Genomic DNA, 57,671 nt, shown 5'->3' on the forward strand with positions numbered 1-57,671 from the left:
GGCGCGAGCGTCGATCTGTCATCGAGCAAGACCAGCGCGGCCAACATCGCCATCACCGCCACCCAGGGCAACGTCACCACCAGCCAGGCCGCGATCACCACGCCCGGCACCTTGAGCGTGACTGCCAACAGCAACGCGGCGCAGACGCTCGTGAACGACGCCGGGCAGCTCAACGCCGGCCAACTGCAGCTCAGCGTCTCGAACCTCGCCAACACCAACGGCGGCGAGATCGTCCAGACCGGCAGCGGCGCCACCACCATCGCCGTGGCGGGCGCCTTAAACAACGACGGCGGCCGCATCGCGAGCAACGGTCAGGACCTGAGCCTGAGCGGTGCGAGCATCACCAACGCGGCCGGCAAGATAGAACATGCCGGCACCGGCACCCTGAGCATCGCAGGTGGCAGCTACAGCGGCAGCAACGGCCAGATCACCGCCAACGGCGCGTTGTCGGTAGCCATGTCGGCGGCCTTCAACCAGGACGGTGGAACGACCTACGCGCAGCAAATCGACGTGTCGGCCGGCTCGCTGAGCAACCAGGGCGGCAGCATCGTCCAGGTGGGCACCGGCGCCACCGCTCTCAATGTCGGCGGCGCCTTGACCAACAGCGGGGGAACCATCGCCAGCAACGGCGCCACGACCATCGCGGCCGGCAGCCTGGTGAACCAGGGCGGCTCGATCCGTGCCGCCGGGACCTCCAGCCTCGGTCTGAGCGTGGGCGGCCTGCTCGACAACAGCAACCAGGGCGTCATCGGCGCAGGCGGCAACACCACCATTGCGGCCGGCAGCCTGAACAACAACGCCGGCAGCGCGACCGCAGTCGGGGACCTGACCGCCACCATCGGCGGCGCTGCGACCAACGTCGGCGGCACTCTGGCTGCGAACGGCAACACCACGCTCGTGGCCGGCGCGCTGGACAACAGCGGCGGAACCGCAGCCGCTGTCACGGGTAACCTGAGCGTCACGACCACGGGCGCGACGGTCAACAACGGCGGCACCTTGCAAGCGGGCGGCGCCACCACCCTGGTCAACGGCGGGCTGAGCAACCGCGGTGGCAAGGTCTTCGGCAACAGCGTGTCGGTGGACACGCGCGGCAATACCCTGGACAACAGCGCCCAGGGTACTTTGGCGGCAACGAGCACCGTCAATCTGAAGTCCGGCGCGCTCCAGAACGACACTGGCCTGGTGCAAAGCGGCGGCGCCATGACCATCGACACGAATGGCCAGGCGCTCACCAACACGAATGCGGCCGGGTACCTCAATGGCCAGGGCGGCATCACCAGTGGCAGCACGCTCAGCCTGACCACCGGAGCCGTGGACAACACCGCCGGATTCATCGGCGCCGCAGGAGACTTCGGCGCGTCCACCGACCAGTTCACCAATGCCAATGGCGGCATCGTGCTGGGCCAGTCCACGGTGGCGATCAACACCAACGGCGCGAGCTACGACAACAGCGGTGGCCAGACGCAGGCCGTGGGCGACCTCGGCATCAACGCCGGCAGCATCAGCAACAACGGCGGCCTTCTCCGGTCGATTGGAACGACAACGCTGAACGCCGGCACTATCGTCAACACCAACACCCAAGGCACGGACCAAGGCATCGAAGGCCAGAACGTCGTCATCAGCACCGGCAACCTGATCAACAACGCCGGCGCCCTCCGGGCCGATGTCAACGCCACCCTCACCAGCAGCGGGCTGATCGACAATTCCCTTGGTCTGATCTCCGCCGGAGACACGCTCACGGTGAGAGACCCCGGCACGCCTAAAACCCTTTCGGTGCTCAACACCGGCGGGACCCTGGTCGGCGGCAAGAACGTCGTGCTCGACGCGGGCTCGGTCACATGGGATGGCAAGCTGCTGTCGCTTGGCGACATGAGCCTGGCGGTCACGCAGGACATCACCTTCGCCGCGGGCAGCGAGACCGTTGCGAACAACAATCTCACGCTCTCCACGACCGGTGACATTAACAACAGCGGCCGGCTGGCCGCCGGCAACGACCTCACGCTCTCGGCCAAGGACATCAACAACACCGCCACCGGCGACATCCAAGGCAAGACGACCACCCTGAACGCCAGCGGCACGGTCACCAACCGCGGGGTCATTGACGGCGGCACCACGCGCATCAATGCCGCAACGCTGAACAACCTGGGGACCGGCCGCATCTATGGCGATCAAATCGCGATCGGCGTCGGTACGCTCAACAACGACGCCGAGACGGTCAACGGCGTGGCCTCGGCCGGCAGCATCGCCGCGCGTCAGCGCCTGGACCTCGGCGTCACCACCCTGAACAACCGCAATGGTGCGCTGATCTTCAGCGATGGCGACATCTTCATCGGTGGCAAGCTGGTCGACGGCAAGGCCACCGGCTTGGCCGGCACGGTGAACAACCACGCCGCGACCATCGAGGCCACGCGCAACATCGACATCAAGACGAATGTCCTGAACAACACCAACGGCGGCGTGACCTGGACCACCCAGACCACCTCCGATGGCACGCAGCACACTGAATATGCGCTGCCCGGCAGTTCGGCGCGCTACGATCCGAGCCAGCTGGTTTTCGTGATCACGCAGGGACCGGCCATGGGCGTCCTGTGGCGCAGTTTTGTCAACACTGGCATTGGACCCGTATCCGGACCGTTCGCGGGCATCCTGGTCCCGTCCGCCAGCTATCCTAAGTCCCGATACGGCGCCTACTATGCGAACCCGCCGCGCAACAGCAGCGATCTCACGGGCACGCGCCAGATCAGCATCGACTTCAGCGAGGAGTTCACGGAGCCCGGCGCCTGGTATTCCCGCACCGACCCGATCTGGGCCACCTTCGGGGTGATGCCCCCGGCCACCGACACCCCAGCCGACGATGCCCAGCGCGCGGCCTATCTTGAAGCCCACCAACGCCTGGACATTGCCACAGCGGCTTTCATCACGGACGTCTACGACAACTACGCCCGCTCCTACTACGCCTGGGTCTATACCGAATCGACCACCACCCCGGTGCTGCAGACGTCGTCGCCTGCCCGCATCATCGCCGGCGGCAAGATGGACATTGCGGTAGGCAGCGGCACCAACGACATGAGCCAGATCCTGGCCGGAGGTGCGCTCACTGTCACCGGCGGAACAATCACGAACAAGAACGTCGAGATCTCTGGCACGCAGACGCGCACCGGGGTGCAACTGTTCCAGGCGGGTCTGGGTGACGGCGAACAGATATCTCCCTACAACACCAGCGTTCCCATCACCGTGACCCTGGCCGCCGCGCGGCAAGAGGGCAACGTGACCGTGTTTGGCAGCGGCACACCTATTGGTACGTTGACGCCCGGCAGCACCAACCAGGGCGTGGCCAGCGCGAGCGGCGTCAATGCCAGCGGCCCCACGGGCGTGGCCGGCGGGACCGGCACGCCGGTGAACGCGCCGGGCGCGGGCACGGGCGGCGCCACAGGCCCCATCGTCCATCCGATCATCGAGGTGAACCTGGCGGCCAGTTCCGGGACCACGCAGGTCGTGCGCACCACCTTGCCTGGCCTGACGGTGCCCACCGCCAGCCTGTTCCGCACGCATCCGGAAGCTTCCAGCCACTACCTGATCGAGACCGATCCGAGATTTGCCAACTACCGCAACTGGCTCAGCAGCGATTACCTGCTGAACAACCTGGGGCTGGATCCGAACAACACGCTCAAACGGCTGGGCGACGGCTACTACGAGCAGCGCCTGATCCGCGAACAGGTGGCGCAGCTGACGGGCTACCGTTACCTGGATGGCTACGACAGCGACGACAAGCAATACGCCGCGTTGATGGACGCGGGCGTCACCTTTGCACGCCAGTATGGTCTGCGCCCGGGGATCGCCCTCACGGATGCGCAGATGGCCCAGCTCACCAGCGACATCGTCTGGCTGGTGGAGCAGACCGTGACGCTTCCGGATGGCAGCACCCAGCGCGTGCTGGTGCCGCAGGTCTATGTGCGCGTGAAGAACGGCGACATCGACGGCTCGGGCGCCTTGCTGGCCGGCAAGGAAGTCAACATCAAGCTCGATGGCGACTTCGTCAACAGCGGCACTGTCGGCGGGCGCAAGACCGTGAGCATCACGGCGGAGAACATCCACAACCTGAACGGCCGCATCTCCGGCGGCGCCGTCGACCTCAAGGCCCGGACCGATCTGAACAACATCGGCGGCACGATCGACGCGGCCAGTCAACTCACAATCGATGCTGGGCGCGACATCAATGTCCGCACCACCACCAGCACCAGTGGGTTGGCGCTGGACCTGACGCCCGGGGCCGTGAGCCTGCGCGGCGCCACCATCGTCGACCGGGTGGCGGGTCTGTATGTGAGCGACCCCAATGGCGTGCTGGTGGCTTCGGCCGGGCGCGACGTCAATTTGATCGGCGCCCTTGTCGTCAACAGCGGCAAGGAGGGCACGACCGAGATCGGCGCCGGCCGCGACATCAACCTTGGCACCGTCACGACTGCACGGCAGGACACCACGGTTCGGGACGCCGGCAACTACCGCGCCGAAAGCAGCACGCGAGAAGTCGGTACCCGCATCGAGACCAGCGGAGACATCAGTCTTCACGCCCAGCGGGATGTCAACGTGCGCGCGGGCACCATCAACAGCTCGGAGGGCGCGCTGGAGGTGACCGCCACACGTAACATCACCATCGATGCCGGGCAGTCGACATCGGTGCTCAACGCGGGGCGCCGCAACGAGGACAGTGGCTTCTGGGGCAGCGACAGCAGCATGGAGCGGGGCACCTTCGGGTCGACCGGCGTCATTGGCAGCAGCCTGGGCGGCAGGACTGTGGTCCTGGATGCAGGCAACGACATCCGCGTCCGAGGTTCGAGCGTCGTGAGCGACAAGGGCACCGAGCTCTGGGCCGGCAACAACATCACCATTGAGGCAGCGACGCAGACGCGCGACAGCCAGTATGTCCGCGAGGAATCGAACAGCGGCATGTTTGATTCGAACTCGGGTTGGACCTGGGGCCATGAGGACACGCGCACCACCCGCAATCGCGAAGAAAGCACCGCCGTAGGCAGCACCGTGGGGGCGATCACGGGCAACGTCATCATCACCGCTGGCAACCGCTACAGCCAAGTGGGCAGCGATGTGATTGCTCCCGGCGGCGACATCGACATCCGTGCGCGCGACGTGCAGATCGTCGAGGCGCGCGAGACGAGTCGCAGCGAAAGCACTCAGAGCTTTTCGCAGGGCGGCATCACGCTGGGTATCAAGGCGCCGCTGATTGACATGCTGCGGAATCTGGAAGAGACCACGTCGGCCATGGGCAATACTAAGGACGACCGCATGCAGGCGTTGGGCGCGGCGAGCATGGGACTCAGCGGCTATTCAGCATATCAAGACGTCTCGAAAGCCGCAGCTACAAACAAGGGGACCGGTGCCGTCAGCATGGGCGCCACCCTGACGTTGGGCAGCAGTTCCAGCGAAACTACCAGCACCCAAAGCAGTAGTACATCGGCTGGCTCACGCGTGCAGGCTGGCGGTAACGTTGCCATCACCGCCACCGGTGGTGGGCGAGACTCCAACATCCTCATACGCGGCAGCGAGATTACTGGCGGAAAGAACGTGAGTCTCGCGGCGGACAACAGNTTGCCATCACCGCCACCGGTGGTGGGCGAGACTCCAACATCCTCATACGCGGCAGCGAGATTACTGGCGGAAAGAACGTGAGTCTCGCGGCGGACAACAACGTCACACTCGAGGCGGCGGCGAACACCCAAGAGCAGAGCTCCACCAGCCACAGCAGCAACGCGAGCATCGGAGTGGGCTATAGCTTCGGACAGAGCAACGGCTTCACGATCGAGATCGCAGCCGGAAGTCAGAGCGGCCGGGACAACGGCACAGACGAAGCGTGGACCAACACCACCATCAGTGCCGGAGGGCGAGTCAACATCGCCAGCGGCGGCGACACGACGCTGCGAGGCGCGACGGTCTCGGGTGAGCGCGTGGAAGCCGACGTGGGCGGCAATCTACGCATCGAAACGTTGCAAGACACCAGCACCTATCACAGCCAGAACAGCGGCGGAGGCTTCAACGCTACTCTTTGCGTCTGGTGGTGTGTTGGCGACAGCAGCGTCAGCGTGAATGCGCACAACGTGCGCGGCGATGGCAACTTCGCCAGCGCTACACAGCAAAGCGGCATTTTTGCGGGAGATGGCGGTTTTGGCGTGACCGTAGCAGGCAACACCAACCTTGTAGGCGGCGTGATCAGCAGCACGGATGCTGCTGTGAATGGAGGCAAGAACAACTTTGCCACTGGAAGTTTGACGATGACTGATCTGCTGAATCAGGACACGTTCCGGGGCAGTGGATACAGCGTGAGCGTCAGTTCCTCCGGAACGCCGAGCGCGGGCTTCGGGAACAGCCATGTGAATCAGAACAGCATCACTCAGAGCGGGATCTCGGGCTTCGCCGGCAATGCGGGTGTTCGTACGGGAGTGGACAGCACCAATGCGCTGCACCAAACGAATTTCGATTGGGCGATGAGGGATGTGGGATCGCAGGTGCAACTGACGGCGCAGTTCGGCTCGCAGGCCGCAACAGCGTGGGGCAAGCATGCGGATGCCAAGTTCGAAGAAGCGATGAAGAACGCCGATGAAGCCGGAATGGCCTGCTGGGGACCCGGTGGTACGTGCCGCGCGAGTGGACACATTCTTCTAGGTGCGGCAGTCGGTGGGATTGCTGGCGGCATCGGGGCCGGAGTCGCAACGCAGGTGGTTCCAGAGGTTTACACCGCTTTGATTGAAGCAGGTATGCCTGCTCCTCTCGCTTCATTAGTGGTGCAACTTGGAGCGCTGGGCCTGGGGGCCGCTTCTGGAAGCGCAGCGGGCACAGCCGGTGCTTTCAACGAAGCCGCCAACAACTCGGCCGCTGGAGGCCTGCGATTGCTCATTCAGTCAGGGGGAGGCGTGGCGGCCCGTTTATGCCTCGCTTCGCCAGCGTGCGTTGATGCGGTGGGAATGGCTTTCCTCCTAGGCATCACTGCGACGGCTACGGTGACGCTGGGGGACATCAATTCGACAGTGTTTTCTGGAAGCGATGCGCTCGATCCCATCGACTCACAGCCAGGTAGTGGAGGGTACGGAGCAGGTCGGCAACCTGTACCTGGTGGACCGACGTACGTTCCGGTTCCTGGCCAAGCAAGTAAGGAATTTGGCCCGCCGCCCTTGGAGTCGCCGAGCGCATTGCAGACGTGGCTTGGCAACGTTCTTGAAGGCATGCCGCTCGATCAAGCCCAACAATGGGCGAGAGACTTCACAACGACGCTGCCGGCCGCTGAGCAGCAGAGCATGGCCGGCCTCATTATGGCCAGCGTACAAGCCAACGCGGTGGCGGGAAGTCAGAGACAAAAGGATGTGACAACGGATCTTCGAAATCAATATCCTCTGGCATCCGTTCAAAATGAACAATATCTAAGAGATAAGAACGGAAATATAGTAATTGATCCGATCACCAATACGAGTCGTCGCATAGATCATGTCGTCATCCAAAACGGACAGGTTATCGATGTAGTAGAGACGACAAGTCTGACTGCAGATAAAATTAGACAGCTGCAACATGAGGCCGACACCAGAGCTGCAGGCGGCTTGTATGTTAGAGATCGCGATACAGGAAATTTGGTTTTGGTCCCCAATGTTTCTAGACTTGAACGGAGGCCGTGATGGCAAAAAGTAAAGCACCCCTTGAGTACGCGGAGTTTTTGCTGAAATTCCCGGATTGGGTATTGGTAAGCGCCGGTCAATATGCCTTGGAATCAACCCCGGAATTAACAGAGCGCTCTCGCCGACGACAGAAAGAAATTGTTGGAACGTTTCTGAAATTTCTACAGGACAACGAACTGGTGCGCAGCACACTTCACAACGATCCCTTAAATATCCCCGACAATTTCGTCATTTACTTGAAAGACGTCAAACCTGAAGGACTTAAGGTTTTTCGTGAGGGCTATTTGAAATGGCTGAGCAGTCTCGATCGGGATGTAAATTCTGATACGTCGGATACGAAATTCCTGGCTAAAGCCTTGGCATCATTGCAGAAAAAGGCGCCGTAGATGAGCATAGACGACGCAAGTTGGCATTCAAGTGGCAAAGGGTTCCCTGCCGATCTTCCTGCCAAACATGGCGCTACACACATTGGTATGTTTATCGCTTGGGCCGCATTTAACAACTTGCTAAGCAAAACCGTTGAAGATGTTTTTTCTGCGGAATTGATAGAGCTTCGCCACAAACAAATAACGCCAGGAGCCTTTGTCTGGAGGGCTATGGAGGGGAAGTTATCTGAATTTGATTTAAGTTCAGATGGCTTGGAGTTTTGCTGCAATTATTATAAAAATGGCTCTGTCAGTTTTCTTTCCGATTATGAAAACCTGGCAAGAAAATCTGGTGTGTCTGATTATTGCCTGCCAGATGACTGGAGCACATATCAAGCCATTGCGGATATTGTCGATTTGCGGTATCTGGCTTGGCAGGCCGGAACGCGATTCCGATAGAAAACTACTACTAATTTTTTGCCTTTGCGCAACGTGGCGCATTCAATAAATAAGACGGCGAGGGAGAGAACTTGAAAACGAATTCGCGTGCCATGCTGGCCGGCGTGCTATTGGGTGGTCCGCTGTTAGCTTCGGCCCAAGTTCCGAGTACGCCCCAGCCCTTCGTCGAACAGCAACGCCAGCAGGAACGCGAACGCGCCCTGCGCGAGCAGAACGAGCGCACGGTCGACCAGCGCCTGCAGGCGGCCCCGCCCGCACCCACCCAGCGCATCCCGGCCTCCGAAGCCCCGTGCTTTCGAATCGACCGCGTGCTCTTGGTCGGCGAGCAATCTGAGGGCTTCCAGTGGGCGGTGTCTGATCTATCGGGCCCCGAAGGCGACGATGCGCCGATCGGTCGCTGCCTCGGCACCGCCGGTGTCAACGTGGTCCTCGCCCGCGCCCAGCAGGCCGTCATCGCGCGCGGCTTCGTCACCACCCGCGTGCTGGCCGCACCGCAGGACCTGTCCAGCGGCACCTTGACCCTGTCGCTGGTGCCCGGGCGCATCGCGGCCATCCGGACCACGCCCGATTCCTCGGCCACGCTGCTGGGCAGCGGCGCCTTGCTGGGTTCCGCCATTCCCGCGCGAGCCGGCGATCTCTTGAACCTGCGCGACATCGAGCAGGGCCTGGAGAACCTCAAGCGCGCCCCCACGGCCGAGGCCGACATCCAGATCGAGCCCTCGACCGCGGCCAACGCCCGGCCCGGCGACAGCGACCTGGTCGTCAAGTACGTCCAAGCCAAGAAGTGGCGCCTCACCCTGAGCCTGGACGACAGCGGCACCGAGGCCACGGGTCGCTACCAGGCCGGCGCCACGGTGTCGGTGGACAACCCCTTCGGGCTGAACGACCTGTTCTACGTCAGCGCCAACCACAACCTCAACGGCCATGTCTTCAGCGACCCGGCCAAGGGCACCGAAGGCCAGACGGTGCACTACTCGCTGCCCTACGGCTACTGGATGCTGGGCTTCACCGCCTCCAACAGCCAATACCACCAAAGCGTGGCGGGGCTGAGCCAGGACTATGTCTACGCGGGCAAGACCAACAACGCCGAGGTCAAGCTCTCGCGCCTGCTGTACCGAGACCAGCGCCGCAAGACCACGCTGGCGCTGAAGGGCTTCCGCAGGGAATCGCGCAACTTCGTGGACGACACCGAGGTCGAGGTGCAGCACCGGGTGGTGGGCGGCTGGGAGCTCGGGCTGAACCACAAGGAGTTCATCGGCGACGCGACGCTGGAAGGCACGCTGGCCTACAAGCACGGCACCGGCGCCTTCGGTGCCATCGCGGCGCCGGAGGAACAGTTCGGGGAAGGCACCTCGCGCCTGCGGCTGTACACGGCCGAGGTCAGCCTGAATGCGCCGTTCAAGCTGGGCGAGCAGAAGCTGCGCTACTCGGGGCTGATCCGCGCACAGTGGAACCGCACGCCGCTCACGCCACAGGACCGCTTCGCCATCGGCGGGCGCTACACGGTGCGCGGCTTCGATGGCGAGACGAGTTTGATGGGGGAGCGCGGCTGGCTGATCCGCAACGACATCGGCTGGGCCATGGGGCCAAGCGGGGCAGAGCTCTATGTCGGGGCCGACTACGGGCATGTTGGTGGGCGTTCGACCGCGGACCTGCTGGGCCGCAATCTGGTAGGGGCGGTGATCGGCGTGCGGGGGCAGTGGAGCAAGCTCAGCTATGACTTCTTCATGGGGGCGCCGATCAGCAAGCCGGAGGGGTATCGCGCGGCCAAGACCACCTTCGGGTTCAATCTCAACGCAAGCTTCTGATCAGTTCCGAAGCTTTGCCGCCGACACGGTTTCGGGCAGCACAGGCCATGGCCCGGGACTTGCTCTCACCCTTCAGGGTTTCTCCCTAGGTCGCATACCCGCGCCGACATACGCAATATGGTTCACGCGGTATGTGGGCCGGGGCGCAACCGGCTAACGTCCGGGCATGGCCGGGAAAACGGCCGTCCACGAGCCAAAAAGCATGAGCACAGAGCGCAACAACATCCAACCGGTCCGTTTCTTCCATCGCGGCAAGATCGTCGAGGTCAGCGGTGTCCATCCGACCCGCTCGGTGCTCGACTGGCTGCGCGAGGACGCGCACTGCACGGGCACCAAGGAAGGCTGCAACGAGGGTGACTGCGGCGCCTGCACGGTCGTGATCGGAGAGCTGGCCGATGATGCCGGTGCACCCGGCGCCATCGGCGGATTGCAGCTTCAGACGGTCAACGCCTGCATCCAGTTTCTGCCGACCCTGCATGGCAAGGCGCTCTTCACGGTCGAGGACCTCAAGGACCAGTGCCCCGCCAACGCGCCCGCCGCCACCGAGGTGCAGGGACAGGACAAGCGCCCGCATCCCGTGCACCGCCTGCACCCGGTGCAGCAGGCCATGGTCGACTGCCATGGCTCGCAGTGCGGCTTCTGCACCCCGGGGTTCGTGATGTCGCTATGGTCGGCGTACGAGCACCACCAGGCCGAGGGCACCCAGCCCACGCGTCAGCAGCTGGCCGACGAGCTTTCGGGCAATTTGTGCCGCTGCACCGGCTACCGGCCGATTCTGGACGCGGGCCAGCGCATGTTCGACCTGCCCGCGGTGCGGCTCGATACGGAACCCGTGGTGGCGGCGCTCACGGCCTTGCGCGGCAGCGACGGTTTCGACTACGCCGCGCCGCTCGGCGCCCGCATCGACCATTTCCATGCCCCCAAGACGCTGGCGCAGCTTGCAGCGCTGCGCGAGCAGAAACCCGGTGCGCAACTGCTCTCGGGCTCGACCGACGTCGGCCTGTGGGTGAACAAGCAGTTCCGCGATCTGGGCGACATCATCTATGTCGGCGACGTGGCCGAGATGAAAACCATCGAAGTCCGCCAGAACGACACAGGCGGCGAGCTCTACATCGGCGCGGGCGCCTCGCTCGAATCGGCCTTCGGAGCCCTGGTGCAGCGCGTGCCCAGCCTCGAAGACGTGTGGCTGCGCTTTGCTTCGCCGCCCATCCGCCACGCCGGCACCATGGGCGGCAACGTGGCCAACGGCTCGCCCATCGGCGATTCGCCGCCGGTGCTGATGTCGCTCGACGCCGAGATTGAACTGCGCCGCGGCGACGCCGTGCGCCGCATGCCGCTGCCCGACTTCTACATCGACTACATGAAGAACCAGCTGCAGCCCGGCGAGTTCGTGCAGGGGCTGGCGGTTCCGCTCCTAGCGATGCGGCGCCAGGTTCGCGCCTACAAGATCAGCAAGCGTTTCGACTGCGACATCTCGGCACTGTGCGCCGGCTTTGCGATCGAACTGGAGCCCGGCAGCGATACCGTCAAGGCGGTGCGCCTCGCCTTCGGCGGCATGGCCGCCATCGTGAAGCGCGCAGCCAATGCCGAGGCCGCGCTCGTCGGCAAGGCATGGACTCAGGCCAGCGTGAACGCTGCCAGGCAGGCGCTTGCGCAAGACTTCCAGCCGCTGTCGGACATGCGCGCCTCGGCCGACTACCGCCTTCAGGTGGCGCAGAACCTGATCCAGCGCCTCTGGCTCGAAACCCGCACCGAGGACGCGCTGTCCCTTGAAGAGACCAGCGTGTGGAGCGCGATGCCGCATTCGACAACGATCAAGGCCGACAAGGCCGCGGAAGGGGTCTGACCATGAACAAACCCATCGACGCTCGCCTGCTGCAGCCTTCCGAGGCCTTCGCCGACTACCTCAAGAACACCGCCGCCCGCATCGACCAGGGCGCTGAGACCCTGGCGCACGACCAGGGCGCGCGCGTGGGCATCAGCCGGCCGCACGAGTCGGCGCACCTGCACGTGGCCGGCGAAGCCACCTACATCGACGACATTCCTGAAATTGCCGGCACGCTGCATTGCGCGCTGGGCCTCTCGCCCGCGGCCAACGGGCGCGTCACGGCGCTGTCGCTCGACGCGATCCGCGCCATGCCGGGCGTCGTGTCGGTGCTCACCGCCGACGACATTCCGGGCAGCAACGACTGCGGCTCGATCGTGCATGACGATCCGATCCTGCTTTCACTGAAGGATGGCGGCCAGATCCGCTACCTGGGCCAGCCGGTGTTCGCCGTGATCGCCGAAACGCGCGAGGCCGCGCGCCGTGCCGCTGCCAAGGCCAAGGACGCCATCGCCGTCGACGCGGAGCCGCCCGTGCTCACGCCGCAGGACGCGCATGCGCGCGGCCAGTACGTGGTGCCGCCGATGCACATCGTGCGCAGCGGCGGCGCGGCCAACGAAGGCGACGAGGCCGCCGTGCGCGCCGCCATCGCCAAGGCGCCGCACCGCCACAAGGCCACGCTCGATGTCGGTGGACAGGAGCAGTTTTATCTCGAAGGCCAGATCAGCTACGCCATTCCGAAGGAGGGCGGCGCGCTGCACATTCATTGCTCCACGCAGCACCCGAGCGAGATGCAGCACCTGGTGGCGCACGCGCTGCACCTGCAGTCGAACGAGGTGCACGTCGAATGCCGGCGTATGGGCGGCGGCTTCGGCGGCAAGGAGTCGCAGTCGGCGCTCTTTGCCTGCGTGGCCGCGGTGGCCGCCAGCAAGCTGCGCCGTCCGGTGAAGCTCAGGCTCGACCGCGACGACGACTTCATGATCACCGGTCGCCGCCATTGCTTCTGGTACGAATACGAGGTGGGCTACGACGACGAAGGCCGCATCCTCGGCGCCGAGATCGTCATGGTCTCGCGCGCCGGCCACTCGGCCGACTTGTCGGGCCCAGTGATGACCCGGGCACTGTGCCACTTCGACAATGCCTACTGGCTGCCCAACGTAGCCATGCACGGCTACTCGGGCAAGACCAACACGCAGAGCAACACGGCCTTCCGCGGCTTTGGCGGCCCGCAGGGCGCCATCGCCATCGAGAACATCATGGACTCGGTGGCGCGCACACTGGGCCGCGATCCGCTCGACGTGCGGCGCATCAACTTCTACGGCAAGGCCGAAAACAACGTCACGCCGTACCGTCAGACCGTGACCGACAACATCGTCCACGAACTGGTGGCCGAACTCGAAGCCAGCAGCGACTACCGCGCGCGGCGCGAAGAGATCGCCGCCTTCAACGCGAAGAGCACGGTGCTCAAGCGTGGCCTGGCACTGGCGCCGCTCAAGTTCGGCATCTCGTTCAACGTGAAGCATTTCAACCAGGCTGGCGCGCTGGTTCACGTGTACACCGACGGCTCGATCCTGGTGAACCACGGTGGAACCGAGATGGGGCAAGGCCTCAACACCAAGGTGGCGCAGGTGGTTGCGCATGAGCTGGGCGTGAGCTTCGAGCGCGTGCGCGTCACCGCGACCGACACGACCAAGGTGGCGAACACCTCGGCCACGGCCGCGTCGACCGGCGCCGACCTGAACGGCAAGGCCGCGCAGGATGCCGCACGCCAGATCCGCGAGCGCCTGGCCGAAAGCGCGGCCGAGCGCCACGGCGGCAAGGCGAGCGAGGTGCGCTTTGCCAACGACAAGGTCGAGGTCAACGGCCGCTCGCTGGCCTTCAGCACCGTGGTGGGCGAGGCCTACCTCGACCGCAAGCAGCTGTGGTCCGACGGCTTCTACGCCACGCCCGGCCTCAGCTGGGACAAGGACAAGATGCAGGGCCGGCCGTTCTACTACTACGCCTATGGCGCGGCGGTGAGCGAGGTGATCGTCGACACGCTCACCGGCGAATGGAAGCTCTTGCGCGCCGACATCCTGCACGACGCGGGCAAGTCGCTGAACCCGGCCGTGGACATCGGTCAGGTCGAGGGCGCCTTCATCCAGGGCATGGGCTGGCTCACGACCGAGGAGCTGGTGTGGCATCCGAAAAGCGGCATGCTCACCACGCACGCCCCCAGCACCTACAAGATCCCGACCGCCAACGATTGCCCGCCGGTGTTCAACGTGCGCCTGTTCGAAGGTCAGAACTTCGAGGACTCGATCCACCGCAGCAAGGCCGTCGGCGAGCCGCCGCTCCTGCTGCCGTTCTCGGTGTTCTTCGCGATCCGCGACGCGGTGTCGGCGGTCGGCGGCCACAGGGTCGATCCACCGCTCCAGGCACCGGCCACGAGCGAATCGATTCTTCGCGCGATCACCGCCGTCCAGTCTGCATAGCCACTCGTAGACTTTGGCGCATGTCCAAAGTCCTCCCAATGCCCCACGTCCTGATCCCCTTCGCGAAACACCGCGGAACCGGCTTCGCCGCGCCGGGGTTGCGGCCCGCTGCCGTAGGGGAATGCCATGCGTGACCAGGCCCTCTTCGACAAGATCGATCTTCATCTGATCCGGGTGCTTCATACCGTGCTGACCGATCGCAGCGTCTCGCGCGCAGCCATCCGCCTGGGCATGTACCAGCCGGCCGTCTCGGCCGCGCTGAAGCGCCTGCGCGAGCTGTCGGGCGATCCGCTCCTGGTGCGCTCGGGCTCCGGCATGGTGCCGACCGACGCGGGACTGCGGATGATCGAGCCCGCCGCCAGCATCCTGCGCGCGGCCGAGATGCTGTTCTCCGATGCGCGCGGCTTCGAGCCGCAGTCGGCGGCCACCACCTTTCGCATTGCCGCGAGCGACTACATGGACCCGCTCTTCCTGCCGATGCTGGTGGCGCACGTGAAGCGCGAGGCACCGCTGTGTCAGATCGAGATCCATGCGCTCTCTCCCGACTCGGACTACCACGGCCATCTGGCGCTCGGCCAGGTCGACCTGGTGATCGGCAACTGGCAAAAGCCCCCGGAAGACCTGCACATGGCGCGGCTCTTCGGCGACGAGGTGGTGTCTCTGGTGAACCAAGACCATCCGGCGGTGCGCCGCGGCTGGGACCTGGAAACCTGGCTTGCGGCCGAGCACATTGCGCCCACGCCCATGCACCCGGGCGGCCGCGGCATCATCGACCAGATGCTCGACGAGCTCGGGCGGCAGCGCAACATCACGGCGCGCTGTGCGCACTTCAGCCTCATTCCCGACATGGTGGCCTCGAGCCTGCTGGTGCTGACGACCGGCCGCCAGTACTGCGAGCGCTTCGCGGCGCGGCTGCCGGTGAAGATTCTCGACTGCCCCGTGGCGCTGCCGCGCCTCATGTACTACCAGCTCTGGCACGAGCGCACCCACTCGTCGAGCTCCGCGCGCTGGCTGCGCGAATGCATCAAGGGCGTGGCTTCGTCGCTGCGGCCTACGCCCTCGACGCCCGTGTCGCGTCTTGCGTTGACTGAATTTCCGGATCCGCCCTGAAGCCTTCGGCCGCGCCGGCGACGTGGCACGGGCAACGATGAATCAATCGCCAAATACAAAAGCTGGAGACAAGCGAAATGAACAGGTTTGAAGAGGTGCCCAAGGTCACCGACTCCCGTGCCTCGGGGAGCACCGAGGCCGCGCGCCCGCGCACCGCGCCGCACAGCGCGAACTGGCTTGAACGCATGTTCAAGCTCACCGAGCACAACACCACGGTGCGCACCGAGGTCATCGCAGGGCTCACCACCTTCCTCACGATGGCCTACATCATCTTCGTGAACCCGTCGATCCTCGGCGACGCGGGCATGCCGAAGGGCTCGGTCTTCGTGGCCACCTGCCTGATCGCCGCGGTCGGCACGCTGATCATGGGTCTTTATGCCAACTACCCGATCGCCATGGCGCCGGGCATGGGCCTGAACGCCTACTTCGCCTACGTGGTGGTGCTGGGCATGGGCTACACGTGGCAGGTGGCGCTGGGCGCGGTGTTCATCTCGGGCTGTTTGTTCCTGATCGTCACGGTCACGGGGTTGCGAGAGCTTTTCATACAAGGCATACCGCAGTCGCTGCGAACGGCGATCACCGTGGGCATCGGTATGTTCCTGGCGCTCATCGCGCTCAAGAGTGCGGGCGTGGTGGCGGCATCGCCGGCCACCTTCGTCACGCTGGGCGACCTGCATTCGGCGCCGGTGGTGCTGGCGACGCTGGGCTTCCTGGTCATTGTGGTGCTCGACCGGCTCAAGGTGCGCGGCGCCATCCTGATCGGCATCATGCTGGTGACGGTGCTGTCGTTCTTCTTTGGCGGCAACAAGTTCCATGGCGTGTTCGACGCGCCGCCGTCCATCGCGCCCACCTTCATGCAGCTGGACATCCTGGGCGCGCTCAAGGGCGGCATCCTGAACGTGGTGTTGGTGTTCTTTCTGGTCGAGATGTTCGACGCCACCGGTACGCTGATGGGCGTGGCCAAGCGCGCCGGCCTGCTCGTGCCCGGCAAGATGGAACGCATGAACAAGGCCTTGCTGGCCGACAGCGGCGCCATCTTCGCGGGCTCGCTGCTCGGCACCTCGAGCACCACCGCCTATGTGGAAAGCGCGGCCGGCGTGCAGGCCGGCGGCCGCACCGGCCTCACGGCCGTGGTGGTGGCGGTGCTCTTCCTCGCCTGTCTCATGATCTCGCCGCTCGCGGGCTCGGTGCCGGCCTATGCCACCGCACCGGCGCTGCTCTTCGTGGGCTGCCTGATGCTGCGCGATCTGGTCGAGCTTGAGTGGGAGGACACGACCGAGGTGATCCCGGCCGTCGTGACCGCGCTGGCCATGCCTTTCACCTACTCGATCGCCAACGGCCTGGCCTTCGGATTCATCACCTACGCGGTGCTCAAGCTCTTCACCGGGCGGGCACGGGAAGTGCATGCAATGGTCTGGGTGATCGCGGCGATCTTCCTGTTCAAGTTTGTCTATGTAGGAGGACACTGAACGCACCCGCGGGTGCCGATGATCGCGGGCACGCCATTAGACTTGTAGCCATGTTTTCCGCTTGTTGCTGTTGAACGAGACAACCCCACTGAACCCGGTATGACAACTCCCAGACTCCAGCTCGCGAACATCACCAAGCGCTACCCCGCGGTGGTGGCCAACAGCGACATTTCGCTGGCCGTGGCGCCCGGCGAGATTCACGCCGTGCTCGGCGAGAACGGCGCCGGCAAATCGACCCTGATGAAGATCATCTACGGCTCGGTCAAGCCCGACGAAGGCACGGTCACCTTCGATGGCCAGGCGGTGGCGCTGCGCAACCCGCAGCAGGCGAGGGCGCTGGGCATCAGCATGGTGTTCCAGCACTTCAGCCTGTTCGACACGCTCACGGTGGCCGAGAACGTGTGGCTGGGCCTGGACAAGTCGCTGCAGCTGGCTGAAGTGGCGCGCAGCATCACGTCCAAGGCGAGCGAATACGGCCTGGACATCGATCCCTCGCGGCCGGTGCACACACTGTCGGTGGGCGAGATGCAGCGGGTCGAGATCATCCGCGCGCTGCTCACCAACCCCAAGCTGCTGATCCTGGACGAGCCGACCTCGGTGCTCACGCCGCAGGCGGTGATCAAGCTTTTCAGCGTGCTCAACAAGCTGGCTTCGGAAGGCTGCAGCATCCTCTACATCAGCCACAAGCTGCACGAGATCCGCGAGCTGTGCACGGCCTGCACGGTGCTGCGCGGCGGCAAGGTCACGGGGGTGTGCAATCCACAGAACGAAAGCAACGAGTCGCTCTCGCGCCTGATGATCGGCAGCGAGCCGCCGCCCTTGCAGCACCGGCCGGTGCATGCGGGCGCGGTGGCGCTGCGGGTCAATGGGCTCACGCTGGCGCGCGAAGACCAGTTCGGCGTCGACCTCGACGGCATTTCGTTCGAGGTGCGCGCCGGCGAGGTGGTCGGTATTGCGGGCGTGTCGGGCAACGGACAGAAAGAGCTGCTCTACACGCTCTCGGGCGAGGACGTGCGGGCCGAAGCGGCCATGGTGCAGGTGTTCGACAAGCCGGCCGGCCGGCTCCGGCCGCGTGCGCGGCGCGCCATGGGCCTGCACTTCGTGCCCGAGGAGCGGCTGGGCCGCGGCGCGGTGCCCACGCTGGGGCTCGCGCACAACCTGCTGCTCACGCGCAGCAACGCTGTGGGCAAGGGCGGCTGGATCCGTACGGCCGCGCTCGAGAAGCATGCCAAGGCGATCATCACGCGCTTCAACGTCAAGGCCGGCGGCCCAGGCGCGGCGGCGCGTTCGCTCTCGGGCGGCAATCTGCAAAAGTACATCGTCGGCCGCGAGATCGACGCGAATCCCAAGCTCTTCATCGTCTCGCAGCCGACCTGGGGCGTCGACGTGGGCGCGGCCGCGCTGATCCGCGGCGAGATTCTTGCACTGCGCGACGCAGGCTGCGCCGTGCTGGTGGTCAGCGAAGAGCTCGACGAACTGTTCGACATCAGCGATCGGCTGCACGTGATTGCCAAGGGCCGGATGTCGCCTTCGATCGACCGCGCGGCCGCCACGCTGCCGCAGATCGGCGAATGGATGAGCGGTCTTTGGGAAGGACAGAAGAACAAGAAGGAGGCGGCCCATGTTTAAGCTCGAACCCCGTCCGGAGCTTTCGCGCTTCTGGACTTTTGCCTCGCCGATCCTGGCGTTGTTGATCACCGTGCTGATCGGCGTGGCGTTGTTCGCCGCGCTCGGCAAGGACCCGGTGAAGGGCCTGCTGGTGTTCTTCTACGAACCCATCAAGAGCGGCTACGCGATCGGCGAGCTGACGATCAAGGCGACGCCGCTGCTCATCATCGCGCTCGGGCTGGCGGTGTGCTTCCGCTCCAACGTGTGGAACATCGGTGCCGAGGGCCAGTTCGTGTTCGGCGCCATCGCCGCGGGCGGTGTCGCGCTGCTGGCCGACAAGAACACCGGCTCGTGGATCGTGGTGGCCATCCTGATCGCGGGCACGGTCGGCGGCATGGTGTGGGCCGGCATCGTGGCGTTCCTGCGCGACAAGTTCAATGCCAACGAAATTCTGGTGAGCCTGATGCTGGTGTACGTGGCCACGCTGCTGCTCGGCTACATGGTGTTCGGTCCCTGGAAGGATCCGCACGGCTACAACTTTCCGCAGTCCAAGACCTTCGAGGCGGTGACGCAGATTCCGCGGCTCTTCAAGGGTTCGCGCGTGAGCATCGGGCTGATCATCGCGCTGTTGGGCGTGGGCGTGCTTTGGGTGTTTTTGTTCCGCACGCGGGCGGGTTTTGCGCAGCAGGTCGGCGGGCTCGCGCCGGCGGCCGCGCGTTACGCGGGATTCTCGGCGAGGCGCGCCATCTGGATCGCGCTGCTCACCTCGGGCGGCGCGGCGGGCCTGGCCGGCGCGCTCGAAGTGGCGGGGCCGCTGGGCCAGCTCACGCCGTATGTGCCGGCGGGCTACGGCTTCGCGGCGATCATCGTGGCCTTCGTCGGCCGGTTGCATCCGGTGGGGATGGTGTTCTCGGCCATCCTCATGAGCATGTTCTACATCGGCGGCGAGCTTGCGCAGTCGCGCCTCGGCCTGCCCAAGTCGCTCACGGGGGTGTTCCAGGGGCTGCTGCTCTTTACGCTGCTGGCCTGCGACACGCTCATCGCCTATCGCATCCGGGGCAAGGCGGCCCTCAAGGCGCCAACGGCCGGAGGGGCGACTTCGTCGCTGCAGGCCAGCACGCCGATCACTGCGCCTGCTGCGCGTTCGACTGAAGGAGCGCTCTAGGATGAACGCCTGTTTTTCTATTCGACGCGCTGTGCATGCTTGTTCAAGGCGCGCTCCCGCCGACGCGGTACCCGGTGGCCTGTGCACGCGCCCCGAACAAGAGCATCAAGCAAGCAACCCGCGCTGGAGTAAATGAAATGGACAGCTACGCACTCTTGCTAGGCTCCACCCTGAGCGCGGGAACGGTCCTCGCAATCGCGGCATTGGGCCTCCTGATCAACGAAAAGGCCGGCATCGTCAACCTCGGGGCCGAGGGCATGATGCTCTGCGCCGCCATCGCGGGTTTTGCGACGGTCGTCATCACGCGCAACCCTTGGCTCGGCTTTCTGGCCGGCATGGCGGCAGGTGCGTTGCTTGCGGCCTTCTTCGGCGTGCTGGTGATCTGGCTCAACACCAACCAGTACGCCACCGGCCTTGCGCTTAGCCTCTTCGGCGTCGGTTTCTCCGCGTTCCTGGGCATCAACTTCGTGCAGGCCAAGTTGCCCGAGAGCGTGTCGTACGCGGTGCCGGTGCTCAGCGACATTCCGCTCATCGGACCGGCGCTTTTCCGCCACCACCCAATGGTGTATTTCGCGGTCGTCCTGACCTTCGGCCTCATCTGGTTTCTCTACCGCACGCGCGCCGGACTGGTGCTGCGTTCGGTCGGCGAGTCGCCAGAATCGGCGCACGCGCTGGGCTACCCGGTGCGGCGCATCCGCTTCCTCGCGGTGATCGTCGGCGGCGCGCTGTGCGGGTTGGCGGGCGCGTACCTATCGACCGTCTATACACCGCTGTGGGTCGAGGGCATGGTCGCTGGCCGAGGCTGGATTGCGCTGGCGCTCACCACCTTTGCCACCTGGCGGCCGATCCGCGTGCTGCTGGGCGCCTACCTGTTCGGCGGCGTCTCGATGCTGGGTTTCCATCTACAGAGCAGCGGCGTCGACGTGCCGCCGCAGTTCCTCAGCATGCTCCAGTACATCGCGCCCATCGTGGTGCTGGCGCTGATTTCGCGCAATCCTGCCTTCATTCGCATCAACATGCCGGCCTCGATTGGGAAGCCGTTCTACCCCGGCTCATAATCTCGCTTCTCGATTCCGCCAACCTGTCCTTTTTGAGGATTTTCGACAATGAATGATCTGAACAAGCGCTCCCTGCTCAAGCTGGCCGCCCTCACGGCGGTCGCTTCGGCGGCCCTGATCGGCTGCGGCAAGAAAGAGGAAGCCGCTGCACCGGCCGCGACCCCCGCACCGGCGCCGGCACCCACTGCCGCCGCACCGGCACCGGCTGCGCCGCTCAACATCGCATTCGCCTACATCGGCCCGGTCGGAGATGGCGGCTGGACCTTCGCGCACGACAACGGCCGCAAGGCGCTCGAGAAGGAATTCGGCGACAAGATCAAGACCACCTTCGTCGAGAGCGTGCCCGAGGGCGCCGACGCCGAGCGCGTGTTCCGCGACATGGTCGGCCAAGGCAACAAGCTGATCTTCGGTACCACCTTCGGCTACATGGAACCAATGCTCAAGGTGGCCACCGACAGCAAGGACGTGAAGTTCGAGCATGCCACCGGCTACAAGACGGCCGAGAACATGCGCACCTACGACAGCCGCACTTATGAAGGCGCCTACATGGCCGGCGTGATCGCCGGTGCCATGACCAAGACCAACACGCTCGGCGTGGTGGGCTCGGTGCCCATTCCCGAGGTGCTGCGCAACATCAACAGCTTCACGATGGGTGCCCAGTCGGTCAACCCGAAGATCACCACCAAGGTGGTGTGGGTCAACGAATGGTTCAGCCCGCCGAAGGAAACCGAAGCCGCCACCGCGCTCATCAACGGCGGCGCCGACGTGCTGTTCCAGAACACCGATTCGCCCGCCGTGCTCAAGACCGCGCAGGAAAAAGGCAAGCGCGCCTTCGGCTGGGATTCCGACATGACCGCCTACGGCCCCAAGGCCCACCTGGCCTCGGCCACCATCAACTGGGCCCCGTACTACATCAAGGCCACCAAGGACGCGCTCGAAGGCAAGTGGGCCACCGGCCAGAGCTGGTGGGGCGTGAAGGAAGGCGCCATCGACATCGTCTCGATCGCCGAGGACGTGCCGGCCGAAATCAAGACCAAGGTCGAAGACGTGAAGAAGGGCCTGAAGGACGGCAGCTTCGTGATCTGGAAGGGTCCGATCCTCGGCCAGGACGGCAAGGAAGTGGTTGCCAAGGATGCCGTGGCCGACGACAAGTTCCTGTCGGGCGTGAACTTCTACGTCAAGGGCGTGGAAGGCAAGGTGCCGGGCGACAAGAAGTAATCGCTGCGCCTACTGCGGCACGCGTAAATAATGGGTCGCCCGCGGGCGACCCTTTTTTTTGAATGACCCATCTCGACGCATCCAATCTCGCGCTGATCGACGACTGCACCCAAGCCTCGATCCAACTCCTGGAACGCAACCTCACGCCGCACGGCATCCTGGCCGCCAGCCGGACCGAGGCGGCCGTGGCGCGGCGCTACACGCGCATCTTCGGGCGCGACGCCGCCATCTGCGTGATGGCGATGTGCGGCAGCGGCGTGGCCGCGCTGGAGCAGGGCGCCGTGGCCAGCCTCGATGCGCTCGCGGTCCAGCAGGCGGCCAACGGGCAGATTCCCAAATACGTCGACCCCGAAGGGCAGGACGCCGATTTCTGGTACCTGGGCTGCATCGACGCCACGCTGTGGTGGCTGATTGCGGTGGACCACGTGCGGCGCCATGGCAAGGTCGGCGTCTCGCACTGGAGCGGCGAGGTGGAGCGCGCCATCGGCTGGCTGCTGGCGCAGGAGCACCAGCACTTCCGGCTCCTGCAGCAGAACGAGGCCAGCGACTGGGCCGACATCATGCCGCGCTCGGGCTACGTGCTGTACACCAATGCGCTCTGGTATGAGGTGAAGCGCCGCTTCGCGCTGGACCACGCCGAAGCCACCGAGCACCACTTCAACCACCTGTTCCATCCGTACCAACAGGACCTGCCCGAGTACCACCGCGCCCGGCTGCTGCGGCACTATGCGCGTCGCGGGCGAACGGATCCGGGCCTGTACCTCAGTTTCGTCAATCTTTCATTCGTCGGCAACGAGGGAGACGTGTTCGGCAACGTGCTGGCCATACAGAGCGGCCTGGCCGATACCGCGATGGCCAACCGCATCGTCAAGACCATTGCTGCGGCACGCGCGTGCGATCCGTACCCGGTGCGCGTGGTGCTGCACCCGCTGACGCGTGAGCACGAGCTCTGGCGCCCCTACATGGCACGCCACCAGCAGAACGTGGTGCACCAGTACCACAACGGCGGCATCTGGCCCTTCGTCGGCGGCTTCTGGGTCATGGCGCTGGCGCGCCTGGGTCTGCATGACATGGCCTGGCCCGAGCTCGCCCGCCTGGCGCATGTGAACCATCTCGGCGGCTGGCGCTTTACGGAATGGTTCCACGGCCGCACGCTGGCGTCGATGGGCATGGCGGGCCAGAGCTGGAACGCCGCCACTTTCCTGCTGGCCCGGCGTGCGCTGCAGGAGGACGCAGCAGCGTGGTGAGGCATGGGCCGTATACGTTCTGGCGCATCTCCAAGGGGGCGGCTGCGCTTATGCTGTGCGAAATCACAACGCCGATTTTCCCACCATGACCGATTACCGACCCCTCTTCGACAAGAGCTTCGGCGAGAAGATCTCCGTCGACCGCCTGCCCGAGCTGCTGCGCGCCATGCCCAAGGCCGAGCTGCACATGCACATCGAAGGCTCGCTGGAGCCCGAGCTGATCTTCGCGCTCGCGCAGCGCAACGGCGTGGCCATTCCCTATGCGAGCGTCGAAGACCTGCGCAAGGCCTATGCCTTCACCAACCTGCAAAGTTTCCTGGACATTTACTACGCCGGCGCGAGCGTGCTGCTGAAGGAGCAGGACTTCTACGACATGGCCTGGGCCTACCTGGAGCGCGCCGCGGCCGACAACGTGGTGCACACCGAGATGTTCTTCGACCCGCAGACGCACACGGCGCGTGGCGTGCCGATGGAGGTCGTGGTCAACGGCCTGCACCGCGCATGCGCCGATGCGGGGCCCAAGCTCGGCGTGAGCGCGGCGCTCATTCTGTGCTTTCTGCGCCACTTGAGCGAAGAAGAAGCCTTCGAGACACTGGAGCAGGCGCTGCCCTTTCGCGACAAGTTCATTGGCGTAGGGCTCGACTCGAGCGAGGTCGGCCATCCGCCCGAAAAGTTTGCGCGCGTGTTCGCGCGCTGCCGCGAGCTTGGCTTTCACCTGGTCGCGCATGCGGGTGAAGAAGGCCCGCCGGCCTACGTGTGGAGCGCGCTCGACGTGCTCAAGGTGGAGCGCGTCGACCATGGCGTGCAGAGCGCCAAAGACCCGGCGCTGATGAAGCGGCTCGCGCAAGACCGCGTTCCGCTCACCGTGTGCCCGCTGTCGAACCTCAAGCTCTGCGTGTTTCCCGACCTGGCGCAGCACAACCTCGGCGCGCTGCTCGATGCAGGGCTGGTCGCCACAGTCAATTCGGACGATCCGGCATATTTCGGTGGCTACATGAACCAGAACTTCACGCAGACCTTTGCGGCCACCGGCCTCGGCGTGCAGCACGCGTGGCAGCTTGCAGCCAATAGCTTCGAAGGCAGCTTCATCGACGCGGCCGCCAAGCGCGCCTACGTCGATCGGCTCAACGCCGTCTTCGCGAGCTTCTGATCGGCAGCTGCGCCCCGCGGCACCAGCAGCGGCATCGCGACCAGAGCGCACGCGCTGGCCGCGAGCCACACCAGCGGCCAGCCCTGCAGCGCAAGCAGGTGCGGAATGGAGAAGGGCGTGACGAAGCAGACCAGGAACACGCTGGTGTTCGCCATGCCGAGCGCGGTGCCCGCGCGGGCCGCGCCGGCCAGCGTGGCGAGTTCGGTGTAGGCCACGCCGTGCCATGCCGACACGCAGACGCCGCTCGCCGCCAGCAGCACCACCAGTGCCATGCGCAGCGCCGATGAATCGGCGGCGTGTGTGCCCGCGCACAGCACCAGCAGTGAGAGCCCCGCGAACAGCAGCACGCTGAGTGCGCTGCAGGCGCGCAGGTAGCCAGGGCGGTTGCGCTTTCGGTCGGTCCAGCGGCCGCTCCACACGCGCATCACCATGGCGCCAACCTGCACGAACACCATCGTGGCCGTGATGGTTGCGAGGCCCGCATGGCCGAAGTCATGCAGGAACACCGTGCCGAAAGACAGCACCGCGAACTGCGGCGCGCAAAGAATACCGATGCCAGCGACGATGCGCCAGACGCGCGCATCGCGCAACGGGCCGCTGCCCTTCGGTGCGCCTGGTCTTTCGGCGGCCTTGGCTTGCGGCGCAACCGGTGGCTCGTGCACCCAGGCCCAGCTCATCGCTGCGCTGAGCGCGCACAGCAGCGCCAGCAGGCCGTAGAGCGCGGCGAAGCCGAAATGCAGCGCCACGAAGGGCAGCACCAGCGCGCCGATGCCGCCGCCCAGTGGCACGGCCGTCTGGCGGATGCTCATCGCAAGCCCGCGTTCGCCCGCTTCGAACCACGTCATGACCGCGCGGCCGCTCGCGCCGTTGACGCTGCCGCCGAGCAGGCCGACGAGCAACAACCCGCCGCAGAGCCAGCCCAGACCTGGAATGTGCTGCGCGCTCGGCGCGGCCCAGAGCGCCATCGCCACCAATGCGATCGCGGTGCTGCCCAGGCCCGTGAGCAGGACCGGCCTGTCTCCCCAGCGGTCGGTCAAGAGGCCCCATGGCAGTTCGCTCACCGCGATGCCGAGGCCCATGAGGCCGAGCACCAGGCCCAACGTGGCGTTGTCGAGGTGGTAGCCGGTGCGCATGAGTACCGCGGTCATGGGGATGCCGCTGAAGGCCACGGAGAAGGCCGCATTGGCGGCCACGCCCGCGGCCAGCACTTTCCAGCGGTGGCGGCGTGGGTAAGACGGGGAGGAGATCGAATGCGTCATGTCGAGGCGCAGTGTCCGCCCTTGCAAAGGTTTTGAAAATCAGAAAATAATGAGCCGATCATTCGATAAAACAGGACGATTGAACAAGGAAGAAATCCATGTCCCAGGTGATGTTCGATCTCGACGTGCTGCGCAGTTTTTCCACCGGGATTGCGCTCGGCAGCTATGCGCGGGCGGCCGACAAGCTGGGCCGCTCGACGTCGGCCGTGAGCGCGCAGCTCAAGAAACTCGAGGCGCAGGCGGGCACCGTGCTGTTCCGCAAAGCCGGCCGCGGGCTGGAGCTCACCGATGCGGGCGAAACGCTGCTTGCCTATGCGCACCGCATGCTCGAACTCAACGAGGAAGCCGGCGCCGCGATGCGCGGTGCAGACTTGCAGGGCTGGGTGCGGCTCGGCCTGCAGGAAGACTTCGGCGAGACGCTGCTGCCTGCCGTGCTCGGTCGTTTTTCGCGCGCACACCCCAAGGTGCGCATCGAAGCCTGCGTGGCGCGCAGCGCGGAATTGCGCGAGCGGCTCGAACTCCGGCAGCTCGACCTTGCATTGGTGTGGGACACCGGCGACCAGATGACGCCGCACGGCGAGCGCGTGGCGCGCCTGCCGTTACAGTGGATCGGGCCGAGGGCGCCCGATGCGCTCGACGCGGCCTGGTGGAAGGAGCGCGAGCGCCGGCTCGGCGCGCGCAAGAGCAAGGAGCCGCTGCCGCTGGTGCTGCTCGACGCGCCGTGCCCGCTGCGCGACATCGTCACCTCCGCGCTCGATCGCGCGGGAACGCCGTGGCGCCATGCATTCACCAGTGCCAGCCTTGCGGCGCTATGGGCCGCCACCTCGGCCGGGCTGGGGCTCTCGGTGCGCACGCCCTTCGGCCTGCCCGCGCACGTGCGCGCCATCGACCGCACTGCGGTCGGCCTTCCGGCGCTGCCGCAGATGTCGCTCACACTCTATCGCGCGCAGGCCGCGGCCGAGGCGCCGGTGGGCCGGCTGGCCACGCTGCTGCTGGAGGCCGTGCGGCAGCATGTCCAGGCGGACCCGGCGCAGCTTCACTGAACAGCGCCCGCTAAAATCCGCACCCCGCAGCCGGGCGTCCCGGCCGGCTGCGGGTTTTTGCTTTTCCGGGGCCATGTAGAGGACCACCATGTACAAAAACCTCGCGGGCCGCGCCGTTCTGGCGTGGATGGCCGCTTGCTTTTTATCTCCCGCCTTTTCTCAAACGCAAGCGCCGAAAGAGCCGCTGAAGATCGGCTTCGTCTACGTCACGCCGGTGACCGACGCCGGCTGGGTACGCCAGCATGAAGAAGGCCGCAAGGCCGTGGACGCGGCGCTGGGCGGCAAGGTCAAGACCACCTTCGTCGAGAACGTGCCCGAAGGCGCGGACGCCGAGCGCGTCATCCGCGATCTGGCGCAGCAGGGCAACCGGCTGATCTTCACGCCGAGCTTCGGCTACATGGAGCCGACGCTGAAGGTAGCGAAGGACTTCCCCGAGGTGAAGTTCGAGTCGATCACCGGCTACAAAGCCGCGACAAACGTCGCGACCGCGAATGCGCGCTACTACGAGGGCCGCTACCTCGCGGGCATTGCGGCCGGCCGCATGACGAAGACGAACATTGCGGGCTATGTGGCAGGCTTTCCGATTCCCGAGGTGCTGCAGGGCATCAACGCGTTCACGCTCGGCATGCGCTCGGCCAACCCCAATGCCAAGGTCGTCGTGGTGTGGCTCAACGAGTGGTTCGATCCGCCGAAGGAGCGTGATGCCGCCATGGCGCTGTTCAACCAGAACGCCGACGTGCTCGCCTTCCACACCGGTTCCACCGCCGTCATGGCCGCGGCGCAGGAGCGCGGCAAGATGGCCGTGGCCTACCACTCCGACATGCGCAAGATCGCGCCCGACGCGCAGATCGTTGCGGTCACGCACGAGTGGGGCGGCTACTACACGCAGCGCGCCCGTGCCGTGCTCGACGGCAGCTGGAAGAGCGGCAATGTCTGGGGCGGCGTGAAGGACGGAATGATCCGCGTCGGCGACTTCGGCAGCAAGGTGCCCCAGGCCGTGCAGCAGGAGGTGCTGGCGCGCCAGAAGGACATTGCCGCGGGCAAGCTGCAGCCGTTCCGCGCGCTGGCGGGCGACGTGCGCGACAACGAAGGCCGTGTCGTCATCGCCAAGGGCGCCCAGCTGAACGACGAGCAGATCCTGAAGATGAACTGGCTCGCCGAGGGCGTGCAGGGGCGCGTGGGGCGATAGCTAGCCCAGCCTTTCGACGACAAAGTCGACAAAGGTGCGCAGCTTGGCGCTCGGGCGGGCTTCGGGCAGTCGCATGATGTGCACCTGACGCGTCGGAAGCTCCCACTTGGGCAGCAGCTGAACCACCTGGCCCGAAGCCAGCGCGGGGCCGAGCAATGCATCGGCCTGCACGATCACACCCACGCCCGCCATCGCGGCTGCCAGCAACGCCTGCCCGTTGTTGGTGGAAAACGGGCCGCGCACGGGGACATGCACTGTCTTGCCGCCCTGCGTGAAGCGCCATGAGTGATTCGTCCCCCAGGCCGCAAAGCCCAGGAGCGGAAAGGCTTCGAGCTCCGATGGATGTCGGGGCTGGCCGTGGCGTGCGACCCACGCCGGGCTTGCAACCGCGAACATGCGCGCCAATGCGAGCGGCCGCGCAATGAGCCGTTCATCAACGGCTGCGCCCGATCGCACGCCGCAGTCGAAGCCCTCTTCGGCAAGATCGACCACGCGGTCGTTCAGGCTCAGGTCCACCTTCACCTGCGGATAGGCGGCGATGTACTCGGCAATGACGGGTGTGAGGCGGTGTGCGCCATAGGCGACGGGCGCCGTCACGCGCAGCACGCCTTGCGGCATGGCCCGCAGCGATTCCGCCACGCCGTCGGCCGTGTGCACGCTCGCGAGCACGTCCCGGCAGCGCTCCAGGTAGGCGGCGCCGATCTCGGTCAGTGCGTGGCGCCGCGTGGTGCGTTCGAGCAGGCGGGCGCCAAGCTGCTCCTCGAGCGCGCGGATGTGCTTGCCCACCATCACGGCCGAGAGATCGAGCGCCTCGGCAGCGGCCGCAAAGCTCCCCGCATCCACCGTTGCGACGAACACCTCCATGGCGCGCAGCTTGTCCATATTGAGAACCCATAGTTTCGAATTGCCGAACCAAATGGCAATTTATCAAACTATCGATTCGCAAAACAATGAGCCTTCACGATTCATTTTTAGCGAGGTTTGCATGAAGGTTCTTGTTGTGGGCGCGACCGGCGCCGTGGGCAGCGCGGTGGCGCAGGCGCTGGCCGAACGCGGGCATGAGGTGGTGCGCGCGGGCCGCACGCGCGGCGACCGGCAGGTCGACATCACGAGCGATGCGAGTGTCGAGGCGCTGTATGCGGCGGTGGGGCGAGTCGATGCGATCGTGTCGGCGGCCGGTGGCCTTTTTTTCGGACCGCTCGCTGAAATGCGACCGGCCGATTTCAACATCGGCCTGCAGGACAAGCTGCTCGGCCAGGTGCGCCTCGCGCTGCTGGGCCAGCACGTTCTGGCAGATGGCGGCTCGATCACGCTGACCACGGGCGTAGCGGCCGACGACCCGGTTCGCGGGGGAGGCAATGCGGCTGCCGTGAATGCGGGGGTCGAGGGTTTCGTGAAAGGCGCAGCCATCGAGCTGACGCGCGGCCTGCGCATCAATGCGGTGAGTCCGACGCTGCTGACCGAATCGTCGGCCGCGTATGGCGCGCTCTTTCCGGGCGTCGAAACCGTACCAGCCGCGCGCGTGGCGCTGGCCTATGTGCGCAGCGTCGAAGGCCCATTGACGGGGCGCGTGTTTCGCGTGTGGCAATGAGCAGGCGCACGCGACTGGCGGGCGCGCTGCTCGCGCTCGCCACGACGGCGGCAAGCGCCGCACCTCCGGCCGTACAGGCGCTGCCCGAGGACTGGTATCCGGAAAGCGTCGCCATCGGGCCGGATGGTTCGTTCTACGTCGGCAGCTGGCGCCAGGGCGCGGTGGCCAGATTGAAGCCGGGTCTCGCGCCGAAGGCCGAGGTGCTCGTGAAGCCCGGCGCCAACGGTTTGGCGAACGGGCAGGGCGTGCTGGTGGATGCCAGGCATCAAGCCCTCTGGGTTTGCTCGGGCAACATCGGATTCACCACCGTGCCGCAGACGCCGAGCGCACTCAAGCGCTACGACCTGGCCACGGGCGCGCCGCGCGCAAGCTATGCCATGCCCGATGCGGGCTACTGCAACGACCTTGCGCAGGACGCGCGCGGCAATATCTACGTGACCGACTCCTTGCACCCGCGCGTGCTGCGGTTCACGCCGGGCGCTGCCGCGCTCACGGTCTGGAAGGAAGATCCGGCGCTGGCCGGCCCCGGCCCCTACAAGGGCCTGAACGGCATTGCGATCGACAGCGGGCGAAACGTGTACGTGAGCCTCGTGGCGGCCGCCTCCTACCTGCTGCGCATCGACCTCGGCACCGACGGCCGCGCCGGCGGTGTCAGCCGCATCGAGGCCCCGCGCGTGATGAAGAACGTCGACGCGATCCGCGCCTGGAAACCCGGGCGGCTGGTGCTGTTCGAGAGCAATGCCTTCGGTGACGGCCCCTACGGTGGACAGGTCACCGTGGCGCGCGCCGACGGCGCGAAGCTGGCGCTGCAGACGGTGGTGGCGGGGCTCAACGACCCATCGTCGGGCGCGGTGCTGGGCGACCGGGTCTACTTCATCGAATCGAAGTACCCGCTGCTGACCCAGCGCAAGGACAGCGATGCAGAGGTTCCGCTCGGCGTGCCCTTCGACATCCAGTCGCGTGCATTGCCGCCGGATTGAAGTGGGGACGGCGTATAGCACTCATATGCGCATGGAAATTGCGGCGCTGCGGGGCTGGTTTACCCTCCGCAGCAACGATGAAAAAAGCCTACCGCGCCTCCCTCCTGCGATTCGACGACGCCGGCCTGCCGGTTTTCGATGAAGACGGCCTCCTGGTCGTCGGCCCCGACAATGCCGGCCGCCAGCGCGTGCTCGATGCCGGCAGCCATGCCGCCGTGTCGCCGCGCCATCCCGATGCCGCTGTGACGCATCTGCCGGGGCGCATCCTCGCGCCGGGCTTCGTGGACATGCACATCCACTTTCCGCAGACCGACATCATCGGCGCGCCGTCGCCAGGGCTCCTGCCCTGGCTCGAGAACTACACCTTTCCCGCGGAAGCAAAGTTTGCCGACCCGGCGCATTCGAACGAAGTGGCCGGCGTGTTCTTCGATGAGCTCCTGCGCAACGGCGTGACCACGTCACTCACCTTCGCGACTTCGCACGTCGCGTCGGTCGATGCCTTTTTCGAGGGCGCGCAGCGCCGCGGCCTGCGCATGATCAGCGGCAAGGTGCTGCAGGACCGCCATTCGCCCGATGGCGTGCGCGACCAGACCGAGCAGAGCCTCATCGACTCCGAGGCGCTGATCCGCAAGTGGCACAACGTCGATCGCCTGGGCTACGCTATTACGCCGCGCTTCGCGCCCGCGAGCACCGATGCCCAGATGCGCGGCGCGGGCGAGCTGGCCGCGAAATACGCCGACACGTGGATCCAGTCGCACGTGGCCGAGAACCGCGACGAGGTGGCTTGGGTGCGCCAGCTCTATCCGGATGCGCGCTCATATCTCGACGTGTATGCCGGCTTTGGGCTGATGCGTGAACGCGCCGTGTACGCGCATTGCATCTACCTGGACGACACCGACCGCGCGCTGCTGCGCGACACGAAGACGGCCGCCGCCGTGAGCCCGACCAGCAACCTGTTCCTGGGCAGCGGCTTTTTCGATTTCGGTGCGGCCGACCGCGTCGGCTATCTCTACGGCCTGGCCAGCGACGTGGGCGGCGGCACCAGCTTCAGCCCCTTCCACACGATGATGGCGGCCTACTACGTGGGGCGTGAGGGGCAAACCAAGACCGGGCTGAGCATCGCCCCTTCGCAGCTCTGGTGGCGCCACACCGGCGGCGCGGCGCGCGCGCTGGGGCTCGATGGCGTCGTCGGCAACCTGCAGCCCGGCTGCGAAGCCGACTTCCTGGTGCTCAATCCGGCGGCCACGCCGCTGCTGGCGCGCAAGGCCATCCGCGCCGAGAGCCTCGAGGAGTTGCTGTTCGCGATGATCGTGCTCGGCGACGACCGGCTGGTCGAACGCACGGTGATTTCGCAGGCGGGGTAGCCATTGGCTCGTCGCAGTGATGGCAGGGCCATGGCGCATGCCACAATTCGCGCCATTCCCCCCGCAGCAGCAATCAGCGACCGCATATGAGCATCAAGAGCGACAAATGGATCCGGCGCATGGCCGAGCAGAACGGCATGATCGAGCCCTTCGAGCCCGGCCAGGTGCGCGAGGCCGCCGGCCACAAGATCATCAGCTACGGCACCTCGAGCTATGGCTACGACATCCGTTGCGCGCCTGAATTCAAGGTCTTCACCAACATTCACAGCACCGTGGTCGACCCGAAGAACTTCGACGAGAAGAGCTTCGTCGACATGCACGGCGACTACTGCATCATTCCGCCGAACAGCTTTGCGCTGGCCCGCACGGTCGAGTACTTTCGCATCCCGCGCAACGTGCTCACCATCTGCCTTGGCAAGAGCACCTATGCGCGCTGCGGCATCATCGTCAACGTGACCCCGTTCGAGCCCGAATGGGAAGGCTACGTGACGCTCGAGTTCAGCAACACCACGCCGCTGCCCGCCAAGATCTACGCGGGCGAGGGCTGCGCGCAGGTGCTGTTCTTCGAGAGCGACGAGGTCTGCGAGACCAGCTACAAGGACCGCGGCGGCAAGTACCAGGGCCAGCGCGGCGTGACGCTTCCCAAGGCTTGACAGGCCTCGGGGTACCCTTCGCGTATCTCCATTTCCGACGGCGTCCCCGCAGGCATGCAAATGCCTGTTTTGCTTACAAGGCACCGGCACGGACAAAGTACCATCCAGCGACGCTCCGGCACACTTCTGCAAGGCCGGCAAGGAGACCGCGATGAGATGGGAAGGCAACGAACAATCCGACAACGTCGAGGACCGCCGCAGTGGCGGTGGTGGCGGTTTCATCGGCGGGCGAAGCATCGGCATCGGCACCATCGCGGTCGCGCTGATCGCGGGCTGGATCTTCGGCATCAATCCGCTGACCGTGCTCAGCATGCTGAGCGGCGGCGGTGGCGAGCAGGTCCAGGTGCAGCAGCAACAGCAAGGCCCCGCACCCAAGCCGCCTTCGGGCGACCGCGAAGCGGCCTTCGTGTCGACCGTGCTGCGCAACACCGAGGTGGTCTGGACCGACATCTTTCGGAAGAACGGCGGCAACTATCAGCCGCCCCGGCTCGTGCTGTTCCGCGGCGCCACGCCCACGGCCTGCGGCACCGGCCAGGCGGCGATGGGACCGTTCTACTGCCCCGGCGACAAGAAGGTCTACATCGACCTGGGCTTCTACGACACGCTCAAGAACCAGCTCGGCGCGCCGGGCGAATTCGCGCAGGCTTACGTCATTGCGCACGAGGTCGGCCATCACGTGCAGGACGAGCTCGGCGTCACCGCCAAGGTCGAAGGCATGCGAGGCCGCCTGAGCCAGTCGCAGAACAATGCGCTGAGCGTTCGCGTCGAGCTGCAGGCCGACTGCTTTGCCGGCATCTGGGCTCACCATTCGCAAGAGTCGAAGAAGTGGCTCGACCCGGGCGACATCGAGGCGGCCATGAACGCCGCGCAGAAGATCGGCGACGACGCATTGCAGCGTTCCGCGGGCCGCGCGGTGGTGCCCGACAGCTTCACCCACGGGTCCAGCGCGCAGCGCCAACGCTGGTTCGGCGCGGGATACCAAAGCGGCGACGTGAAGTCCTGCGACACCTTCAGCGCACGCAGCCTTTGAGCGTCGGGGGCTTGAAGCCCTCGTGCGTACTGCCTTTGACGCTATGAAATAAATAGCAATACCGACGTCGCGGACGTTGTCATACCGCCGTCACTGCTATTTTTTGCGGCAGTGCGACAATAGAAGGCTTAATGACAAGCTCCTTCTCCAATCTATCGCTGGCGGAACCGCTGGCGCGCGCCGTAGCCGAAATGGGCTACGAGACCATGACTCCCATCCAGGAGCAGGCCATTCCGGTCGTGCTTTCGGGCCAGGACGTGATGGGGGCCGCGCAGACCGGCACCGGCAAGACCGCGGCTTTTTCGCTGCCCTTGCTGCAGCGCATGCTCAAGCACGAGAACTCGTCCACCTCGCCCGCGCGGCACCCGGTGCGTGCACTGGTGTTGCTGCCCACGCGCGAACTGGCCGACCAGGTGGCCCAGCAGGTCAAGCTGTACGCCAAGTACACCAACCTGCGCAGCACCGTGGTGTTCGGCGGCATCGACATGAAGCCGCAGACCCTCGAGCTCAAGAAAGGCGTCGAAGTGCTGGTGGCCACGCCGGGCCGGCTGCTCGACCACATCGAGGCCAAGAACGCCGTGCTCAACCAGGTGGAGTACGTGGTGCTCGACGAGGCCGACCGCATGCTGGACATCGGCTTCCTGCCCGACCTGCAGCGCATCCTGAGCTACCTGCCCAAGCAGCGCACAACGCTGTTGTTCTCGGCCACTTTCTCGCCCGAGATCAAGCGGCTGGCCGGCAGCTACTTGCAGAACCCCGTCACCATCGAGGTGGCGCGGCCGAACGAAACGGCGTCCACCGTCGAGCAGCACTTCTACAGCGTAAGCGACGACGACAAGCGCCGCGCGCTCAAGCAGATCGTCAAGCAGCGCGGCATCACGCAAGCCTTCGTGTTCGTCAACAGCAAGCTCGGTTGCGCGCGCCTCGCACGCTCGCTGGAGCGCGACGGCCTGCGCACCACCGCGCTGCATGGCGACAAGAGCCAGGACGAACGCCTGAAGGCGCTCGCCTCGTTCAAGGCCGGCGAAGTCGACCTTTTGGTGTGCACCGACGTCGCGGCCCGCGGCCTCGACATCAAGGACGTGCCGGCGGTGTTCAACTTCGACATTCCGTTCAACGCCGAAGACTACGTGCACCGCATCGGCCGCACCGGCCGTGCCGGCGCGTCGGGCCTGGCCGTGAGCTTTGCCAGCGGCGGCAACGATGCGCGCCTGGTGGCCGACATCGAGAAGCTGATCAAGAAGAAGATCGAGCTCGAACCCGTCGAGTTCGAGGAAGACAATCCGCGCGGCCGCATCAACGACGGCCGTCGCCATTGGCGCGAAGAAGGCGAAGCGGGCGACGCACGCGACGTGCTCGACCAGCCGCGCGAACGCAGCAGCATTGGCGCTGAAGCGCGCCGCGGCGGCGGACGCCCGCACCGCGCGCCGTCAGCACCGCGCGATCCGTTCTTCGACAAGCCCTACGAACCGGGCCAGGCCGACGCCACGCCCGCGTGGGAAGCCGCCGCCAAGGCCGCGCCGGCGCGCGGCATCTCGAGCAACATCAAGACCAAGCGCAAGGTTGCGGCGCTGTTCAAGAGCGCCGAGACCAACTGACGGAGCACCAGGGCCTCGCTTCGGCGAGGCCTCTGCCCAAAGAAAAAGCCGGCGATGCCGGCTTTTTCTTTGAGCGAACCGCCGTGCGAAACGCTCAGATCACGCGGAAGTGATGCGTTCCGTCGCGCGCCAGTTGCGCCACCAGTCCGTATTCCCAATCCAGGTACGCCTGCATCGCCTCGGCGGGCGCGTCGGTGCCTTCGTAGGGGCGGCGATAACGGTCGGTGCGCTGCGTCGCGAGCTGCGTCTCACCGGATTCGCCTTCGAAGCCCGCCGCGAACCAGGCCGCGTTGCCGCCCGCCAGCACCAGCACTTCCACATCGCGTTGGCCCTTTGCGTCGAGCCGTTGGCGCAGGTCGGCCGCGGCATAGCGCGCGAGCAGGCTGCTGCCGCAGGTCAGCACGTAGCGCTGCGCCGGCGGAATGGCCGTGCCGATGGCCTCTGCCAACTGTGCGCGAATGGCATACCAGGCGCCGGGAATGTGCCGCTTCACATAGTCGGCGCTGGTGGTCACGTCGATCACGGCCGTTGCTGCCGGCTGCTTCAGCAAGGCCGCGAGGTCATTGGGCGAGATCTCGCGAATGGCCACCGCGGCCAGTGGATAGGCGGGCGGCGGCGCCCCTTTTTCCGTGAAGGCCGAAGCGCCTGGCACTGCGTCCGGCACATAGACTTCCCACCCCATCTGCGCGAGCCACGACGCACTCATCGAAGCACGCACGCCATCGTCGTCAGCCAACACGATGCGCGCGCCGCGCACCGGCACCTGGTGGTCGGTTTCCTGCACCAGCTGGCCGCCCGGCGCGCTTGCGAAGCCGGGCAGGTGGCCTGCGTCGTATTCCTCTGACGTTCGCACGTCGAAGCGGTACAGCGTGCGCCCGGGTGCTTCGAGCGCATTCAATGCATCGAGCGCGATGCGGCGCACGCCAGCTTTGTCCGCCACACGCCGCGCATCGGCCTGTGCCTGCGCGCGATGCGCATCGGACACCGCGGCCGGTGCCTTGCGGTCTGCGCCATGGTCGAGCACCTGTCCCGCGAGCTTCCAGCCGATGGTGCCGTTGCGCAGCGCCGCCACCGGATTCGGAATGCCCGCATTCACCAGCGATTGCGTGCCGATGATGCTGCGCGTGCGGCCTGCGCAATTGACGATCACCTGCGTGGCGGGATCGGGCGCCAGCTCTCGCACGCGCAGCACCAGTTCCGCGCCGGGTACGCTGGTGGCCGATGGAATGCTCATCGTCCGGTATTCGTCGAAGCGCCGTGCGTCCAGCACCACCACGTTGGCCTTGCCATCGATCAGCGCCTTCACCTCGGGTGCGGAGAGCGACGGCGTGTGGCGCTCGTGCTCGACCAGTTCGCCGAAGGACTTGCTCGGCACGTTGACGTCGCGGAACAACTCGCCGCCGGCCGCGCGCCAGCCTTCGAGGCCGCCTTCGAGCAGGTGCAGGTTCGTGTAGCCCAGCGAGGCCAGCGTGCGCGCGGCCAGCGGCGCCAGGTCGGTGCCGTCATTCGCGCCGTACAGCACGATGAAGGTGTCCAGCCGCGGTATGCGCCGCCAGGCTTCGATCTCGATGCGCGAGAGCGGCAGGTTCGCGGCCCACAGCGGATGCTCCTGCGCGAAGGGGTCTTCCTCGCGCACGTCGAGCAGCGCGGTTTCTTCGCGCGCGAGCAGGCGCGCGCGCACCGCGGCAAATGGCACAAGGGAAAAGGCGGAGGCAGAGGTCGTCATGCGGAGGTCGTCGATTTGAGTTCGGCGGAGCGGTCCCACAGGTTGGGAAGAAGCGTGTTGGAGTAGCCCGAGACAAAGGGCTTGCGTCCGCCCTCGGCCGGGTAAGTATGCCGCCGCACAGCGCCGATGTTGGCACCGTACACGTGGATGCTGATCGACACGCGGTCCGCGTGTGCGTTGTGCACGCGGTGCAGGTCGCCCAAGGTCGGCGACACAGCCTCCACCTCGCCGGCGTCGAGCCGCACCGCTGCACCTTGCGGCCGTGCCCGGCCATCGGGGTCGAGGGCGTAGCCCTGGCTGTATTCGGCGCCGCGCAGCATGCCGATCAGCCCCCACACCGTGTGGTCATGCACCGGCGTCGCTTGCCCCGGTCCCCAGACAAAGCTCACGACCGAGAAGCGCTCGGTGCTGTCGGCGTGCAGCAGAAACTGCTGGTAGCGCGTCGTTTCAGGTTGGGCAAAGGCGTCGGGCAGCCAGTCGTCCCGCGCGACCAGCGTGCGAAGCAGTGCGCCGCCTTCGGAAAGAATGCGCGGCTCGTCCGGGCCGCCGTCGAGCAGGCGGCTGAACGCGCCCACGAACTCGCGCAGCGGCGCGATGCCAGGAACTGCGCTCACGCCGGACGTTTCCAGACCTGTGCGTCGGTGATGGCGCGCACGTCCACACGCACCGGCAGAATGCCGTCGCGCGCCGAGCGGTCGGCCACCGCCTGCAAGGCGACGATGTCGGCTTCGGACACCGGACGGCCGGTGACCGAGGCACGCGCGGTGATGATCCGGGCCGATTCGATCGGCAGGCGCGTGAGCTGGCTGTAGGCCTGCGCATACGCCTCGGAATTGGCCAGCGCCCATTCGCCGGCACGCGCGAGCCGTTCGAGAAACTGCACGATGGCTGCGCGCTTGGCTGGGTCGGCCAACGAGGGCTCGCTCGCGGTGATGAAACCCAGCGCCGTGTTGATGCCGCGCCCGTCGCGCAGGATGCGCCCGCCCTGCTGCAGCGCGATGGTGTAGTAGGGATCGAAGACGGCCCAGGCATCGATCTGCTTCGAAGCGAAGGCCGCGGCCGCATCGGTCGGCAGAACGAACTTCACCGTGACCTCGTCGCGCCGCACGCCGGCTTCTTCGAGAGCGCCATACAGCTGGTACTGCGAGATGCTGCCGCGCGCGGACGACACGATCACCGTCTTGCCGCGCAGGTCGGCCACCTTCTGCAATGGCGAATCGGGCTGCACCACGATGCCGAGCGCATCGGCCTTGCCCACGCGCGTGGCGACGATCTTCAGCGGCGTGCGGCCGACGGCGGCGGCCAGCACCGGCAGGTCGCCAGCCACCGCCGTGTCGACCGCCGCGCTGCGCTGCGCTTCGAACAGCGGTGCCGCACCCTGGAAATTGGCCCAGCGATAGGCGAAAGGCGCGCCCTCGAGCGCCTTCGAGGCTTCGAACAGCGCGCGCAGGCCGCCGGCCTGGTCGCCGAGCACCAGCGTCGTCTGCGGCTGCGCCCATGCGCGCAGCGCGCCGGCGGCCGTGAGCGAGAGGGCAGCACCCTGCTTGAGCCAGCTGCGGCGCGAGGCCTTGGAGGCCTTGGAGATGAGCAGGTCGGTCATGCGGTGACTCCTGTTGAGGGCTGCAATGCACGCGCGCCCGCTGCGACCAGGATCGCGTCGTTCTGAGGCGTGTGGATGCGGCTGCACAACACGTCGCGGTAGTGCCGCTCCAGCGGGTTCTGCCGCGTGAGGCCGTGGTTGCCGCTCAGCTGGAGCGCAAGTTCGACTGCGCGGATCGCGTTGTTCGTCACCGTGTACTTGAGCAGACCGCTTTCGGTGGCCGGCTGCGCGCGACCCTCATCCACGGCGCGGGTGGCATCGTCGAGCAGCACGCGGTTGGTGCGCAGCAGCGCGGCGATTTCTCCGACGTGCTCCTGCACGCGCGGCAAGCTCGCGAGCGGTGCACCCAGGCTCCCGGGCGCGCGCTGGTTCAAGAAGCTCACGAGCCAGTCGCGCGCCGCCTGCGCCACCGCGTCGTAGAGGCTTGCGAGCAGCACCGTCATCCAGGCCTGCTGCGTGGCATGGGCGTCGATGTCGGTCTGGCTGCCGGCGTCGGGAGCCCAGTCGCCAGGGGCGCGCAGGTCGACCGCATGGTCGAGCTCGATTGCCACGTTCTCGAACACCACCTCGTGGCTGCCCGAAGCGCGCAGGCCCAAGTGGTCCCAGCTTGCGATCACGCGCACGCCGGGTGCATCGCGCGGCACCAGGAACACGCCGGTGCGCGGCGCGGGTTCGTCCGTGCGGCCCCACACGGCGAGCCACGAGAGACCCTCAATGCCGGTCGTATAGAGCTTGTGGCCGTCGATCTTCCAGCCGCTGCCTTCGCGGCGAGCGACTGTCGCGGGCAGCCCGCCGCGCGCCGGCGAGCCGAGCGCGGGCTCCACGCGCAGCGCATTGATGAGGCCCCCGCGATCCACCGCGTCTCGCAGCACGCGTTCGCGCAGGTGCGGCGGCCAGCGGCTGTCGCTGCGCGCAATGGCGTGGTGCTGCAGGTAGGTCATCGTCAGGATCAGCGCGGTGGCCGGCTCGCCGCGCGCCACGGCCGCGACCACGCGCCGCGCCGTCGCCAGCGAGGCGCCCCCGCCGCCGTACGTCGCGGGCGTCACCAGGCCGATGAGGCCGTGCGACTGCAGCACCTCGAAGTTCGGGCGCGGAAAGGCGCCGCTGCGGTCGTGATCGGCTGCGGTGGAGGCGAACTGCGACGACAGCCGCGCCAGCACGGCGGCATCGACGGTGGCAGGGGCGGGATCTTCATTCGTGGCCGGCGGGCGGCGCAAGGGGAGTGCACTCATGGTCCGGCACGTTAGCGGCGACTTGCCGCGACAAAAACGACGCATCCCGCATATGCAAACTCGTTTTTCTGCGTTCGCTTTCAGCGCCGGCCTCAGTACCGTCCGGGCCATGAAATCTGATTTGTTGATGGACCGGCGACGTCTGCTCCAGGCCGCCGCAGCGTGGAGTGCGATGGTCGCCGCGGGTGGAACGCAGGCTGCAACGCCGGCACGCGACCTTTCCGGCGTGACCCTGCGCGTGGGCACCTACAAGGGGCTCTGGCGGCCGCTGCTGCAGGCTTCCGGCCAGGCCGACACGCCCTACAAGATCGACTGGCGCGAGCTGAACAACGGCGTGCTGCACATCGAGGCCATCAACGGCGACGCGCTCGACCTGGGCTCGGGTAGCGAGATTCCGCCGGTGTTTGCGGCGCGCCAGAGGTCGAGCGTGAAGCTGGTGGCCGTGACGCACGAAGACCTGAACAACCAGGCCACGCTGGCGCGCAAGGATTCGCCGATCCGCAGCATTGCCGACTTCAAGGGCAAGCGCGTGGGCTATGTGCGCGCCACCACCTCGCACTATTACCTGGCCAAGCAGTTGGCAGAAGCCGGGCTCTCGTTCAGCGACATCCAGGCCGTGAGCCTCACACCGTCGGACGGCTTGTCGGCCTTTGCGCGCGGCGACCTCGATGCCTGGGCCATCTATGGCTACAACGGCCAGCTTGCGCGCACGCAATACGGCGCGCGCACCATCAAGACCGGCGTGGGCTATCTCTCGGGCAACTTCCCCATCTACGCGAATCCGCGCGCGCTGGACGATGCGTTGCGCCGCGCGGCATTGAGCGATCTGCTGCAGCGCCTGCAGCGCTCGTTCGCATGGATCAACGGCAACTTCCTGGCCTATGCGCGCGCGCAGTCGGCCGAGACGCGCGTGCCGGTCGGCGACCTGGTCGAGCTCTTCAACGGCCGCAGCGGCGACTACAGCCTGGGCCCCGTCACCGACGCCGTGGTGCGCAGCCACCAGGAGGTGGCCGACACCTTTTTGAAGATCGGCGTGCTCGACGGCCCGGCCGACGTCAAGCCCTTGTGGGACCGCAGCTTCGAAAGCGTACTGCGCCTGCCCGCCGCCTGAACAACCCCGCATTCAATCCTGAAAAACACGAGGACACCATGAGCCAGAACGACGTTGAATTCATCGGCATGATCCAGGGCCAGAAGGTCTCGGAGATCCACGCCGCCAAAGGCCCGGCCATCGATCGCGACTATGTGCGCGCCTTTGCCCAGGCGCACGAGAACGCGGGCTTCGACCGCGTGCTGGTGCCGCACCATTCCACCAGCCCCGATGCCACGCTGACGGTGGCCTACGCGGCCTCGGTCACCGACCGCATCCACTTCATGCTCGCGCACCGCCCCGGCTTCGTGGCACCCACGCTCGCGGCGCGGCAGTTTGCCTCGCTCGACCAGTTCAGCGGCGGCCGGCTCGGCGTGCACTACATCTCGGGCGGCTCCGACGAGGAGCAGCGGCGCGACGGCGACTGGCTCGATCATGACCAGCGCTATGCCCGCACCGATGAGTACCTGGAGGTGCTGCACAAGGTGTGGACCGGCGAGAAGCCCTTCGACCACGAAGGCGCGCACTACCGCTTCCAGAATGCGTTTTCGGAAGTGAAGCCGGTGCAGACGCGCAACGGCAAGCCGCATGTGCCGGTGTATTTTGGCGGTGCGTCGGAGGCCGCGATTCCCGTGGCCGGCAAGTACGCCGACGTGTATGCGCTATGGGGCGAATCGCTCGACCAGGCGCGCGAACTCACGACCCGCGTGCGCGCCGAAGCTGCGAAGCATGGCCGCAGCGTGCGCTTCTCGGTGTCTTTCCGCCCGATCCTCGCGGAGACCGAAGACGCCGCATGGGCGCGCGCCGACAGCATCCTGGCCGAGACGAAGCGCCTGCGCGTGGTGCAAGGCTACAACCGCGGCGGCCCGCAGCAGAGCGAAGGCGCGAAGCGCCTGCTGGCCGCAGCCGGGAAGGGCACGCGGCTCGACAAGCGGCTGTGGACCGCGGTTGCGCAGGAAATCGGCGGCCGCTCCAACAGCACCGCACTCGTCGGCACGCCCGAGCAGGTGGCCGATGCGCTGCTCGATTACTACGACCTGGGCGTGACCACCTTCCTGATCCGCGGCTTCGATCCGCTGGAGGATGCGACGGACTATGGGCGCGAGCTGATTCCGCGTACGCGCGAGCTGGTGGCGCAGCGCGCGGCCTCGGTTCGCAAGGCGGCATGACTTGACTTTCTCCATCCCCCTCTGGGGGTGGGCAGGGGTGAGGGCAAGCGGCGTTCAACACGCCGCAGCCTTGCAAGCGCCACTTGCCCCATCCCAACCTTCCCTCAGAGGGGGAAGGAGCAATACCAAATACGAGGAATCTTCATGAGTGCAGTTCTGTCGATCGACTGGGATGCCGGTATCGCGCTTCGGCGCAACCCGAACCCGCAACAGAAATACTGGTTCGACCCGATCCCGCCACGCACCAGCGTGCAGGCCGAACGCCGCCATCGGCAGGAGCGCCTCGCCGGCGCCTTTCGCCTGTTCGCGCGCTTCGGCTTTGCGCAGGGCCTCGCGGGCCACATCACCGCGCGCGACCCCGAGCTGGCCGATCACTTCTGGGTCAACCCGCTGGGCATCCACTTCTCGCGCATCAAGGTGTCCGATCTGCTGCTGGTCAATTCGAAGGGTGAGACCGTGATTGGCGACCGGCCGCTCAACAAGGCCGCGTTCGCGATCCACGCGGCGATCCACGAGCACAACCCGAAGATCATTGCCGCCGCCCACACGCACTCGACCTACGGCAAGGCCTGGTCCACGCTGGGCCGCAAGCTCGACACCCTCACGCAGGACAGCTGCGTGTTCCACGAAGACGTGGCGCTCTTCGACGACTTCACCGGCATGGTGGTCGACACCAGCGAGGGCGACCGTATCGCACACGCGCTGGGCGACAAGAAGGGCGCCATTCTCAAGAACCACGGCATCCTGACCGCGGGCCCCTCGGTGGAAGCTGCCGCGTGGTGGTACATCGCGCTCGACAACGCCTGCCACACGCAACTGCTGGCCGAAGCCGCCGGCAAGCCGCAGCCCATCGACGAAGCCACGGCGCGCCACACACACAGCCAGATTGGCGGCCCGGAGGGGGCCATCCATTCCTTCGACAGCCTTTATGAAGGTCTCGTTGAAGCGGAACCCGAACTGCTGGACTGAACAAAAAAACCAACGGAGTTCTCGATGACCGCATCCCTTTCACGCCGCAGCGTCCTGCGCGCAGGCGGCGCCGCCGCCGTGGTCGCCTCGGGCGGGCTGATTGCCTCGCAGGCGTTTTCGCAGCAGACCCGCAAGCTCACCTTCGCCTGGAACGCCGCCGCGTTCTGCCTCTCGCCCGTCGTCGTCGCGCAGGAGCGCGGCTACTTCGAGCGCAACGGGCTCCAGGTGGACCTGATCAACTACACCGGCTCCACCGACCAGTTGCTGGAGTCGCTGGCCACGGCCAAGGCCGATGCGGCCGTGGGCATGATCCACCGCTGGCTCAAGCCGCTGGAGTCGGGCTTCGATGTGAAGATCGTCGGCAGCTCGCACGGCGGCTGCGTGCGGCTCGTGGGCGCCAAGGCGGCGGGTGCCACCAGCATTGCTAGCCTCAAGGGAAAGACTATCGGCGTGTCGGACATTGCGAGTCCGGGCAAGAACTTCTTCTCCATTCTGCTGGCCAAGAACGGCATCGATGCCGACAGGGACGTGACCTGGCGCCAGTACCCCGCGGACCTGCTCGACATTGCCGTGCAGAAGGGCGAGATCCACGCCATTGCCGATGGCGACCCGAACGTCTACCTGATCGAGAAGCGCAACAAGGGCGCCTTCGTGGAGATTGCGAGCAACCTCTCTGGCGAATACAAGGATAAGGTCTGCTGCATCGTCGGCGCGCGCGGCGAGCTGGTGCGCAAGGACAAGCCGACCGTGGCCGCACTGGTGCGCGCCATTGCGCAGGCCTCCGACTACGTGGCGGAGAACCCCAACGAATCGGCCAAGCTCTTCGCCAAGTACTCGCCCAAGGTGCCGGTGGAAGACCTGCGCGCGCTGCTGGGCACGCTCACGCACAACCATCATCCGCTCGGCAAGAACCTGCGCGACGAGGTGGAGTTCTATGCGCGCGATTTCCGCGGCGTCGGCGTGCTCAAGAAGACCACCGATCCGGCGCGCTTTGCAGAACACGTCTCTTTCGATCCACTCGCATGAGCACCCCAGACCCCGCATTGGGCTTCGATTCCCTCCCCTTCCGGGGGAGGGCGAGGGTGGGGGCCGCGGCGCCCGAACGCAGGCCTTCTCCCGCATCGACATCGCCCCGCATTCAAGCAGCCCTGCCCACATGGCGCATCGGCTTCGCCGCCGCTGCGACATGGCTCGCCCTCGGCCTGCTCACCATCTACTGGCCGAACCGGGCCGTGGGCTTCAGCGACTGGGCCTATACCGACGAGTTCGGCATCGCAGCCATTGCCGTCGGTGCGTTGCTGCTGGCCATCGCATTGCTCGGCCCGCGCGCCGGCCGCGTCGCACGCCTGCTCCGGCCCGCCGGCCCCTGGCTCGTCGCGCTGCCGCTGCTCTTCGCCATCTGGGAGATCGCAACCGCAAAGCTCGCGCTGCTCCCCACGCCGTTCTTCGCGCCGCCGCAAAGCCTTATCGAAACCTACATCGACGATTGGCGCCGCCTTGGCGAAAGCCTGCTGCACTCGGCGCGCTTGCTCGCGCACGGCTTCGTGCTGGGCGCGCTCGCGGGCTTTCTCACGGGCGTGACCATCGGCTGGTCGCGCATCGCGGGCTACTGGGTGCATCCGGTGCTGCGCTTCCTCGGGCCGGTGCCGGCCTCGGCGCTGCTGCCGCTCGCATTCTTCTTCTTCCCATCGAGCTATGCGGCCGCGGTGTTCCTGATTGCGCTGGCTACGGGCTTTCCCGTGGCGGTGCTCACCTGGTCCGGCGTGGCGGGCGTCAACCGCAACTACTATGACGTGGCGCGCACCATGGGCGCGAGCGAGCGCTTCCTGGTGCTGCGGGTGGCCATTCCGGCAGCCTTGCCCCAGGTGTTCGTGGGCCTCTTCATGGGCCTGGGCGCGGCGTTCTCGGTGCTGGTCACTGCCGAGATGATGGGCGTGAAGGCCGGGCTCGGCTTCTATCTTTCGTGGGCGCAGGGATGGGCCTCGTACTCGAACATGTACGCCGCGCTGATCGTGATGGCCGTGCTGTGCTCGGGCCTGATCACGTTGCTCTTCAAGGTGCGCGACCGCGTGCTGTCGTGGCAGAAAGGAACCGTCAAATGGTAGCCGCCGCAGTTGCTGCCGAAGCGGGTGTGCGCCAGGCCGGCGCGCACATCGACATCCGCGGCGTGAGCCATTGGTTCGATGTGGCGGCAGGGCCGCTGCAGGTGCTCGACGACATCGACCTCACGGTGAAGCCCGGCGAGTTTGTCGCGCTGCTGGGGCCGAGCGGTTGCGGCAAATCGACCTTGCTGCGCCTCGTGGCCGGGCTCGAGCCCGCCACGGCCGGCCGCATCACGCAGGACGATGCGCCCATCACGCGGCCCGATCCGTCGCGCATCGTCGTGTTCCAGGACCCCACGCTCTACCCGTGGCGCAGCGTGTGGGACAACGTGGCGCTGGGCTTGCAGGCGCGCGGCGTGCTCAAGGCGCAGCGCGGGCGTGTCGACGAAGCGCTCAATCTCGTCGGCCTCACCGACTTTGCAAAAGCCTTTCCGCACCAGCTTTCGGGCGGCATGGCGCAGCGCGTGGCGTTGGCGCGCGCGCTGGTCAACGATCCGCAGTTGCTGGTGCTCGACGAGCCGCTCGGAAAGCTCGATTCGCTCACGCGCATCTCGATGCAGAGTGAGCTCGTCAACCTGTGGCAGCGCGCGGGCTTCTCGGCGCTGCTGGTCACGCACGACGTGGAAGAGGCGCTGTTCCTCGCCAACCGCGTGGTCGTGCTGAGCGACCGCCCGGCGCGCATCGCGGCGGAGATCGTGGTCGACCTGCCGTATCCGCGCCATCGCGGGCATGCGCGGCTGGCCGAGCTTCGGCACGAAGCACTGCGACACCTGGGGCTCGACGCCACGTGGTGACATGAACGGCACGCCGCAGGCCGATTGGCTCAACCTGCTGATCGGCCTGCTCCAAAGCGCGCAGCTGCAGCTGCTGCGCGTGCTCGATGCGCTCGGGCTCGCACGGCAGGTGCACGGCCAAGCGGCCTGGCCGTGGTCGCATCGCCTCTCGGGCGAAAACCTGTTGATCGACCTGGGCCAGGCGCGCAGCCTTGCGTGGACGCTGGTCTTTGTTGCCGCAGCGCTGCTTGCGCTGTTGCTCGCGTTGTTGTGGCGGCGCCCGCGCCTCTACTTTCTGGCAGTGGTGCCGATGCTGCTGATCGCCGCGCCATGGCCCCAGGCGCACGTGGTGCTGGTGCCCGCAACGCCGACCAGCTTTCACTCCGCACCGCCCGGCTTTACAGCGGCTTCCATCGCACGCGGCCGCGTGCTGTACGAACAGAACTGCGTCGCGTGCCACGGCGCTGACGGCAGGGGCGAAGGGCCGCTCGCGGCCTCGCTGGCAGTCTGGCCGCCCAATCTCAACGGCGCCTTGCTGTGGCGGCGTGCCGACGGTGATCTGCTCTGGCGCATTCTTCATGGCACGCGCGATGCGCAGCATGGCGGGGCCACGATGCCGGGCTTCGGCGAAAAGGTCGACGAGGCCGAGGCTTGGGCGCTGATCGACTACATGAAGGCGCTGGGCGCGGGCCAGAGCCTGCGCGCGCTTGGCAACTGGCCGCAGCCCATCGGCCTGCCCGATATGGCGGTGCGTTGCGGCTCGCAACCTGCGCGGTCGCTTGCGAGCTGGCGCGGGCAGCGTGTGCGCATCGTCGCCGGCAACGCGGCGCCCGCTGAAGATCCGCGGCTCGTGACGGTGCTGCTCTTGCCGCCGTCCCCGATGGCATCGAGCGCCACCGCCGATTGCGTTGCGCAGTCCGCCGCCGCGTGGGAGGCGCTGGCCTTGATAACCGGAACCGACCGCCTTGCCGGCACGCAGCTCATTGCCGACCGCGACGGTTGGCTGCGCGTGCGCGGCGAGCCCGGCAAAGCGGGCTGGTCTGACGACGACCTGGTCTGCCGCAGCGAACGCCCGCCCGCCCGGGCGGGGCAGGGCGCCGCCTTGCCCGCCGACGGGCTGGGCGCGCTCATCGCCCGCATGGACGCCGAGCCCGTGCGCTTCGTCAAGGGCGGCTTCATCCACTGATCGATTTTTTTCTCACACCGCAACGAACACGGAGAACCCATGAACTCATCACACCTCGACCGATCGCGCCGGCGGCTACTTACGCACAGCCTCGCCGCGGCCACGGCCATCAGCTTGCCTGCGTTCTCGTTCCAAGCCCATGCGCAGGGCCGCCCGGTGCTCAAGGCCGGGGATCAGAAGGGCGGGCTGCGCGCGCTGCTCGAAGCGGCCGGCGGGCTCGAAGGCTTGAACTACGACATCCAGTGGTCCGAATTCCCCGCGGCCGCGCCGCTGGCCGAAGCGCTGAATGCGGCGGCCGTCGATTCCGGCCCCATCGGCGACGCGCCGCTCGTCTTCGCGCTTGCCGCCGGCACGCGTGTCAAGGCCATCGGCGCGAACCGTTCGGATTCCTATGGCACGGCGGTGCTCGTGCGCCCCGATTCACCGCTCAAGACCGCCGCCGACCTCAAGGGCAAGAGCATTGCCACCAACCGCGGCTCCATCGGCCACTACGTGACGCTCAAGGCCATCACCGCGGCCGGCCTCAAGCCCGAGGAGGTGAACATCCGCTTTCTTGCGCCGGCCGACGCCAAGCTCGCGCTCACGCAAGGCTCGGTCGATGCCTGGGCCACCTGGGAGCCTTACACCGCGCTGGCCGAGGTCAGCCACCACGCGCGCGTGCTCGCCAGCGGGCGCGGGCTGCTGCCCGGGCTCAGCTACCTCGCGGCCACCGAGGCCGCCATTGCCGCCAAGCGCCCAGTGCTGCAAGACTTTTTGCAGCGCGTGGTGAAGGCGCAGCTCTGGTCGTACCGCAATGTCGATGCCTACTCGGCCACGCTCGCGCGCATCATCGGCATCCCGCCCGAGGCAGCGAAGCTGCAGTTCGAGCGCCGCCAGCAGAAGTGGGTGCCCATCGACGCGCAGGTCGTTGCCGACCAGCAGGGCACGGCGGACTTCTACCGCCAGGTCGGACTCATCAAGCAACCGCTCGATGTGAAGACCACCTTCGACACGGGCTTTGGGGTCGCGGCGCAGGGCTGATCGATCACGGGCGGCTGCGATCGGCGGCGCGCACCAGCTGCGAAAGCCGCATGACCAGCGGCTCGAAGAGTTCCGCCGAGGTGTTGCCGTATCCCAGCACCAGCCCGTTGTCCGCCGCCTTCGGCTGCATCGCGAAGCTCGATAGCGGTACGGGCGCGAGTTGATGACGCAGCGCTTCGGCGGCGATCCGCCGGTCGTCGAAGCGGGGCGGCAGCCGCACCGTGAGGTGCAGGCCGCAGTGGCCGCCGTCGATCTCGTGCGGCACCTTGAGGTGCCGGGTCAGCGCCAGCCGCAGTGCTTGCTGCCGCTCGCGGTAGAGCCGCCGCATGCGGCCCAGATGCCGGCTGAACTGCCCACTCTCGATGAAGTCGGCCATGGCCAGCTGTTCGTGGCGGTGGCCGCCGCGCAGCATTTCCCCGAGCGCCGTGTGCACCGCCGCCATGAGCTGCCGCGGCAGCACCAAGAAGCCGAGCCGAAGCGACGGAAACATCGTCTTGCTGAAAGTGCCGATGTAGAGCACCGGTGCATCGTCCACGAGCCCCTGCATGGCGCCGATGGGTTCGCCGGTGTGGCGGAACTCGCTGTCGTAGTCGTCCTCGATGATCCATGCACCGTGCCGGCGCGCCTCTGCGATCAGCGCCAGGCGGCGCGCGATGCTCAGCACGGCACCGGCCGGGTACTGGTGCGAGGGCGTGGAGTAGATCAACCGGGGCGGGTGCCTCTGCCAGTCGTTCGCGCTGGCGCGCAGGCCCTCGGCGTCAACCCGCACGGGCACGATGCGCATGTCGCCGGCATGCATGGCCGCCTTCACACCGCGATAGCCCGGGTCTTCGACCCAACCCGTGTCGCCGGGATTCGCCAGCAGCCGCACGCACAGGGAGATGGCTTCCTGCGCGCCTTCGGCAATGACCACCTGCGATGCGTCGCATCGGACACCGCGCGCAATGGCCAGGTGCCGTGCGATGGCCGCGCGCAGCGGCGGCTCGCCCAGCGGAGGTCCGTAGCCGAGCGTGGCCGGGCTGGCGGCACGCATGGCCCGGTCCAGTGCCCCCCGCCAGGCTGCGGAAGGAAAGTGCGACAGCGCCGGCACGCCCGGGCGCAGGGCCGCGTCCGGAATGGTGAAAGGCGTGCTCGGCTTGATGCCGGCCAGGCGACGCGCAGTGGCCGGCGCGCCCGCGGATTTGCCCGAGCGCCGCGGCAACGCCGGCGAAGTCAATTCGATAACCCGCGTGCCCTGGCGGTCTGGCCGTACGTAGCCCTCGGCGGCCAGATGCTCGTAGGTTGCGGTGACGGTGTTGCGTGAGATAGCGAGCGCCTCGGCCAACGCGCGCGAACCGGGCAGCCGGCTGCCCGGCGCCAGGCTGCCGTCGAGAATGGCGCGCTTCAGGCGCTCGTGCAGCTGGCGCTGCATCGAGCCGGCGTCGCGGTCCCGGGCCAGAGGGGATTCGAAGAGTGCGGCCGCGTCGAGGTGGGGAGGATTGCTCATGAGCGAAAACGTGGCACCATGAAATGAGTATGGCGTGGTACTTCCTGTGGCGCCACGCCGGGCGTACTTTACCGTACCCCGGCACTGCCGCCATCTTTGCTTCCGAAAGCCTCCCCATGTCAGCTCGCCACAACGAATACGGCCAATCCATCGGTCCCCTGGTGCCCGAATGGACGCCTCGTTCCCAGCCGCCGCGCCGCCCCATCGTGGGGCGCTACTGCGTGCTCGAACCGCTCGATGCCGCCCGGCACGCCGACGACCTCCACGCCGCCTATGCGCTGGCACCCGACGATCGCGACTGGACCTACCTGTTCTTCGACCGGCCCGCCGACGTGGCAAGCACGCGGGCCTACATCGAGCGCGCCGCGCAGAGCGCCGATCCCATGCACTTCGCGGTCATCGATCTGCAGACCGGCCGGGCCGTCGGTACGCTGGCGCTGATGCGCATCGACCCCGCCCACGGCACGATCGAGGTCGGCGTCGTCGTTTTTTCTCCGCTGCTGAAGCAGACGCCGATGTCCACCGAAGCCCAGTACCTGCTGATGAAGCTGGCCTTCGACGAACTCGGCTACCGGCGCTACGAATGGAAATGCGACAGCTGCAACGAGCCTTCGAAGCGGGCTGCCGCGCGGCTGGGCTTCCAGTTCGAAGGCATCTTCCGGCAGGCGATCGTCTACAAGGGTCGAAGCCGCGACACCGCGTGGTTCTCGATCGTCGACAGCGAATGGCCGGCGTTGCGCGCGGCATTCGAGCGCTGGCTTGCGCCGGAAAATTTCGACGCGCAAGGCAGACAGCGCATGGCACTCGATCGCTTCCGCCTGCCGCGCAGCTGACAGCTTGCGGGCCTGACAGTTCAGCCGGGCTTTTGCGCCTGTTCGCACTTCACCTGGATCAGTTCGCGCTCGTCCAGCGTGGCGCCAATGCGCACGGCGCTGAGGCAGCCGCCCCAGACGCAGCCCGTGTCGGTGGAAAGCAGGTCGGGCCGCGAAAGCCAGCCCAGCGTCGACCAATGGCCAAAGGCCACGGTGGCATGCGCGGTCTTGCGGCCGGGCACGTCGAACCAGGGCATGAAGCCTTCGGGGCCGGGCCGCATGCCGTCCTTGCTCTCGAACTCCATCACGCCTTCGGCCGTGCAAAAGCGCATGCGTGTCAGCGCGTTGACGATGGCGCGCAGCCGCGCGCCGCCGGTGAGCGTGTCGCTCCACTGCGCCGGCTCGTTGCCGTACATGTCGAGCAAGAACTCGCCCAGCGCAGGGCCGCGCAGCACCGATTCGACCTCGGCCGCCAGCACCAGCGTGTCGCCCACCGTCCACTGCGGCAGGACGCCGGCGTGCACCATGAGCAGGTCGCCGCCATCGATCTGCATGTGCAGCGCCATGTGCTGCTGGCGCACCCACTCGAGCATGGCTTCGCTGTCTGGCGCCTCGAGCAGCGTCGCCAGCGTGTCCTTGCGGCCGGACTTGCGCGCACCGTGCGCCACGCCCAGCAGGTGCAGGTCGTGGTTGCCGAGCAGGCTCAGCGCCGAGGCGCCGAAGCCGTGCACGCGCCGCAGCACGGCGGCCGAGTCGGGCCCGCGGTTGACCAGGTCGCCGAGCAGGACGATGGTGTCGCGGCTGGGGGAGAAACCGATCCTGTCGAGCAGTCGCTGGAGGGCGGCGTCGCAGCCCTGGATGTCGCCGATCAAGTAAAGTGCCATGTCCTCATTTTCACCCCCTGTTCATGGATGTTCTCCTGCTGGCCATGCTGACCACGCTCAATGCGTTGTTCGCGATGTCCGAAATGGCCCTTTCAACCAGCCGGCGCGCGCGCCTGGCAGCGCTGGCCGAGACAGGAGACGCCGGCGCGGAAGCCGCGCTCAAGCTGATGGAGGAGCCCACCCATTTCCTCTCGACCGTGCAGATCGGCATCACCTCGATCGGCATGCTCAGCGGTATCGTGGGGGAGGCCGCCTTCGCGGCGCCGCTCGCCGTGTGGATGGAGCACCTGGGCATGGGCCGCGGCACGGCCAGCGTGGCTTCCACCGCCGTGGTGGTGACAGGCATCACCTTTTTCACCATCATCTTCGGCGAGCTGGTGCCCAAGCGCATCGGCCAGCTTTATCCGGAACCCGTGGCGCGCTGGGTGTCGCGCCCGATGCGCGGGCTCGCCAAGGGCGCCAAGCCCTTCGTGTGGCTGCTCGCGAGCGCCACCGCCGCGGTGCTGAAGCTGCTGCGCATCGACGCCAATGCCGCGCGCTCCATGACCGAGGAAGAAATTTCGGCCAGCCTCGAAGAGGGCGTGGATGCCGGCGTGATCGAGCAACACGAGCACCAGATGGTGCGCAACGTGTTCCACCTGGACGACCGGCGGCTGTCGTCGCTCATGGTCCCGCGCGCCGACATCGAATGGCTCGACGCGTCGGACACCGTGGCAGAGGCACTGCAGAAGGTGGCGGATGCGGGCGCGCTCAACATCGTGCATTCGTGGTATCCGGTGTGTCGCCATTCGCTTGACGACGTGGTGGGCGTCATCAGCGTGGCGCACCTGCTGCGCCTGGGCACCGGCCACGACGGCGTGCTCGGGCAAGAGGCCGCGCCGGCCGTGTTCGTGCCCGAGACGCTCACCGGCATGGAGCTGCTCGAACAATTCCGCGAGCGTGGCGGCCGGCTCGTGTTCGTGGTCGACGAATACGGCGTGGTGCAGGGCCTCATGACCCCGCGCGACATGCTCGAAGCCATCACCGGCGAACTGCAGCCCGGCACCCTGACCGACGCCTGGGCGCGCGAGCGGCCCGATGGCGTGTGGGAGCTCGACGGGCTGATGCCCGTCTCCGAATTGCGCGCGCGGCTCGGCATTCGCGAGCTGCCGGACGAAGAGCGCGGGCGCTACAACACCGTCGCGGGCTTGCTCATGGCCGTGTCGGGCCACCTGCCCGCGACCGGCGAGGTCATCGACTGCGCCGGCTGGCATTTCGAGATCGCCGCACTCGAGGGACGCCGCATCGACCGGGTGCTGGCCGCGCCCGACAAGACGGCATCCAGGGACGACTAGGTCCGCCATGCTCTCGCTGCTCGCCCTCAGCTGCCCGCAATGTTCGGCACCGTTGCCGCGTGCAGCGCGCTGGCGCACCGTCAACTGCAACTATTGCGGCGCCACCATCACGCGTGGCGAGGAAACCGTCGAGCGCGAGAGCTTTCGCGCGGCGCTGCGCCGGGCGAATGCCGACCACGGCGACACCGGGCGCACGCTGCAATGGCGCGGCGCGCGCTACCGCGTGCTGGCACCGCTGGCCATCGGCGAGCACAGCGAAGTGCTGCTGGCCGAGCGGCTCGGTGCGCTGCCGGAGCGCGTCACGGCCAAGCTGGCACGCGAATCCGCGGACGGCGCCGTGCTGCTGCGCGAAGCCGCGGTGCTGCAGGCCTTGCAGGCGCTCGCCATGCCGGGCGCTTCGTATTTCACGCGCCGCCTGCCGCAGCCCGTCGGCACGGGGCTGGCCGAAGGGCTCGCAGACGGTGGCCGCCAGGCACTGATGCTGCGCCACCCGCCCGGTTTCTGGGGCAGCCTGCACAACGTGCAGCAGGCCAACCCGCGGGGCATCGATGCGCGGCACGCCGTGTGGCTCTGGCGACGCATGCTGGAGGTGCTGGCCTTTGTGCACGACGCGGGCTGGACCCACCGCGACCTGTCGCCCGCGCATGCACTCGTGCATCCGCGCGACCATGGCGTGCTGATCGTCGGTTGGTCGCGGGCGCAGCAGGCATCCGGCCCGGCCCATGCCGCCGCCGCAGCGCGCGACCTGATGCAAAGCGCCTGGACCGTGCGCGCCGTGCTGCACGGCCGGGCCGATGACAGCCCCGGTGTGGGCGACCGCACGCCCGCGCCGCTCGCCGCCTTGCTGCGCCGGTGCAGCGAAGACGCCGCCGAATGCCAGCGGCTGGGCGCGCGCGGCATCGAGCAGGCGCTGTCCACCGCATCGCACGAAGCCTTCGGCACGCCGCAGTTCGTTCATTTCGACCCGGCGCCCGGCGCCTGAAAACAACCATCGAAGAAAACAGAGGAGCACGCACCCATGGGCTACGGAAACTACTCGCATGCCGCTCACACGGCGCTCATTGCCGACCGCGCCGCCAAGCCCGGTTCCGAGGTGTTCACCCAGACCGCCACGCACCCGCTGATGAACCCGCACGGGCTCAAGGTGCGCGAGTCGCGCGACAACGCCGATCACCCCAACTCGCTGGGCATTGCGTTCGCGCTCGACGTCACGGGCTCGATGGGCGACATCCCGCAGATCCTCGCGCGCCGCGAGCTGCCCACCTTCATGAAGCTCTTGACCGATTGCGGCGTGGCCGACCCGCAGCTCATGTTCATGGCCATCGGCGATGCGAATTCCGACCAGGCTTCGCTGCAGGTGGGTCAATTCGAATCGACCGCGCCGCTCATGGACCAGTGGCTGACCTGGAGCTATCTCGAAGGCGGGGGCGGTGGCAGCGGCGAAGAAAGCTACGAGCTGGCCTTCTACGTGATGGCGCAGCACACCGACATGGACTGCTGGGTGAAGCGCAAGAAGCGCGGCTACCTGTTCGTGACCGGCGACGAGCTGCCGTATCCCGCCGTCTCGCGCCGCCAGGTCGAGGGGCTTATCGGCGAGAAGCTCGACGAAGACATTCCCATCGAGGAAGTCATTGCCGCCGCGGCCGAAACCTGCCACCTGTTCTTCCTGATACCCGACGCACAGCGCCGCCGCCGCTGCGAGCCGCGCTGGCGCGAACTGCTCGGCGACCACGTGATCTGCATGGATTCGCCCGACGACGCTTGCGCAGTGGCCGCCGGCATCGTGGCCCTCACCGAGAAGGCCGTGCCTCATCTCGACGGCCTGGCCAAGGTGATGGCCGCCACCGGCATGGAGAAGCAGCGCGTCGCCGGCGTGCTGCATGCGCTCGACGGCTATGCCGCGCTGCTCGATCCGCTGGCGCCGCGGCGCGCACCGCCTGCAGCGGCCTCGGCGCCGCGTTCCTCGTGGTGGAAGCGGCTCTTCGGTTGACCGCCGTGTGAGCTCGGCAGCACACCCGACGCGCTACGTCTCGCTGCTCGGCCTGGGCTTTGGCGACTGCGGCAAGGGCCGCTTCACCGACCACCTGTGCGCCGAGCTGCAGGCCCACACCGTGGTGCGCTTCAACGGCGGCGCGCAGGCCGGCCACAACGTGGTGCTGGCCGACGGCCGCCACCACACCTTTTCGCAGTTCGGCGCCGGCAGCTTTCACGCCGGCATGGCGACCGTGCTCGCGAGCCCGGTGATAGTGCATCCGACCGCGCTGCGCGTCGAGGAAGAAGCGCTGCGCCGCGTGGGCGTGAACGACGCCTTCGCTCGCTTGCTGATCGATGCGCGCTGCCGCGTCACCACGCCGTTCCACCAGGCCGCGGGCCGCCTGCGCGAATGGGCGAGGGGAGCGGCGGCGCATGGCAGCTGCGGCGTGGGCGTCGGAGAAACGGTGCGGCAGGCGCTGGCCGCGCCCGGCACGGCCCTGCGCTACGGCGACATGCGGCACCCCGCGCGCGCACTCGAAAAGCTCGAAGCCCTGCGCATCGCGCTGCAGCGCGAGTTCGCAGAAGCGGCACCTCCCCATGCCGAGGCCGCGCAGGAACTGGCGCTGCTCGGCGACGCGACGCTTGCGCAGCGCTGGCTCGACGCGGCGGCGCCGTGCCTGCGCCTGTCGCCACCCGCGAGTGTCGACGCCATCGGCCAGCGCCTGGCGCGCCCCGGCACCGTGCTGTTCGAAGGCGCGCAGGGCGTGCTGCTCGACGAGTGGCGCGGCTTTCATCCGCACACCACCTGGAGCACCATCTCCACCGCCGCCGTCGAAGCCGTGCTGCGCGATGCCGGCATCGATGCGCCCGTGCAGCACCTGGGCGTGCTGCGCAGCTACATCACGCGCCACGGTCCCGGGCCGCTGCCCACGCACGACCGCGCGCTCGATGCGCGGCTGGCCGAACCGCACAACGCCGACGAAGGCTGGCAAGGCGTGTTTCGCCGCGGCCATCCCGATGCAGTGCTGCTGCGCTATGCGCTCGCCACGGTCGGCCCGCTCCATGGGCTGGTGGCCAGCCATCTCGATGCGGTGGAAGGCGCCGGCCTGCGCTGGTGCGCGGGCTATCGCACCGCCGACGGCGCCAGCCTCGCGTCGCTGCCATTGGCCGACGACGCGACGGACCTCGAGCAGCAGCACCGGTTGACGCAGTTGCTGCAAGGCGCGCAGCCGCTTTACGAGCCCGGCGGTATCGCCACCCCCGAGGCATGGATCGAAAGAGTCGAAGCCTTGAGCGGCCAGCGCGTGCGCTACGGCGCATTCGGGCCTGCGCGCGGCGCGGTGCGGTCCTTGCATGCCTTTGGCCAGATTGACCAGGTCTGAAAAACCGGCGCAAGCACCCTCAAGCAGAATCCGAAGCCATCACCACGATTGACAGCCCACATGAACCCGACCGAAGACATCTACACCGAGCCCAACGCCGATCCCGACACGCTGGCCAACCTCGGCCCGCTGCGCGCCATGGCCGGCATCTGGGAGGGCAGCCGGGGGGTGGACGTCAAGCCCAAGCGCGAAGGCCCGAAGACGCAGGTCTACGTCGAGCGCTACGAGCTGCAGCCGATCGATCCGCAGACCAACGGCCCCCAGCTTCTGTATGGCCTGCGTTACCACACCTACATCCACAAGCCCGGCCTCACCAAGATGTACCACGACCAGGTGGGCTACTGGCTCTGGGAGCCGGCCACCGAGACCGTGCTGCACACACTGGCCATTCCGCGCGGACAGGTGGCCATGGCCAGCGGCCACGCCAAGGCCGGCGACACGCGCTTCACGCTCAGCGCCGAGCGCGGCAGCCTGGTGAACGGCATCGTGTCCAACCCATTCATCGAGCACGCCTTCACCACGCTGGCGTGGAACATCACCGTCACCATCAATGCCGACGGCACCTGGTCTTACGACCAGGACACGGTGATGCAGATCCAGGGGCAGGCCGAGCCGTTCCATCACACCGACCGCAACACGCTGACGCGTGTCGAGGCGCCGGGGCTCAACCCCCTGGCGATGCCCGATGCGCCGGCAGCCGTGATGACGCAGCCAAGCTAGCAGAGCCGGCGGCGCGCCTCACCAGCGCACCTTCAGCCCCACGCTGGCGTTGAGCCCGCTTTTCACGCGCGCCCCGCCACCCGAGGCCCACAGCTTGCCCACCTCGCCATAGAGGCTCATGCCCGGCGTCAGCCGCAGCGTGGCGCCCGCGGCCAGCTCGGTGCTGGTGCCGCCGGTGCGTGTGGCAATGTCGGTGAAGCCCGCCGGACCGATGAAGCGGGTCACGTCCGTGCCGCTGCTGCTGCGGTAGAGGTTCAGCCGCGCATAGGGTTGCAGCGGACCGGCGCCGGTGGTCATCTCGCCCTTGACGCGGACGCCAGCGCGCACCAGCCAGCCGCTGTGGCTGTCCTGCTGCACCAGGGCGCCGACGATGCTGGCGTCGTCCAGGCTCACACGTTGGTGCACCAGCTGCAGCTGCGGCTCCACGATCCAGTCCGGCGAGATACGGAAGCCCTGGCCCACCTCGATGGAGGCCAGCAGGCTGTTGCCCTTGCCCGAACCAGCGGAACCCAGCGCGGTCGATGCGGTGTAGCGGTGACGCCCGGCCTGCAGCACGCCGTCCAGGTACAGGCCGCTGTCGTTCTTCCAGGTGGCGTAGGCACCGAGATACTGGCTCCGGAGCTCGTTGGAGCCGACCGCGTAGTTCGGCAGGCCGCGCGCGAAGCCGTTCACGTCCATGTGGCCTTCGAGCTCGCCCACGTAGAGGCCCACGTGCCAGTTGGGGTTGGCCCACAGGTCGGCGCCGGCCTGGAAGCCCGTGAGCCGCCCTTCGCTGCGCGGGCTCACGGTGCCGGCTTGGCCGATGTTGCGGTCCATGCGGATGATGCGGGCCCAGGCCTGCCGATAGCCCTGGCCGCTTGTTTCGCTGATGCCGGC

Annotated in this window: 45 protein-coding genes and 1 pseudogene (1 of these 46 running past the window's edge); 37 read left to right on the forward strand and 9 right to left on the reverse strand. The window is 66.9% G+C overall.

Going from position 1 to position 57,671, the window contains the following annotated elements; translation table 11 throughout:
• Positions 1-456: 456 nt before the first annotated feature.
• From ASC78_RS00005 to ASC78_RS00060, 15 genes and pseudogenes are all read left to right on the forward strand, one after another.
• Positions 457-5,600 (forward strand): beta strand repeat-containing protein (locus ASC78_RS00005; protein WP_235504964.1); only part of this gene is annotated, 5,144 nt, incomplete at its 3' end.
• Between the two features lies 1 nt (position 5,601).
• Positions 5,602-7,673: pseudogene (locus ASC78_RS28300) on the forward strand (hemagglutinin repeat-containing protein); the annotation flags it as partial.
• A complete protein-coding gene (locus tag ASC78_RS27280) occupies positions 7,673-8,059 on the forward strand; it encodes a hypothetical protein (protein ID WP_157634330.1) in 387 nt (128 codons plus the stop codon). The pseudogene ASC78_RS28300 and the gene ASC78_RS27280, both read left to right, overlap by 1 nt.
• A complete protein-coding gene (locus ASC78_RS27285; protein ID WP_157634331.1) occupies positions 8,060-8,497 on the forward strand; it encodes a DUF7832 domain-containing protein in 438 nt (145 codons plus the stop codon).
• A gap of 92 nt (positions 8,498-8,589) precedes the next feature.
• A complete protein-coding gene (locus ASC78_RS00010) occupies positions 8,590-10,305 on the forward strand; it encodes a ShlB/FhaC/HecB family hemolysin secretion/activation protein (RefSeq protein WP_055795859.1) in 1,716 nt (571 codons plus the stop codon).
• A 202-nt stretch (positions 10,306-10,507) separates the two neighbouring features.
• Positions 10,508-12,151 (forward strand): xanthine dehydrogenase small subunit, encoded by a 1,644-nt coding sequence (gene xdhA, locus ASC78_RS00015; RefSeq protein WP_055794866.1) that lies wholly within the window; start codon positions 10,508-10,510, stop codon positions 12,149-12,151.
• Between the two features lie 2 nt (positions 12,152-12,153).
• On the forward strand, positions 12,154-14,604 hold the full coding sequence (xdhB, locus tag ASC78_RS00020) for a xanthine dehydrogenase molybdopterin binding subunit (RefSeq protein ID WP_055794871.1): 2,451 nt from the start codon (positions 12,154-12,156) through the stop codon (positions 14,602-14,604).
• A 126-nt stretch (positions 14,605-14,730) separates the two neighbouring features.
• Positions 14,731-15,714, forward strand: a complete 984-nt coding sequence (locus tag ASC78_RS00025) for a LysR family transcriptional regulator (RefSeq protein ID WP_055794873.1) — start codon at positions 14,731-14,733, stop codon at positions 15,712-15,714.
• A gap of 77 nt (positions 15,715-15,791) precedes the next feature.
• On the forward strand, positions 15,792-17,183 hold the full coding sequence (locus ASC78_RS00030) for an NCS2 family permease (protein WP_055794877.1): 1,392 nt from the start codon (positions 15,792-15,794) through the stop codon (positions 17,181-17,183).
• Between the two features lie 99 nt (positions 17,184-17,282).
• Positions 17,283-18,812, forward strand: a complete 1,530-nt coding sequence (locus ASC78_RS00035; RefSeq protein WP_055794880.1) for an ABC transporter ATP-binding protein — start codon at positions 17,283-17,285, stop codon at positions 18,810-18,812.
• Positions 18,805-19,956, forward strand: coding sequence for an ABC transporter permease (locus ASC78_RS00040; RefSeq protein WP_055794883.1), 1,152 nt, complete (start codon positions 18,805-18,807; stop codon positions 19,954-19,956). The genes ASC78_RS00035 and ASC78_RS00040 overlap by 8 nt, the downstream gene beginning before the upstream one ends.
• Before the next feature lie 137 nt (positions 19,957-20,093).
• Positions 20,094-21,014: an ABC transporter permease gene (locus ASC78_RS00045; RefSeq protein WP_055794886.1), complete on the forward strand. Its 921-nt coding sequence runs from the start codon at positions 20,094-20,096 to the stop codon at positions 21,012-21,014.
• Positions 21,015-21,062: 48 nt separating this feature from the next.
• Positions 21,063-22,232 carry a BMP family ABC transporter substrate-binding protein gene (locus tag ASC78_RS00050; RefSeq protein WP_055794889.1) on the forward strand — a complete coding sequence of 390 codons (1,170 nt, stop codon included), beginning with the start codon at positions 21,063-21,065 and terminating at the stop codon, positions 22,230-22,232.
• 62 nt (positions 22,233-22,294) lie between these two features.
• Positions 22,295-23,479 (forward strand): amylo-alpha-1,6-glucosidase, encoded by a 1,185-nt coding sequence (locus ASC78_RS00055; RefSeq protein WP_055794891.1) that lies wholly within the window; start codon positions 22,295-22,297, stop codon positions 23,477-23,479.
• A gap of 85 nt (positions 23,480-23,564) precedes the next feature.
• The gene (locus ASC78_RS00060) at positions 23,565-24,629 is read left to right on the forward strand and encodes an adenosine deaminase (RefSeq protein WP_055794894.1); all 1,065 of its coding nucleotides are present in this window, start codon (positions 23,565-23,567) and stop codon (positions 24,627-24,629) included.
• Here the strand turns inward: ASC78_RS00060 and ASC78_RS00065 are convergent.
• Positions 24,590-25,888: an MFS transporter gene (locus ASC78_RS00065; RefSeq protein WP_055794897.1), complete on the reverse strand. Its 1,299-nt coding sequence runs from the start codon at positions 25,886-25,888 to the stop codon at positions 24,590-24,592. The genes ASC78_RS00060 and ASC78_RS00065 overlap by 40 nt on opposite strands.
• Before the next feature lie 98 nt (positions 25,889-25,986).
• Here ASC78_RS00065 and ASC78_RS00070 point away from each other — a divergent pair, with 98 nt between their 5' ends.
• Together ASC78_RS00070 and ASC78_RS00075 are read left to right on the forward strand one after the other, a co-directional pair.
• Positions 25,987-26,931: a LysR substrate-binding domain-containing protein gene (locus ASC78_RS00070; RefSeq protein WP_055794901.1), complete on the forward strand. Its 945-nt coding sequence runs from the start codon at positions 25,987-25,989 to the stop codon at positions 26,929-26,931.
• 88 nt (positions 26,932-27,019) lie between these two features.
• Complete coding sequence (locus ASC78_RS00075; RefSeq protein WP_055794904.1) at positions 27,020-28,120, forward strand: BMP family ABC transporter substrate-binding protein; 1,101 nt, start codon at positions 27,020-27,022, stop codon at positions 28,118-28,120.
• Here ASC78_RS00075 and ASC78_RS00080 read toward each other — a convergent pair whose 3' ends face one another.
• Complete coding sequence (locus tag ASC78_RS00080) at positions 28,121-29,002, reverse strand: LysR family transcriptional regulator (RefSeq protein ID WP_055794907.1); 882 nt, start codon at positions 29,000-29,002, stop codon at positions 28,121-28,123.
• 103 nt (positions 29,003-29,105) lie between these two features.
• Between ASC78_RS00080 and ASC78_RS00085 the strand changes: the two genes are divergently transcribed.
• From ASC78_RS00085 to ASC78_RS00110, 6 genes are all read left to right on the forward strand, one after another.
• Entirely contained in the window at positions 29,106-29,711 is a 606-nt protein-coding gene (locus ASC78_RS00085; protein WP_055794910.1) for a short chain dehydrogenase, read from the forward strand.
• Positions 29,708-30,691 (forward strand): hypothetical protein, encoded by a 984-nt coding sequence (locus ASC78_RS00090; RefSeq protein WP_055794912.1) that lies wholly within the window; start codon positions 29,708-29,710, stop codon positions 30,689-30,691. Before ASC78_RS00085 ends, ASC78_RS00090 begins: the two co-directional genes overlap by 4 nt.
• Positions 30,692-30,768: 77 nt before the next feature.
• Positions 30,769-32,055, forward strand: a complete 1,287-nt coding sequence (gene guaD / locus ASC78_RS00095; RefSeq protein WP_055794915.1) for a guanine deaminase — start codon at positions 30,769-30,771, stop codon at positions 32,053-32,055.
• Positions 32,056-32,141: 86 nt separating this feature from the next.
• Positions 32,142-32,708, forward strand: coding sequence for a dCTP deaminase (gene dcd / locus ASC78_RS00100; RefSeq protein ID WP_055794919.1), 567 nt, complete (start codon positions 32,142-32,144; stop codon positions 32,706-32,708).
• A 151-nt stretch (positions 32,709-32,859) separates the two neighbouring features.
• Positions 32,860-33,738, forward strand: a complete 879-nt coding sequence (gene ypfJ, locus ASC78_RS00105; RefSeq protein WP_055794922.1) for a KPN_02809 family neutral zinc metallopeptidase — start codon at positions 32,860-32,862, stop codon at positions 33,736-33,738.
• Between the two features lie 131 nt (positions 33,739-33,869).
• On the forward strand, positions 33,870-35,336 hold the full coding sequence (locus tag ASC78_RS00110; RefSeq protein WP_055794925.1) for a DEAD/DEAH box helicase: 1,467 nt from the start codon (positions 33,870-33,872) through the stop codon (positions 35,334-35,336).
• 94 nt (positions 35,337-35,430) lie between these two features.
• Here ASC78_RS00110 and ASC78_RS00115 read toward each other — a convergent pair whose 3' ends face one another.
• Genes ASC78_RS00115 through ASC78_RS00130 form a run of 4 tightly spaced genes read right to left on the reverse strand, consistent with a single transcriptional unit; the run spans position 35,431 to position 39,894 of the window.
• Positions 35,431-37,062 (reverse strand): rhodanese-related sulfurtransferase, encoded by a 1,632-nt coding sequence (locus tag ASC78_RS00115; RefSeq protein WP_055794928.1) that lies wholly within the window; start codon positions 37,060-37,062, stop codon positions 35,431-35,433.
• Positions 37,059-37,676, reverse strand: coding sequence for a cysteine dioxygenase (locus ASC78_RS00120; protein WP_055794931.1), 618 nt, complete (start codon positions 37,674-37,676; stop codon positions 37,059-37,061). The genes ASC78_RS00115 and ASC78_RS00120 overlap by 4 nt, the downstream gene beginning before the upstream one ends.
• Positions 37,673-38,662: an ABC transporter substrate-binding protein gene (locus tag ASC78_RS00125; protein ID WP_055794935.1), complete on the reverse strand. Its 990-nt coding sequence runs from the start codon at positions 38,660-38,662 to the stop codon at positions 37,673-37,675. Before ASC78_RS00125 ends, ASC78_RS00120 begins: the two co-directional genes overlap by 4 nt.
• Complete coding sequence (locus ASC78_RS00130) at positions 38,659-39,894, reverse strand: acyl-CoA dehydrogenase family protein (protein ID WP_055794938.1); 1,236 nt, start codon at positions 39,892-39,894, stop codon at positions 38,659-38,661. Before ASC78_RS00130 ends, ASC78_RS00125 begins: the two co-directional genes overlap by 4 nt.
• 109 nt (positions 39,895-40,003) lie before the next feature.
• Between ASC78_RS00130 and ASC78_RS00135 the strand changes: the two genes are divergently transcribed.
• The 8 genes from ASC78_RS00135 to ASC78_RS00170 all read left to right on the forward strand — a co-directional run bounded on the left by ASC78_RS00135 (position 40,004) and on the right by ASC78_RS00170 (position 48,203).
• Positions 40,004-41,005, forward strand: coding sequence for an ABC transporter substrate-binding protein (locus ASC78_RS00135; RefSeq protein WP_055794942.1), 1,002 nt, complete (start codon positions 40,004-40,006; stop codon positions 41,003-41,005).
• A gap of 38 nt (positions 41,006-41,043) precedes the next feature.
• Positions 41,044-42,153 (forward strand): LLM class flavin-dependent oxidoreductase, encoded by a 1,110-nt coding sequence (locus tag ASC78_RS00140; protein ID WP_055794945.1) that lies wholly within the window; start codon positions 41,044-41,046, stop codon positions 42,151-42,153.
• A 144-nt stretch (positions 42,154-42,297) separates the two neighbouring features.
• Entirely contained in the window at positions 42,298-43,122 is an 825-nt protein-coding gene (locus ASC78_RS00145) for a class II aldolase/adducin family protein (RefSeq protein WP_055794948.1), read from the forward strand.
• A 24-nt stretch (positions 43,123-43,146) separates the two neighbouring features.
• The gene (locus ASC78_RS00150) at positions 43,147-44,148 is read left to right on the forward strand and encodes an ABC transporter substrate-binding protein (protein ID WP_055794951.1); all 1,002 of its coding nucleotides are present in this window, start codon (positions 43,147-43,149) and stop codon (positions 44,146-44,148) included.
• Entirely contained in the window at positions 44,145-45,227 is a 1,083-nt protein-coding gene (locus ASC78_RS00155) for an ABC transporter permease (RefSeq protein WP_055794954.1), read from the forward strand. The genes ASC78_RS00150 and ASC78_RS00155 overlap by 4 nt, the downstream gene beginning before the upstream one ends.
• Entirely contained in the window at positions 45,221-46,018 is a 798-nt protein-coding gene (locus ASC78_RS00160) for an ABC transporter ATP-binding protein (protein ID WP_055794956.1), read from the forward strand. Before ASC78_RS00155 ends, ASC78_RS00160 begins: the two co-directional genes overlap by 7 nt.
• Position 46,019: 1 nt before the next feature.
• The gene (locus ASC78_RS00165) at positions 46,020-47,183 is read left to right on the forward strand and encodes a c-type cytochrome (RefSeq protein ID WP_055795862.1); all 1,164 of its coding nucleotides are present in this window, start codon (positions 46,020-46,022) and stop codon (positions 47,181-47,183) included.
• Positions 47,184-47,222: 39 nt separating this feature from the next.
• Entirely contained in the window at positions 47,223-48,203 is a 981-nt protein-coding gene (locus ASC78_RS00170; RefSeq protein ID WP_055794959.1) for an ABC transporter substrate-binding protein, read from the forward strand.
• 4 nt (positions 48,204-48,207) lie between these two features.
• Here ASC78_RS00170 and pdxR read toward each other — a convergent pair whose 3' ends face one another.
• On the reverse strand, positions 48,208-49,689 hold the full coding sequence (gene pdxR, locus ASC78_RS00175) for a MocR-like pyridoxine biosynthesis transcription factor PdxR (RefSeq protein WP_055794961.1): 1,482 nt from the start codon (positions 49,687-49,689) through the stop codon (positions 48,208-48,210).
• A gap of 116 nt (positions 49,690-49,805) precedes the next feature.
• On the opposite strand from pdxR, the gene ASC78_RS00180 reads away from it, so the two are divergent.
• Positions 49,806-50,522 carry a GNAT family N-acetyltransferase gene (locus tag ASC78_RS00180; RefSeq protein ID WP_055794964.1) on the forward strand — a complete coding sequence of 239 codons (717 nt, stop codon included), beginning with the start codon at positions 49,806-49,808 and terminating at the stop codon, positions 50,520-50,522.
• A gap of 20 nt (positions 50,523-50,542) precedes the next feature.
• Here ASC78_RS00180 and ASC78_RS00185 read toward each other — a convergent pair whose 3' ends face one another.
• On the reverse strand, positions 50,543-51,385 hold the full coding sequence (locus ASC78_RS00185) for a symmetrical bis(5'-nucleosyl)-tetraphosphatase (RefSeq protein ID WP_055794967.1): 843 nt from the start codon (positions 51,383-51,385) through the stop codon (positions 50,543-50,545).
• A gap of 23 nt (positions 51,386-51,408) precedes the next feature.
• Here ASC78_RS00185 and ASC78_RS00190 point away from each other — a divergent pair, with 23 nt between their 5' ends.
• From ASC78_RS00190 to ASC78_RS00210, 5 genes are read left to right on the forward strand one after another with little or no spacing between them, the layout of a single operon-like run.
• Positions 51,409-52,719 (forward strand): hemolysin family protein, encoded by a 1,311-nt coding sequence (locus ASC78_RS00190; protein WP_055794970.1) that lies wholly within the window; start codon positions 51,409-51,411, stop codon positions 52,717-52,719.
• Between the two features lie 7 nt (positions 52,720-52,726).
• Positions 52,727-53,701 carry a hypothetical protein gene (locus tag ASC78_RS00195; protein ID WP_055794973.1) on the forward strand — a complete coding sequence of 325 codons (975 nt, stop codon included), beginning with the start codon at positions 52,727-52,729 and terminating at the stop codon, positions 53,699-53,701.
• A gap of 36 nt (positions 53,702-53,737) precedes the next feature.
• Entirely contained in the window at positions 53,738-54,709 is a 972-nt protein-coding gene (locus ASC78_RS00200) for a hypothetical protein (protein ID WP_055794976.1), read from the forward strand.
• A 7-nt stretch (positions 54,710-54,716) separates the two neighbouring features.
• Entirely contained in the window at positions 54,717-56,075 is a 1,359-nt protein-coding gene (locus ASC78_RS00205) for an adenylosuccinate synthetase (protein WP_055794979.1), read from the forward strand.
• 60 nt (positions 56,076-56,135) lie between these two features.
• Entirely contained in the window at positions 56,136-56,795 is a 660-nt protein-coding gene (locus tag ASC78_RS00210) for an FABP family protein (protein ID WP_055794982.1), read from the forward strand.
• 18 nt (positions 56,796-56,813) lie between these two features.
• Here ASC78_RS00210 and ASC78_RS00215 read toward each other — a convergent pair whose 3' ends face one another.
• On the reverse strand, positions 56,814-57,671 hold the end of the coding sequence (locus ASC78_RS00215) for an autotransporter outer membrane beta-barrel domain-containing protein (RefSeq protein WP_055794984.1). The gene runs 2,364 nt beyond the window's last position; only the last 858 of its 3,222 coding nucleotides appear in the window; its start codon lies off the right edge, out of view; its stop codon occupies positions 56,814-56,816.

Source organism: Variovorax sp. Root318D1, assembly GCF_001424835.1.
GTDB lineage: Bacteria > Pseudomonadota > Gammaproteobacteria > Burkholderiales > Burkholderiaceae_C > Variovorax.

Excerpts from the sequence above, each read along its gene's own strand:
- ASC78_RS27280 (WP_157634330.1), top strand. The coding sequence starts at position 7,673 with ATGGCAAAAAGTAAAGCACCCCTTGAGTACGCGGAGTTTTTGCTGAAA.
- ASC78_RS27285 (WP_157634331.1), top strand. The coding sequence starts at position 8,060 with ATGAGCATAGACGACGCAAGTTGGCATTCAAGTGGCAAAGGGTTCCCT.
- ASC78_RS00010 (WP_055795859.1), top strand. The coding sequence starts at position 8,590 with ATGCTGGCCGGCGTGCTATTGGGTGGTCCGCTGTTAGCTTCGGCCCAA.
- xdhA (WP_055794866.1), top strand. The coding sequence starts at position 10,508 with ATGAGCACAGAGCGCAACAACATCCAACCGGTCCGTTTCTTCCATCGC.
- xdhB (WP_055794871.1), top strand. The coding sequence starts at position 12,154 with ATGAACAAACCCATCGACGCTCGCCTGCTGCAGCCTTCCGAGGCCTTC.
- ASC78_RS00025 (WP_055794873.1), top strand. The coding sequence starts at position 14,731 with ATGCGTGACCAGGCCCTCTTCGACAAGATCGATCTTCATCTGATCCGG.
- ASC78_RS00030 (WP_055794877.1), top strand. The coding sequence starts at position 15,792 with ATGAACAGGTTTGAAGAGGTGCCCAAGGTCACCGACTCCCGTGCCTCG.
- ASC78_RS00035 (WP_055794880.1), top strand. The coding sequence starts at position 17,283 with ATGACAACTCCCAGACTCCAGCTCGCGAACATCACCAAGCGCTACCCC.
- ASC78_RS00040 (WP_055794883.1), top strand. The coding sequence starts at position 18,805 with ATGTTTAAGCTCGAACCCCGTCCGGAGCTTTCGCGCTTCTGGACTTTT.
- ASC78_RS00045 (WP_055794886.1), top strand. The coding sequence starts at position 20,094 with ATGGACAGCTACGCACTCTTGCTAGGCTCCACCCTGAGCGCGGGAACG.
- ASC78_RS00050 (WP_055794889.1), top strand. The coding sequence starts at position 21,063 with ATGAATGATCTGAACAAGCGCTCCCTGCTCAAGCTGGCCGCCCTCACG.
- ASC78_RS00055 (WP_055794891.1), top strand. The coding sequence starts at position 22,295 with ATGACCCATCTCGACGCATCCAATCTCGCGCTGATCGACGACTGCACC.
- ASC78_RS00060 (WP_055794894.1), top strand. The coding sequence starts at position 23,565 with ATGACCGATTACCGACCCCTCTTCGACAAGAGCTTCGGCGAGAAGATC.
- ASC78_RS00065 (WP_055794897.1), bottom strand. The coding sequence starts at position 25,888 with ATGACGCATTCGATCTCCTCCCCGTCTTACCCACGCCGCCACCGCTGG.
- ASC78_RS00070 (WP_055794901.1), top strand. The coding sequence starts at position 25,987 with ATGTCCCAGGTGATGTTCGATCTCGACGTGCTGCGCAGTTTTTCCACC.
- ASC78_RS00075 (WP_055794904.1), top strand. The coding sequence starts at position 27,020 with ATGTACAAAAACCTCGCGGGCCGCGCCGTTCTGGCGTGGATGGCCGCT.
- ASC78_RS00080 (WP_055794907.1), bottom strand. The coding sequence starts at position 29,002 with ATGGACAAGCTGCGCGCCATGGAGGTGTTCGTCGCAACGGTGGATGCG.
- ASC78_RS00085 (WP_055794910.1), top strand. The coding sequence starts at position 29,106 with ATGAAGGTTCTTGTTGTGGGCGCGACCGGCGCCGTGGGCAGCGCGGTG.
- ASC78_RS00090 (WP_055794912.1), top strand. The coding sequence starts at position 29,708 with ATGAGCAGGCGCACGCGACTGGCGGGCGCGCTGCTCGCGCTCGCCACG.
- guaD (WP_055794915.1), top strand. The coding sequence starts at position 30,769 with ATGAAAAAAGCCTACCGCGCCTCCCTCCTGCGATTCGACGACGCCGGC.
- dcd (WP_055794919.1), top strand. The coding sequence starts at position 32,142 with ATGAGCATCAAGAGCGACAAATGGATCCGGCGCATGGCCGAGCAGAAC.
- ypfJ (WP_055794922.1), top strand. The coding sequence starts at position 32,860 with ATGAGATGGGAAGGCAACGAACAATCCGACAACGTCGAGGACCGCCGC.
- ASC78_RS00110 (WP_055794925.1), top strand. The coding sequence starts at position 33,870 with ATGACAAGCTCCTTCTCCAATCTATCGCTGGCGGAACCGCTGGCGCGC.
- ASC78_RS00115 (WP_055794928.1), bottom strand. The coding sequence starts at position 37,062 with ATGACGACCTCTGCCTCCGCCTTTTCCCTTGTGCCATTTGCCGCGGTG.
- ASC78_RS00125 (WP_055794935.1), bottom strand. The coding sequence starts at position 38,662 with ATGACCGACCTGCTCATCTCCAAGGCCTCCAAGGCCTCGCGCCGCAGC.
- ASC78_RS00130 (WP_055794938.1), bottom strand. The coding sequence starts at position 39,894 with ATGAGTGCACTCCCCTTGCGCCGCCCGCCGGCCACGAATGAAGATCCC.
- ASC78_RS00135 (WP_055794942.1), top strand. The coding sequence starts at position 40,004 with ATGAAATCTGATTTGTTGATGGACCGGCGACGTCTGCTCCAGGCCGCC.
- ASC78_RS00140 (WP_055794945.1), top strand. The coding sequence starts at position 41,044 with ATGAGCCAGAACGACGTTGAATTCATCGGCATGATCCAGGGCCAGAAG.
- ASC78_RS00145 (WP_055794948.1), top strand. The coding sequence starts at position 42,298 with ATGAGTGCAGTTCTGTCGATCGACTGGGATGCCGGTATCGCGCTTCGG.
- ASC78_RS00150 (WP_055794951.1), top strand. The coding sequence starts at position 43,147 with ATGACCGCATCCCTTTCACGCCGCAGCGTCCTGCGCGCAGGCGGCGCC.
- ASC78_RS00155 (WP_055794954.1), top strand. The coding sequence starts at position 44,145 with ATGAGCACCCCAGACCCCGCATTGGGCTTCGATTCCCTCCCCTTCCGG.
- ASC78_RS00160 (WP_055794956.1), top strand. The coding sequence starts at position 45,221 with ATGGTAGCCGCCGCAGTTGCTGCCGAAGCGGGTGTGCGCCAGGCCGGC.
- ASC78_RS00165 (WP_055795862.1), top strand. The coding sequence starts at position 46,020 with ATGAACGGCACGCCGCAGGCCGATTGGCTCAACCTGCTGATCGGCCTG.
- ASC78_RS00170 (WP_055794959.1), top strand. The coding sequence starts at position 47,223 with ATGAACTCATCACACCTCGACCGATCGCGCCGGCGGCTACTTACGCAC.
- pdxR (WP_055794961.1), bottom strand. The coding sequence starts at position 49,689 with ATGAGCAATCCTCCCCACCTCGACGCGGCCGCACTCTTCGAATCCCCT.
- ASC78_RS00180 (WP_055794964.1), top strand. The coding sequence starts at position 49,806 with ATGTCAGCTCGCCACAACGAATACGGCCAATCCATCGGTCCCCTGGTG.
- ASC78_RS00185 (WP_055794967.1), bottom strand. The coding sequence starts at position 51,385 with ATGGCACTTTACTTGATCGGCGACATCCAGGGCTGCGACGCCGCCCTC.
- ASC78_RS00190 (WP_055794970.1), top strand. The coding sequence starts at position 51,409 with ATGGATGTTCTCCTGCTGGCCATGCTGACCACGCTCAATGCGTTGTTC.
- ASC78_RS00195 (WP_055794973.1), top strand. The coding sequence starts at position 52,727 with ATGCTCTCGCTGCTCGCCCTCAGCTGCCCGCAATGTTCGGCACCGTTG.
- ASC78_RS00200 (WP_055794976.1), top strand. The coding sequence starts at position 53,738 with ATGGGCTACGGAAACTACTCGCATGCCGCTCACACGGCGCTCATTGCC.
- ASC78_RS00210 (WP_055794982.1), top strand. The coding sequence starts at position 56,136 with ATGAACCCGACCGAAGACATCTACACCGAGCCCAACGCCGATCCCGAC.